We start from the raw sequence: 57,671 nt of genomic DNA on the forward strand, positions 1-57,671 counted from the left end.
TGGTGCAGAGCGCCCTGGTGCAGGAGAAGATCCTCAGCAAACCGATGCGCGTGACCTACATGCCAGGTGGCGTCGGCGCGGTGGCCTACAACGCCGTGGTGGCCCAGCGCCCGGCCGATGCCGGCACCCTGGTGGCCTGGTCCAGCGGCTCGCTGCTGAACCTGGCCCAGGGCAAATTCGGCCGCTTCGATGAAAACGCGGTGAAGTGGGTGGCTGCAGTCGGCACCAGCTACGGTGCCATTGCGGTGAAAAGCGATTCGCCCTACAAGACCCTCGACGACCTGGTCGCGGCTTTGAAGAAAGACCCCAGCAAGGTAGTGATTGGCTCCGGCGGCACCGTCGGCAGCCAGGACTGGATGCAGACCGCGCTGATCGCCAAGGCCGCCGGCATCAACCCGCGCGACCTGCGCTACGTGGCCCTGGAAGGCGGCGGCGAAATCGCCACCGCACTGCTGGGTGGGCACATCCAGGTGGGCTCCACCGACATCTCCGACTCCATGCCGCATATCCAGAGCGGCAACATGCGCATCCTTGCGGTGTTCTCGGAAAACCGCCTGGACGAGCCGGAGATGAAGGACATCCCGACTGCCAAGGAACAGGGTTACGACATCGTCTGGCCGGTGGTGCGTGGTTTCTACCTTGGGCCGAAAGTGACCGACGAGGAATACGCCTGGTGGAAAGACTCGTTCGACAAGATGCTGGCTTCCGAAGACTTCGCGAAGCTGCGTGACCAGCGCGAGCTGTTCCCGTTCGCCATGACCGGTGCAGAGCTGGACGGGTATGTGAAGAAGCAGGTGGCTGACTACAAGGCGCTGGCCAAGGAATTTGGCCTGATTCAGTAAGCCTGGGTTGCCTGTACTGGCCTCATCGCCGGCAAGCCGGCTCCCACAGTGAGAGCACCGCTGTACCTGTGGGAGCCGGCTTGCCGGCGATGAGGCCAGCAGCCACAACATGCCCCAACGAGGATTCCCCCAATGATCCTGCAACGCCTCTTCGCCCTGGCTCTGCTGGCGGTGTGCGCCGCCCTGGCCGTGATGGCCTGGCCCTACCAGGCCGCGTTTTCCTATGAACCGGTGGGCCCGCGCGCCTACCCACTGCTGATGCTCGGCCTGATGGGCCTGGGCCTGCTGTACCTGGCCATCCGCCCGACACCGATCGTGCGCAAGGACGATGAGCCCGAACTGGACCGCGAAACCCTGACCAAGATCGGTATCTGCGTGGGCCTGCTGATCGTCTTCGCCAGCACCTTCGAGACCCTCGGGTTCATCCTCAGCGCCAGCCTGGTCGGCATCCCCATGGCCCGCCTGTACGGCGGCCGCTGGCTGCACAGCACCATCGTGGTGGTGGGCATGAGCCTGTTCCTCTACTGGCTGTTCGACCGCGTGATGGATGTGCCCCTGCCCCTTGGTTTGCTGAGCGTACTGGAGAACTGACACATGGATACCTTGAGCTACCTGGGCCAGGGCTTCGGCGTCGCCCTGAGCCCGTACAACCTGGTCACCGCCCTCGCGGGCACTCTGATCGGCACCGTGGTCGGCCTGCTGCCGGGCCTGGGCCCGATCAACGGCGTGGCCCTGCTGATCCCGATCGCCTTCGCCTTGGGCCTGCCACCGGAATCGGCGCTCATCCTGCTGGCCGCGGTGTACCTGGGCTGTGAATATGGCGGGCGGATCAGCTCGATCCTGCTGAACATCCCGGGCGAAGCCTCGACGGTGATGACCACCCTCGACGGCTACCCGATGGCGCGTAATGGCCTCGCCGGCGTAGCTTTGTCGCTGTCGGCCTGGAGTTCGTTCATCGGAGCCCTCATCGCCACCTGCGGCATGGTGCTGTTCGCCCCGTTGCTGGCGAAATGGGCCATTGCCTTCGGCCCGGCGGAATACTTCGTGCTGATGGTGTTCGCCATCGTCGCCCTCGGCGGCATGGCCGGCGACAAGCCGCTGAAGACCTTCATCGCCGCGCTGATCGGCCTGTTCCTGTCGGCGGTCGGTATCGATGCCAACAGCGGCGTATACCGCTTCACCGGTGACAGCGTGCACCTGGCCGATGGTATCCAGTTCGTGGTGCTGGTGCTGGGCCTGTTCTCCATCAGCGAAATCCTTCTGCTGCTGGAAAAGACCCACCATGGCCACCAGGCGGTCAAGGCCACCGGGCGCATGCTGTTCAACTTCAAGGAAGCCGCCTCGGTGTTCCTGGTCAACCTGCGCTGCGGCCTGCTCGGCTTCATCATGGGCGTGCTGCCAGGTGCCGGCGCTACCCTGGCCAGCGCCGTGGCCTACATGACCGAGAAGCGTATCGCGGGCGAGAGCGGCAAGTTCGGCAAGGGCGACGCCCGCGGCCTGGCCGCCCCGGAAACCGCCATCGGCGCCTCCTGCTGCGGCGCCCTGGTACCGATGCTGACCCTGGGCGTACCAGGCTCGGGCACCACTGCGGTGATGATCGGCGCACTGACCCTGTACAACATCACCCCCGGCCCGCTGCTGTTCGAACAGCAGCCGGACATCGTCTGGGGCCTGATCGCCTCGCTGTTCATCGCCAACATCATGCTGGTGATCCTGAACATCCCGATGATTCGCATCTTCACCCGCATCCTCGCCGTACCGAACTGGGCGCTGGTGCCGGTGATCGCGATCATCACCGCGATCGGCGTGTACGCCGTGCATGCCACCACCTTCGACCTGTTCCTGATGGTCGGCATCGGCATCATGGGCTACATCCTGCGCAAGCTGGACTTCCCGCTGTCGCCGATCCTGCTCGGTTTCATCCTCGGCGGGTTGATGGAGCAGAACCTGCGCCGCGCGCTGTCGATCTCCAACGGCGAACTGGGCATTCTCTGGTCCAGCCCGATCAGCATGGGCGTGTGGGTACTGGTCGTGTTCATGCTGGGCCTGCCACTGCTGCGTATCTGGCGTAAACGCAGCCAGCAGCGCCGGGCGCTGGCCGATGCCTGATCGGTCTTTGCCGCTGTTCGTTGCAACCGGGCTGGTCGGCCTTGCGGGCGGGTATCTCGCCAGCAAGGTCGGCTGGCCTTTGCCGTGGATGGTCGGCTCGCTGCTGGCGATCATCCTGGTGCGCTGCCTGACACCCTGGCAGCTGTCGGAAATCCCCCATGGCCGCAAATGCGGCCAATGCATCATCGGCCTGGGGATCGGCCTGCACTTCACTCCGGCAGTGATCGAGCAGGTGGCCAGCCACTTCGTGCTGATCTTCTTTGCGGCACTGTTCACCACCGTGTCCAGCGTGGTCGGCGTGTGGCTGCTTCGCTGCACCGGTGAAGACCGGGCAACGGCGTTTTTCGCCAGTATGCCTGGCGGTTCGGGGGAAATGGTCAACCTGGGGGCACGCAACGGTGCGGTGCTCAGCCAGGTGGCGGCGGCGCAGAGCTTGCGTGTGCTGGCGGTGGTGCTGTGCGTGCCGGCGCTGTTCAAATTCCTGATCGGTGACGGCGTATCGCTGAATCACACCGGTACCGTCAACTGGGCCTGGCTCGGCTTGATCGTGCCACTGGGCGTGGCGATCGGTTTCATCTGGCAACGCTTGAAACAGCCTAACCCCTGGCTGTTCGGGCCCTTGCTGGTGGCGGCTGCGGTGAGCCTGGCGGGCAACCTGCAGATTGCCCTGCCCAACGGCGCCAGCCAGATCGGCCAATGGCTGATCGGCAGTGGCCTGGCCTGCCATTTCAACCGCGCGTTCTTCCGCCGGGCGCCGTCGTTCCTGGGGCGTACGCTGGTGGCCACGGCACTGTGCATGCTGATTGCCGGCGGCGCGGCTTGGGGGTTGAGCGTGATGACAGGGCTGGATCTGCGTTCGCTGACCTTGGGCATGATGCCCGGGGGCATCGCCGAGATGAGCCTGACGGCGGAGACCTTGCAGTTTTCCGTGCCGTTGGTAACGGCGCTGCAGGTGATGAGGCTGTTGTTCGTGCTGTTTCTGGCGGAGCCGCTGTTCAGGGTATGGAATGCTGATCGGCAGTGATCGTGGCGCCTTCATCGCCGGCAAGCCGGCTCCCACACCAGACTTGTGGGAGCCATCGGGCCACCGCTAGAGCGGCGGCAATGCCCAATTGATCGGCGCCAGCCCACGCTGTTCGAGGAAGCCATTGGCCCGGCTGAAATGTCCGCAGCCAAGGAATCCTCGATAGGCCGACAACGGCGACGGGTGCACCGACTTCAGCACCAGGTGCTTGGTGCCATCGATCAGCTTCTGCTTGCTCTGGGCATGCGCGCCCCACAGCAGGAACACCACGTTCGGGCACTGCTCGCTGACCACCTGGATAATCCGGTCGGTGAAGAACTCCCAGCCTTTCTTGGCATGCGAAGCGGCATTGGCTCGCTCGACGGTCATGGTCGTGTTGAGCAACAGCACGCCCTGCTCGGCCCAGCTCTGCAGGTAACCATGGCCGGCGATGGGGATGTTCAGGTCGCGTTGCAGCTCCTTGTAGATGTTCACCAGCGAGGGTGGCGTCGGCACCCCTGGCTGCACCGAGAAGCACAGGCCGTGGGCCTGGCCGGGGCCGTGATAGGGATCCTGGCCGAGGATCACCACTTTCACCTGCTCCAGCGGTGTGGAGTTGAGCGCATTGAAAATCATCGGCCCCGGTGGGTAGATCTCTTTGCCCGCCGCGTATTCCTGGCGCAGGAACTCCCGTAGCTGGTGCATGTAAGGCTGGTCGAACTCGGCGCGCAATGCAGCCTTCCAACCGGGTTCGAGTTTGATGCGATCGTCGTCAGTCATGGGGCCATCCGTAAACAATGGCGCGACACTAGGTAAGGCATTCGCCCTTGTCAATCGATCCGACCGACGACCGGCATGATCAGCCATGCAGGCCATACTAGGGTGATGACCTGTGCGAGGTAGTCCATGTCCATTCAGTGCGAGGTACTCACCGGCGTCGATGGCGCCCGCATCGGCGTTGCCACCCTGGATGCGCCCAAGGCGCTCAACGCCCTCAACCTGCCGATGATCGAAGTGCTCGGCGAACAACTGCATGAGTGGGCCCGCGACCCCGGTGTGGTCTGCGTGCTGCTGCGTGGCAACGGCGCCAAGGCATTCTGTGCCGGAGGCGACGTGCGGGCGCTGGCCCAGGCCTGCCGTGATCACCCCGGCAGCGTGCCACCGCTGGCCGCCACCTTCTTTGCCGCCGAGTATCGCCTCGACTACCTGTTGCACACCTACCCCAAGCCGCTGCTGTGCTGGGGCCACGGCCATGTGCTGGGTGGCGGCATGGGGCTGCTGCAGGGCGCCAACATCCGCATCGTCACGCCCAGCAGCCGGCTGGCGATGCCGGAGATCAGTATCGGCCTCTACCCCGACGTGGGTGCAAGTTGGTTCCTCGCCCGCCTGCCTGGCAAGCTGGGGCTGTTCCTGGGGCTGACAGGCGCACCGCTCAATGCCCGCGATGCGCTCGACCTGGGCTTGGCGGATCGTTTTTTTGGCGAGCACCAGCAGGAGGAACTGATCGATGAATTGCTGCAACTGAACTGGCAGGAGCAGACCGAGCTGCAGCTCAACAGCCTGCTCAAGGCCGAGCAGCATCGCGCCAGCGAGGAGCTGCCCGAAGCACAATGGCTACCCCGCCGCCAGGTGATCGATGAACTGCTGGATGTCGCCGACCCCGCCGGTGCGTGGCATGCGCTGCAAGGCCTGAAGCACCACAGCGACCCACTGCTGGCCGAAGCAGGTAGACGCCTGCACGAAGGCTGCCCGCTGACCGCGCACCTGGTGTGGGAGCAGATTCGACGCGCCCGCCACATGTCATTGGTGCAGGTGTTCCAGATGGAATACGGGATGAGCCTCAACTGCTGCCGTCATCCCGAATTCAGCGAAGGCGTGCGCGCCCGCTTGCTGGACAAGGACAACCAGCCCCGCTGGCACTGGCCGGATGTGGCGCAAGTGCCGGCAGCGGTGGTGGAGGCGCATTTCGTGAAGGTGTGGGAAGGTCGCCATCCATTGGCAGATCTGGCCTGAGGGGCCGCACAGCGGCCCCACTCAACATCAACGCTGCCAGTTGCGATCACCACCCCTGCCGCCATTTGGCTGGGAATCACGATTACCCCGACCATTGGAATGCCAGCGGTCATTCTGATAACGCTGGCTACCATTGCGGTAATCGTTGCGGTCACGATCCCGCCCATAGTCATAACGTTGGCGGTTGCCATAGTCATATCGCGGGTTGCCATGCCACTGGTTCACGCCCGGCTGCGGGTGCGATCGATATTGAGGCACAGGCGCCGGATGGTAGTAACGCGGCGCTGGCGGGTAATAGCGCGGCGCTGGCTGGTAGTAATAACGTGGCTGCGGCGTTACATAATAACTGTCATAGCGGTAATACCCCGGCGACACATAGCGGTCGGTGGTGTAGTAATCCGAACGGTAATAGCTGCCTCCCTCGTAGTAGGGCACACAGGCGCAAGTCATCAAACCGAGCAAAGCGATCAACAACATTCGATAGGACATGGCGGCCTCCTGGACCGCAGGGGTGCCCGAACAGCGGCGCTGACGAGCGTCGACTGAAAAGCGTTCATCGACATTGAATAAGACCGTTGCGCCAAGGTGCAGTGCCATTTCTGCAACAATTAGTAACAGGTCGGATAACCCTTAAAAACCTGCAGTCTTTTTTTGGCCATATCACTAGAATGAGCGCCTCGGCACACATCACGGGACGATCATGCCTTCACGCTCTGCCCTGTTCTCACAGCGCTCGCTGATTCTCGCCCTGCTGATGCTGCTGGCCTGTGGCTTCCTCGCCACTTCGCTGCTCAGCTACTTCGCTTCGCGCAGCGCGATCCGCGACGGCATCATCAATACCGAACTGCCGCTGACCTCCGACACGGTGTATTCGGAAATCCAGAAGGACCTGATCCGCCCGGTGCTGATCGCCTCGATGATGGCCCAGGACACCTTCCTGCGCGATTGGGTGCTGGCCGGCGAACAGGACACCCGGCGCATCACACGCTATCTGGGTGAGGTCATGGGCAAGCAGGCCACCTTCACCTCGTTTTTCGTCTCCGACCACACCCTCACCTACTACCAGGCCAAAGGCGTGCTCAAGCAGGTGGAGCCCGGCAGTTGGCGCGATGCCTGGTATTTCCGTTTGCGCGAGCTCAAGGCACCCTATGAAATCAACGTTGACCTCGACATGGCCAATCAAGACAGCCTGACCGTGTTCATCAACTACCGGGTGCTGGATTACCAGCACCGCTTCATCGGCGCCGCCGGGGTTGGCCTGAGCGTGGATGCGGTGGTCAAGCTGATCGACAACTACCAGCGACGCTACCAGCGCTCGGTATTTTTCACTGATGCCGACGGCAAGGTCCTGCTCACCGGTTCCGATGGCGGGCCGCACGGCATGCGAGTGGGGCAGAACCTGCAGGGCAACGTCGAACTGGCCGATGTGCTGGAGCAGCACCCAGTGCCAGGCGAAGGCAGCCACGAATACCGTGACAGCGCCGGGCACAGCCACTTCCTCAATGTGCGCCAATTGCCCGAACTGGGCTGGTACCTGATGGTGGACAAACGCGAATCCGGCAGCCTCGATCGCATTCGCCATACGCTTTACCTGAACCTGGCGATCTGCACGATGATCACCCTGGTGGTGTTATCCCTGCTGCATGCCATGCTCAGGCGCCACCAGGCCAGCACCGAGGCCCTGGCAACGCTCGACAGCCTCACCGGGCTGCCCAACCGGCGCAGCTTCGACCTGCTGGCGGCGCAGGCACTGCAACAGGCCCAGCGCGAATGCTCGCCACTGGTGGCGCTGTTGATCGACCTGGACCATTTCAAAGCACTCAACGATACCCACGGCCACCTGGCAGGCGACGAAGTGCTGCGCCAATTCGCCACTGTGCTGCAGGGCAGCCTGCGCCAGTCGGATATACTGTGCCGCTGGGGTGGCGAGGAGTTCATCGTGCTGTTGCGCGAAACCCAAGGTCGGCAAGCTATCGACGTTGCGCAGAAGATCCGCCGACGCACCGAGCAACTGACGTTCAGCTACGACGAAAAGCCGCTACGCCTGACCACCAGTATCGGCCTCAGCAGCCTGCAGCCGGGCGACAGCCTGCATGCCCTGCTCAGCCGTGCCGACCACGCGCTTTATCGTGCCAAACAGGCCGGCCGCAACCGCGTCTGCAGCGAAACACCCGGAACCGACCATGAATGATCCCCAGCACTGTCCCGCCTGTGGCGCCCTCAACCAGTGCGCCCTGGCCGACCCTCGCAGCGCTACGCAAGCCTGCTGGTGCTATGCCGTGACCATCGACCCTGCCGTGCTCCAGGCCCTGCCTGCCGAACTGCGCGACAAGGCCTGCCTGTGCCCGCGCTGCGCGCAGGTGCTGGACCAACTGGCAGAAGAAGGCGAGCGTGCGACGAAGCCAGCCCCGATCAGTTCGGAAAACCGCTAGACTGCGCGCCCAAGATCCGCACCTGCCTTGCCACCATGCGCCTCGACCGTTTCCTCGCCAACCTGCCCTGCTACAACCGCCAGCAAGTGCGCCTGCTGCTGGTGCAGCGCCGCGTGCGGGTCGATGCCGAGGTGGTCACTGACCCGCAGGCCGAAGTACGCGAGTTCAGCCGTATCGAAGTGGATGATCAGGTGCTCCAGGCGGGCCGCGCGGCGCGCTACCTGATGCTGCACAAACCCGCAGGGTGCGTGAGTGCCACCCAGGACCCGCAACACCCCACCGTGCTCGACCTGTTGCCCGACGAGCTGCGCGTCGGCCTGCACATCGCCGGGCGCCTGGACTACAACACTACCGGCCTGTTGATCCTGACCAACGACGGCCAATGGTCGCGGCGCCTGACCCAGCCGACGACCAAGCTGCCCAAGCACTATCTGGTCGAGACCGAAGACGAAATCGGCGCGCACTACGTCGATAAGTTTCGCCAGGGTTTCTACTTCGCCTTCGAAGGCCTCACCACCCTGCCCGCCCAGCTCAATATCCTCGGGCCACGCCAGGCGCGGCTGGCGATCGTCGAGGGGCGTTATCACCAGGTCAAGCGCATGTTCGGTCACTTCGACAACAAGGTGGTGGGCTTGCACCGGGAAAGCATGGGGGCGATCCAGCTGGATCCGGGGTTGGCGCCGGGGGCGTTCAGGGCGTTGACGCGTGATGAGATAGCCACCGTCTAGGGCCGGAGCAGTCAGCGCAAAGTCGTCATACGACCGCCCAGCAGCAAAAGTCACATTTTTCCGCCAGCGGCACTTGCGAGAACCCCAACCCGCTGCTTGAATCCTAACTCGTCAGTCTGCACGTGACTCATTAGTCACACCCGCAGTCGAAGACACCTTTTTGCCGGTTACCCGAGGCCTTGATGCCTGGGGGCACGGTGAATTGCCCGCCTAAAACAATACCGTCGACACGTGTACGAAGGATCGACACAGGGCCCCGGTTTTTTCTTCAGGCAAATGCCTACCTGTCATATAGAACGTGCACCCTAGGTGACGCGAATGCCCTTTTTGCGCCAGGAGTCGATGACATGAGGCCAGAAATCGCTGTACTTGATATCCAAGGTCAGTATCGGGTTTACACGGAGTTCCATCGCGCGGATGCAGCCGAGAAAACGATCATCCTGATCAACGGTTCGCTGGCCACCACGGCCTCGTTCGCCCAGACGGTGCGCAACCTGCACCCGCAATTCAACGTCGTGCTGTACGACCAGCCCTACTCGGGCAAGTCCAAGCCGCACAACCGGCAGGAACGCATGATCAGCAAGGAGACCGAGGCCCACATCCTCCTCGAACTGATCGACCACTTCCAGGCCGATCACGTGATGTCGTTCTCCTGGGGCGGTGCCTGCACGCTGCTGGCGCTGGCGCACCAGCCGCGGCGGGTGAAGAAAGCGGTGGTCAGCTCGTTCTCGCCGGTGATCAACGAACCGATGCGCGACTATCTCGACCGCGGCTGCCAGTATCTCGCCGCCTGTGATCGCTACCAGGTCGGCAACCTGGTCAACGACACCATCGGCAAGCACCTGCCCTCGCTGTTCAAGCGTTTCAACTATCGCCACGTGAGCGGCCTGGATAATCACGAGTATGCGCAGATGCACTACCACATCAATCAGGTGCTGGAACATGACCTGGAGCGAGCGCTCAGAGGTGCACGCAATATCGACATCCCGGTACTGTTCATCAACGGTGACCGTGACGAGTACACCACCGCTGAAGATGCCCGCCAGTTTGGCCGGCATGTGGACAAGAGCCACTTCACGGTGATTCGTGATGCTGGCCACTTCCTCGACATGGAGAACAAGACGGCCTGCGAGGATACCCGCAGCGCCCTGCTCGGTTTCCTCAAACCGACCCTGCGCGAACCCCGCGCGCGTACCGCCTATGCCTCTGAAGGGCAGCATGCATGGGCCATCTGAATGCATCGGCGTCCTGTAGCCACACCCGCAGGCTATGGGCGCCGACAGCTTTTTTATAACTCGGGCTTCTAATTCGATGAGGGTTCTGGTAAAAAGTCGAGCGCAGACGCGGGTATAGTTTAATGGTAGAACAGTAGCTTCCCAAGCTTCCGACGAGGGTTCGATTCCCTCTACCCGCTCCACACCGCATTCCCCGCATGGCGTTTCAGCAACGTCATCGCTGTCAAAAGGAGCCTTGGCTCCTTTTTTCGTTTCTGCCTTTCCTGCACTTGCCAGCAACCCGGCTTGTGGCGCATATGCTCTATGCATCCGCGAAACATCTCGAAAGGACTACGCATGTTTCTGTCTCGCTGGCTTCCGGGCCTCGCCAACCTGCTGCACTACCGCCGCGAGTGGTTCCATGCCGACCTGCAGGCCGGCTTGTCGGTCGCTGCCATCCAGATCCCCATCGCCATCGCCTACGCACAGATCGTCGGCCTGCCGCCCCAGTACGGCCTGTATGCCTGCGTACTGCCGATGATGATCTATGCCCTGGTGGGCAGCTCACGGCAACTGATGGTCGGCCCGGATGCCGCGACTTGCGCGATGATCGCCGGTGCCGTGGCACCGCTGGCCCTGGGCGACCCCCAGCGAACCGCCGAACTGGCGGTGATCGTCACCGTGCTGGTGGGGGTGATGCTGATTGCCGCCGGGTTGGCCCGTGCCGGCTTCATTGCCAGCTTCTTCTCACGGCCGATCCTGATCGGCTACCTCAACGGTATCGGCCTGAGCCTGATCGCCGGGCAGATGTCCAAGGTGGTGGGGTTCAAGATCGAGGGTGACGGTTTCATCCTCAGCCTGATCAACTTCGTGCAGCGCCTGGTTGAAATTCACTGGCTGACCTTGGCCATCGGCGTGGCCGGGCTGGCCCTGCTGATCTGGCTGCCACGCCGCTACCCGCGACTGCCGGCGGCGTTGGTCACCGTCGCCGTCTTCACCGCGCTTGTGGGCCTGCTGGGCCTGGACCGCCTGGGTGTTGCCATCCTCGGCCCGGTGCCGGCCGGTATCCCGCAACTGGCCTGGCCACAGAGCAATCTGGCAGAAACCAAGAGCCTGTTGCGTGACGCCCTGGGTATCGCCACCGTCAGTTTCTGCAGCGCCATGCTCACGGCTCGCAGCTTCGCCGCCCGGCACGGTTATGCAATCAATGCCAACCATGAATTCGTCGCCCTCGGCGTGAGCAACCTGGCGGCGGGCATTTCCCAGGGGTTTGCCATCAGCGGCGCCGACTCGCGCACGGCGGTCAACGACATGGTCGGCGGCAAGAGCCAGCTTGTGGGCATCATCGCCGCGCTGGTGATCGCCCTGATCCTGCTGTTCTTTACCGCACCCATGGCGTGGATCCCGCAGGCCGCGTTGGGAGCAGTACTGCTGATGGCCGGCTGGGGGCTGATCGATATCAAGTCACTGGGGCGCATCCGGCGCCTGAGTCGCTTCGAGTTCTGGCTGTGCCTGCTGACCACGGTTGGGGTACTCGGGCTGGGCGTGCTGCCGGGCATCATGGTGGCCGTGACCCTGGCGATCCTGCGCTTGCTCTACAGCATCTACCAACCCACCGACGCCGTGCTGGGCTGGCTGCCGGGCACCGAGGGCCAGGTAGACATCCGCAAGCACAAGGAAGCTCGCACCGTCCCAGGCCTGGTGGTGTATCGCTTCGACGACGCCATCCTGTTCTTCAACGCCGACTACTTCAAGATGCGCCTGCTCGAAGCCGTGCAAAGCCAGGCAGCCCCCAAGGCGGTGCTGTTCGATGCCGAGGCGGTGAGCAACATCGACGTCAGCGGCATCGCCGCGTTGCGCGAGGTACGCGACACCCTGGCGGCGCAAGGCGTGTACTTCGCCATCGCGCGCGCCCGCGGCACCTTCCTGCGCATGCTGGTGCGCTCCGGGATGGCACGGGAAATGGAGGAGAAACTGCTGTTCGGTTCGGTGCGGGCGGGGATCCGGGCGTATCGGGTGTGGCGTAACAGGAGTCGTAAAGGACCTGAAGCGGAGTAAGGGCGACGGCAGCCGCGCGCAACTCGCTGACATGCTAAAGTCGCCCCCGTTTCCCGCCCCACCGAATGGACCGCACATGCCTGCACTCGACGCCTACCTCGACACCTGGCCGGCTCTCGCCCAGCGCCATCCCTGCGACGCCTTGCTACTAGGCAATGGCGCCAGCCGTGCATTGTGGAAACCCTTCGGCTACTTCTCGCTGTACGAAGAGGCACAGCGGGCCGGACGCAAGAAAGGCCTGGCGATCAGCGACCAGGCCTTGTTCAAGTCACTGGGCACGGAGCTGTTCGAGCCGGTTCTGAGCACGCTCAACCATACCGTGCGCGCCAACGCGGCGCTGGCGATCAACTCCACCGCGCCATTGAACCGCTACTACTCGATCAAGGAAGGCTTGATCCACGCCATACGCACTGTGCATCTGCCCTGGTCGCTGATGCCCGCTGCTACGCTGGCGTCGATCAACCAGGCCCTGCGTGGTTACCGCAGCATCTACACCAGCAACTATGACCTGATCCTGCCCTGGGCCATGCAGCACGCTGCGCAAGGTTTCGCGCACCTGTTCGACGAGCAGGGTTTCTTCGACGTACGCCGCACCCGTACCGAGGGTACCCGGGTGATGCACCTGCACGGCGGACTGCACCTGCTCAAGCTGCCTGATGGCAGCACCCGCCAACGCAGCGCCGACAGCGCCGAGCTGCTCGACGGGTTTGCCGTGAACATTCCGGGTGAAGTGCCTTTGTTCGTCAATGAAGACCGCAGCGAAGAAAAGCTGCGGGCGATCCGCAGTTCGGACTACCTGGGGTGGTGCCTGGGGCAATTGGCGCAGGAAAGCCAGGGTCTATGTCTGTTCGGGCAGCATCTGGACAAGAGTGATCAGCACCTGCTCGAGGCCATTCGCCAGGCACGGCCGGCGCATCTGTCGATTGCCATCCGGCCGTTGGGCGAAGCTTCGGTGCTCAATCAGAAACGGCATTTTGTTGAGCGATTTGCTGATCTGAAGGCGACGGAGCTGCATTTCTTCGATGCAAGCTCCCATCCACTTGGGCAAGCAGAGCTGGCCGTCGAGGTGCCTCAGCGCCGTCGCTGAGGCACACGCTCAAAGGTCGAGAGCTGCCGAAAACACGTTCATGGGGCATTGGATACCTTGATACTCATCGGTACCCGCGCAAGATCCAGCATTTCCTACCCGCTTCAGCCAGCCGCTCCAGAAGCGCGCCCAGATTTGCATCTTCGATCAACTAATCGCCAGCCTTCGATTCACTAGTGCCCTCAAGGATTACTCGGAATCAACCCATCCTCACGCAACAACGTCTCCAAGCAATGCTCCTGCACCCCATAAAACGCCTTGAGCTGCGCAATCTTCTCCAGCAACGCCCCAGGTGCCAGCGGCTGCTTGCGCTTCACCGCAAGAATCATCTTGTTCTTGTTGGTGTGCTCCAGCGAGATGAACTCAAACACCTTGGTCTCGTAGCCACAGGCTTCCAAATACAGGGCACGCAAGCTGTCGGTGAGCATTTCCGCTTGCTGCCCCAGGTGCAGGCCATATTGCAGCATCGGCTGCAGCAGCCCGGGGCTGTGGAGTTGAGGTCGGATCTGCTTGTGGCAGCACGGCGAGCACATGATGATCGCGGCATTGCAGCGGATGCCGGTGTGGATGGCGTAGTCGGTGGCGACGTCGCAGGCATGCAGGGCGATCATAACCTCGATGGCCTCGGGAACCACGCTGCGCACGTCGCCGCACTGGAACTCCAGGCCCGGATGCTCCAGGCGCGCAGCTGCAGCATTGCACAGGTCGACCATGTCCTGGCGCAGCTCGACCCCCGTCACCTGCGCCTCGCGGCCCAGGGTATTGCGCAGGTAGTCGTGCATGGCGAAAGTCAGGTAGCCCTTGCCCGAACCGAAGTCGGCCACCCGAAGCGCCTGGTGCGCCGGCACGGGAGCATTGGCCAAAGCGTGGTCGAAGACTTCGATGAACTTGTTGATCTGCTTCCACTTGCGCGACATCGACGGGATCAACGCCCCCTGCGCATCAGTCACGCCGAGGTCGCGCAGGAACGGCCGCGACAGCTCCAGGTAGCGCTTCTTCTCCCGATCATGAACGGCAGTGGCAGCACTCTCGCGTGGTGCCTGCGCACCATGGCGCTGAATCATCGGTTTGCCCTTCTTGCTGAAGGTCAGCTGCACTTCGCCATCGGCGTCGAACAGGTGGGCATTGCGAAAGCTTTCCGGCAGCAGCTCGGCGACCAGCATCAGGGCCTGGTCCACGGGCAGGTTGCGGGTGATGTCACGGGTCTGGTGGCGATAGACCAGCGACAGGCTGGCCTGCCCTTTCACCAGCAAGGGTTTGCCGATGATGCGCTGCAAGGTCTGGTCGGCGCCGACATGGCGCGCCAGCACCAGCTTGACCAGCGTATTACCGTGCAGGGCAGCGTTGAGCAGGTCGAGGAACTGGGCGCGCGCATCCGGCGCTGGGGAAGCGGAAGTACTGGCGGACATGGAAAACAGGTGCCTCGGATAACAGGGGGCGCGTTACGCAGTGCCGGGCATTCTACACCCCTGCAGCCCCCGGTTCAGTCGAGAATCACCAGACGGTTGGGCAGTTCATTACGCGCGTGGGTGCGCGGCACGTGCTGGCACAACAACTCGCCGCACGCCTCGATGCACTCGACAAAACCCTGCAAGGTCCGCCCTTGGCGCACCTGCTCGGCAAGGCGCGCAACGATCTCTGCCCGCGCCTGGGCATCGAAATGACGGTCGATGCCCTGGTCGACGATGATTTCCACATGCCGCTCCGCCTCGGCGACGAAAATCATCACCCCGGTGGCTGCGGTCGTGCCCTGCAGGTTCTGTTCGCGAAACTGTTGCCGCGCCAGGCTCGAAGCGCGCCAACGGCGCAATGCGGCGGGGATCAGCCAAACAGCCAGGCGCGGGCTGCGCAGCAGCAGGCACAGGGCGATGAACAGCAGCACATTGGCCACCAGCAGCCCACGTACACCGGGCCAACCGAGCAGCCACTGCGCCAGCCCCGGGACCGCCAGTGCCAGCACTGCGGCCCAGAACAAAGGCAGATAGGCGTAGTCATCGGCACGCCGCGCCAGCACGGTCACCAGCTGGGCGTCGGTGCGCCGTTCGACGCGGGCGATGGCCTCGGCGACCTGGCGCTGTTCGTATTCATCAAGAGGGGTCATGCCTTCGGTCTCGTCAGCCTTCTTATAGTTGTTGTCCCGGCATTCGGGTGTTCCTCTGCGGGGGGCATATTCAGGCATAATCCGCCGCTGGAGTTGATAAATCGTACAACAACAGCCGCCTGAAAACTTCGGCCGCGCGCGTATCTTCGTGGATACGGCACAGGCCTCGACAACGGAATTCATGATGAAACTGTCTATGCTGGGCCTGGCCATGGGCCTTGCCAGTCAGGCGGCCCTCGCCGCCCCCACCGCCCCGCCCCTGCAGGACAAGCAGGCATTCATCGAACACTTGATCAGCCAGATGACCGAAGCCGAAAAGATCGGCCAACTGCGCCTGATCAGCATCAGCCCGGAAATGCCACGCGACAAGATCCGCGAAGAAATCGCCGCCGGCCGTATCGGCGGCACCTTCAACTCGCGTACCGCCCCTGAAAACCGTCCGATGCAAGACGCTGCCATGCGCAGCCGGCTCAAAATCCCGATGTTCTTCGCCTACGACACCATCCACGGCGAACGCACGATTTTCCCAATCGGCCTGGGCCTGGCTTCCAGCTGGGACATGGACGCCATCGCCAAGGTCGGCCGAACTTCTGCCATCGAGGCATCCGCCGACGCCCTGGACATGACCTTCGCACCGATGGTCGACATCGCCCGCGACCCCCGCTGGGGCCGCACCAGCGAGGGCTTCGGTGAAGACACCTACCTCACCTCGAAGATCGGCCAGGTGATGGTCCGCTCCTTCCAGGGCAGCAGCCCGGCCAATTCCGACAGCATCATGGCCATCGTCAAGCACTTCGCCCTGTACGGCGCGGTGGAGGGCGGGCGCGACTACAACACGGTCGATATGAGCCTGCCGAAGATGTACAACGACTACCTGCCGCCCTACCGCGCCGCGCTCGACGCAGGTGCCGGCGGCGTGATGGTGGCGCTGAACTCGATCAACGGCGTGCCGGCCACCTCCAACACCTGGCTGATGAACGACCTGCTGCGCAAGGAGTGGGGCTTCAAGGGCGTGACCATCAGCGACCACGGTGCCATCCAAGAACTGATCCGCCATGGCGTCGCCCGTGATGGCCGTGAGGCGGCCAAGCTGGCGATCAAGGCCGGCATCGACATGAGCATGAACGATACCCTGTACGGCCAGGAACTGCCCGGGCTGCTGAAGTCCGGCGAAGTGACCCAGCGCGAACTGGATCAGGCCGTACGTGAAGTGCTTGGCGCCAAGTACGACATGGGCCTGTTCAAGGATCCCTACGTGCGGATCGGCAAAGCCGAAACCGACCTGAAGGACTACTACAGCGACGACCGCCTGCACCGCGAAACCGCTCGCGACGTGGCCCGTCGCAGCCTGGTGCTGCTGGAAAACAACAAGCAGACCCTGCCACTGAAAAAAGCCGGCACCATCGCCCTGGTCGGCCCACTGGCCGATGCGCCGATCGACATGATGGGCAGCTGGGCCGGCGACGGCAAACCGATGCACTCGGTGACCGTGCGCGAAGGCCTGCGCCGCGCCGTCGAGGGCAAGGCGAAGCTGGTGTATGCCAAAGGCTCCAACGTCACTGGCGACAAGGCGATCCTCGACTACCTGAACTACCTCAACTTCGACGCCCCGGAAATCGTCGACGACCCACGCCCGGCCGCCGTGCTGATCGACGAGGCAGTCAAAGCCGCCCAGCAGTCCGATGTGGTGGTGGCGGTGGTTGGTGAGTCCCGCGGCATGTCCCACGAATCGTCGAGCCGCACCACGCTGGAGATTCCGGCCAGTCAGCGCGAACTGATCAAGGCCCTGAAAGCCACCGGCAAGCCGCTGGTGTTGGTGTTGATGAACGGCCGTCCGCTGTCGATCGGCTGGGAACGCGAGCAAGCCGACGCCATCCTCGAAACCTGGTTCTCCGGCACCGAAGGCGGCAACGCCATCGCCGACGTGCTGTTCGGCGACTACAACCCGTCGGCCAAGCTGGCCATCACCTTCCCACGCTCTGTCGGGCAGATCCCGATGCACTACAACCATACGCGCATCGGCCGCCCCTACACGCCGGGCAAGCCGGGCAACTACACCTCGCAGTATTTCGAAGAGCCCAATGGCCCGCTGTATCCGTTCGGTTACGGCTTGAGCTACAGCACCTTCGAGCTGTCCGGGCTGAGCCTGTCGAACAACACGCTCAAGCAGGGTGACAGCCTGCAAGCCAAGGTAACGGTGAAAAACACCGGCAAGGTCGACGGCGAAACCGTGGTGCAGCTGTACCTGCAGGATGTGTCGGCATCCATGAGCCGCCCGGTCAAAGAACTGAAGAACTTCCAGAAGCTGATGCTCAAGGCCGGTGAGTCGCGGACCTTGACCTTCCGCATTAGCGAAGATGACCTGAAGTTCTACAATGGCCGACTGCAGCACGTGGCCGAGCCTGGTGAGTTCAATGTCCAGGTCGGGTTGGATTCCGAGGCCGTGCAGCAACAGAGTTTCGAACTGTTGTAGGAGCGGGTTTACCCGCGATAAGGGGCCAGCATGGCCCCTCCCTGACCATCCGGACCAGTCCCATGCCCTTCACCGTTCGCGCCCTGCGTCTGGGGCTGATCACCCTGCTGATCCTGGCCGGTACCGCGCTCAGCGCCGGCTGGGCCATGCACCAGGCCAAGCGCCAGGCCATGGAAGACGATGCTCGCCGAGCCAGCCAGCAATTGGGGCTGTATGCCAATTCGCTGCACACCCTGATCGACCGCTACCGTGCACTGCCCGCAGTGCTGGCGCTGGACCCGGAGCTGATCGAAGCCTTGCGCGGCCCGGTCGGCGAACCGATACAGGACGCCCTCAACCGCAAGCTCGAACGCATCAACGGCGCCGCCAACTCCTCGACCCTCGAATTGCTCGACCGCACCGGGCTGGCAGTGGCCGCCAGCAACTGGCGCCTGCCGACCTCCTACGTGGGCTCCAACTACGGCTTTCGCCCTTACTTCAAGCAAACCCGCAGCCAGGGCAGTGGCCGCTTCTATGCAGTCGGGGTGACCAGTGGCGTACCGGGTTACTTTCTCGCCAGCGCGGTCAACGACGAGCATGGGCGCTTCCTCGGCGCCATGGTGGTGAAACTCGAATTCCCCGAGCTCGAACGCGAGTGGCGTCAGGGCAGCGATATCCTGCTGGTCAGCGACGCACGCGGCATCACCTTCATCGCCAACCAGGACGGTTGGCGCTATCGCGAACTGCAACCGCTCAGTGGCGCCGACCGTGCCGAACTGGCTGAAACCCGTCAGTACGACAAGCAACCGCTGGTGCCGCTGCAGCACCAGGTACTGACCCGGTTCGCCAATAACAGCCAGCTCAGCCGCGTACAAGGCCCCGACGGGCCCGCCGAATACCTGTGGGAAAGCCTGCCGCTGGCGGGTGAAGGCTGGACCCTGCACCTGCTGCGTAAACCGCAGGTGGCCGCAGATGGCCGCAACGCCGCGCTGGGCGCCGCCGCCGTCTGGCTGAGCCTGGTGTTCGCTGGGCTGTTCGTCAGCCAGCGCTGGCGCCTGGCCCGCCTGCGCCAGCGCAGCCGTGATGAACTCAAGCGTCAGGTCGAGGAGCGTACCCGCGAGCTGCGCACCGCTCAGGAGGGCCTGGTGCAGTCGGCCAAGCTGGCCGCCCTCGGGCAGATGTCGGCGGCCATGGCCCACGAGATCAACCAGCCCCTGACCACCCAGCGCATGCAACTGGAAACCCTGCGCCTGCTGCTCGACCATGGCCGCCATGAAGAAGCGCGCAAGGCCCTGGAACCCCTGGAGCAGATGCTCACGCGCATGGCCGCGCTGACCGGCCACCTGAAGACCTTCGCCCGCAACAGCCCAGGCGGCTTGCGCGAGCGCCTGGACCTGGCCAACGTGGTCGATCAGGCTTTGCAATTGCTCGACACCCGCATCCGTGCCGAAGAGGTCGAAGTGGCGTTGTACCTGGCGCGCCCAGCCTGGGTGCGGGGCGATGCAATCCGCCTGGAGCAAGTGCTGATCAACCTGCTGCGCAATGCCCTCGACGCCATGGCCGACAAACGCTACAAGCGCCTGGAAATCCGCATCGAGCCCGACAATACGCAATGGCGCCTGAGCGTGCTCGACTCGGGCGGCGGTATCGCCGACGCCGACCTGGCCAAGGTCTTCGACCCATTCTTCACCACCAAACCGGTCGGCGAAGGGCTCGGCCTGGGCCTGGCCATTTCCTATGGCATCATCATCGAGGCTGGCGGCCAGCTACAGGCCGAGAACCTGCCCGGTGGCGCCCGCCTGAGCCTTACCCTGCCCCGCGACCTGGAGCCTGTATGTTGAATTCGGTGATCGTCGTCGATGATGAGGCGAGCATCCGCAGCGCCGTCGAACAGTGGCTGAGCCTGTCCGGCTTCAGCGTGCAACTGTACGCCCGCGCCGAGGAGTGCCTGACACACCTGCCGCGGCACTATCCGGGCGTGATCATCAGCGATGTACGCATGCCAGGCATGGGTGGCCTGCAGTTGCTCGAGCGCCTGCAGGCCGATGACCCGGACCTGCCAGTAATCCTGCTGACCGGCCATGGCGACGTGCCGATGGCTGTGGAAGCCATGCGCAACGGCGCCTACGACTTCCTGGAAAAACCCTTCACCCCGCAACACCTGCTGGGCAGCCTGCGCCGGGCACTGGAGAAACGCCAGCTCGTGCTGGAGAACCGCCGCCTGCATGAACAGGCCGACCTCAAGTCGCGCCTTGAAACCACCCTGCTGGGCATGTCTCAGGGCCTGCAACAGTTACGCCGACAGGTACTGGATCTGGCCAACCTGCCGGTCAATGTGCTGATCCGGGGCGAAACCGGCAGCGGCAAGGAGCGGGTAGCCCGCTGTCTGCACGATTTCGGCCCGCGGGCCGACAAGCCTTTCGTCGCGCTCAACTGTGCCGCGATCCCCGAGTCGCTGTTCGAGGCCGAGCTGTTCGGTCACGAGAGCGGTGCGTTCACCGGCGCACAAGGCAAGCGCATCGGCAAGCTGGAATACGCCAACGGTGGCACGGTGTTTCTTGACGAAATCGAAAGCATGCCGCTGGCCCAGCAGGCCAAGTTGCTGCGGGTGATCCAGGAGCAGAAGCTGGAACGGCTGGGGGCCAACCAGAGTATCAGCGTCGACCTGCGGATCATCGCCGCGACCAAACCCGACCTGCTCGAAGAGGCTCGCGCCGGGCGTTTTCGCGAAGACCTGGCATATCGCCTCAACGTGGCGGAACTGCGCTTGGCGCCATTGCGCGAACGGCGGGAGGACATTCCGTTGCTGTTCGAGCATTTCGCCCGGGCCGCGGCGCAAAAGCTGGGTCGCAGCGCCCCGCCCCTGGCGGCCACGCAACTGACCCAGTTGCTGTCGCACGACTGGCCGGGCAACGTGAGAGAGCTGGCCAATGCGGCGGAGCGGCATGCATTGGGCCTGGGCTCGCCCAACCTTGAAGACGCGCCTGCCGGCCAGTCATTGGCCGAGCAGATGGAGGCATTCGAGGCACAATGCCTGCGGGCGGCGTTGCGCATGCACAAGGGCGAGATCAAGGGCGTGATGGAAGCCCTGCAGTTGCCAAGGCGGACGTTGAACGAAAAGATGCAGCGCCATGGATTGGTGCGGGAGGACTTTGTTCTCCGCGAATAAGCGGAAATCCGCCTATCAGGTAGGACTGATAAGCAAGAATCCGCTCATGCACCGCTATTTGTCAGGCTGCGGTGCAGCCCATTGCGGCAAGGCTGTTCCTACAGAGGGCGCGTGATCCCTGGGCTCATGCCCTCGAATGGATCGCTGCGCACTCATTTGGCACACCTCGTGCAAAACCCTTCTCAAGCTGCGCCCAGGCGCGCTCCACAAAAACAACGAGAAGGTATCCCTGATGGATAACGCCACCTCCCTGCCAGCCGGGGCGGCCATCGCGCCCGCCGCAGAAAAATCTACCGCCAGCCGCCTCAAGTCGATTTTCAGTGGTTCGATCGGCAACATGGTCGAATGGTACGACTGGTACGTCTACGCCGCATTCTCGCTGTACTTCGCCAAGGCCTTCTTCCCGGCCGGCGACTCCACCGCACAATTGCTCAACACCGCCGCGATCTTCGCCGTGGGCTTCCTCATGCGCCCGATCGGTGGCTGGCTGATGGGCCTGTACGCCGACCGCAAGGGCCGCAAGGCCGCGCTGATGGCCTCGGTACTGCTGATGTGCGCAGGCTCGCTGGTCATCGCCCTGACCCCGGGCTATGAAACCATCGGCGTCGCCGCTCCCGTACTGCTGGTCATCGCCCGCCTGATGCAAGGCCTGTCGGTGGGTGGCGAATACGGCACCTCGGCCACCTACCTCAGCGAAATGGCCAGCAAGGATCGCCGTGGCTTCTTCTCCAGCTTCCAGTACGTGACCCTGATTTCCGGCCAGCTCATCGCCCTGGCGGTGCTGATCGTGCTGCAGCAGACCCTGACCACCGAGCAGCTGTATGCCTGGGGCTGGCGTGTACCTTTCGTGATCGGCGCACTGTGCGCGGTGGTTGCCCTGTACCTGCGCCGCGGCATGGAAGAAACCGCCTCGTTCACCAAGAAGGAAAAGGCCAAGGAAAGCCTGATGCGCACCCTGATGCGCCACCCCAAGGAGCTGATGACCGTAGTTGGCCTGACGATGGGCGGCACCCTGGCCTTCTACACCTACACCACCTACATGCAGAAGTACCTGGTCAATACCGTGGGCATGAGCATCAGCGATTCGACCACCATCTCGGCGGCCACGCTGTTCCTGTTCATGTGCCTGCAGCCGATCATCGGCGGCCTGTCGGACAAGATCGGCCGACGCCCGATCCTGATCGCCTTCGGCGTACTCGGGACTTTGTTCACCGTACCGATCCTCAGCACCCTGCACACCATCCAGACCTGGTGGGGCGCGTTCTTCCTGATCATGGCCGCGCTGATCATCGTCAGCGGCTACACCTCGATCAACGCAGTGGTGAAGGCCGAGCTGTTCCCTACCGAGATCCGCGCCCTGGGCGTCGGCCTGCCGTATGCGCTGACCGTCTCGATCTTCGGCGGCACTGCCGAATATGTGGCCCTGTGGTTCAAGAGCGCGGGCATGGAAAGCGGTTTCTACTGGTACGTGACGGCGTGCATCGCCTGCTCGCTGCTGGTGTACGCAACCATGAAGGACACCAAGCAGCATTCGCGGATTACCACTGACTGACAGTAATTTCGCAGTTTGGAAAAGGGGCATCCAATTAAAATGGACGCCCCTTTTTTATGCTTGTCGCTCTCGCGTGAGCCGAATAACCATTCTATTCGGCTCATGAAACAACTGGAGGCGATCGTGAACCTTCCTTACTGGATCTGGCAGCAACCCGAATGGCCCCATTTCCACTGGCAAAACGACCAACTCGGGGGCTTGCTTCGCAATTGCGTGGAGGCACAAGGGCGCCTGCTTGGCAGGATGGGCGCGTTCGATGAGCTCAGCGAGTGTGAGAACATGCTCGACACTTTGCTGCAGAACATCATCACCTCATCCGCGATTGAAGGTGAACAACTAAATGCCAGCTCTGTACGTTCCTCTCTGGCACGACGATTGGGCATGCACGAGCAAGGCCCTACCAGTGCCCCGCAGCGAAGGGCTCGCGGAGCTGATGTTGGATGCAACGCAAGGCTATGGGCAACCACTGACATTGCAGCGCCTGTTCACCTGGCGTCAATGGTTGTTTCCAGAGCACAGCGATCTGCTGGCGAAACCGATTCTGGTTGGGCAACTGCGCGATCAAGCCCCGATGCAGGTTATTTCTGGCCGCCTAGACCAACCAACCGTACATTCCCAGGCGCCACCCCGTGCCGGACTAGAAGGTCAACTCGACAGCTTTCTCGAATGGTTTGCAGACAGCCAGTATGCAGCAGACCTCGACCCACTGCTGCGGGCAGGCATCGCCCACTTCTGGTTCGTCACATTGCACCCGTTCGACGATGGCAATGGTCGCCTGACACGTGCTTTGACTGACCTCGCGCTCGCCCAAGGTGAACGCCAGGCCATTCGTTTCTACGCCATGTCCGCGAGCATTCTCGAAGACCGAGCAGGTGATTATCGGATTCTAGAAAGCAGCCAAAAGGCCGATCTGGACATCACCCAATGGCTGACCTGGTTCCTCGAAACGCTGCTACGCAGCCTCGAACAGGCACTGCTGCGTATCGACCGGGTACTGGTCAAAGCCAGGTTCTGGAATGCCCACCGGGCGGATGGGCTTTTACCCGAACAGATCAGGGTACTCAACCAGCTACTAGATGGTGACCCTCGTGGTTTCGAGGACGGCATAAATGCAACGCAATATCAGGCAGTGGCCAAGGTATCCAAGGCCACCGCAACCCGTCACCTGACAGACCTCTTGGACAAGGGCTGCCTAGTTCGGCTACCCGGTGGCGGGCGCAGTACGCGCTACCAGGTCAACGCTCAGGACATCTCCAACGCCTGACGCGGCTCACGGCGCTGGTACCAGCTTGCCATCAGCACCAGCACCAGCAGCACCCCACCCAGTACGGCGGAAGAGCCGATGGTGCCGAAATCCAGGCCGCCTTTCTCGTGCGGCTTGGTCAGGACGTCGCCGAGGGTTGCACCGAACGGGCGGGTCAGCACGAAGGCCACCCAGAACAGCACCACGCCGGAGATCCGTGTCCAGTAACGAGCCACTACCACCAGTGCGATGGCGCTGCCGATCAGCAGGGCGCCACCGGCAAAGCCCAGGCCCGAATCATCGGCCAGGTAGTCGCCCAGCGCCGTACCCAGGGTGTTGGAGAACAGGATCGCCACCCAGTAGAACAGCTCACCCGTGCGCGTCTTGATGCGGGTGACGTCCAGCGGGTTGCCGCTCAGGCGCCAGACCAGGAAGGTCAGTAAGAGGATGCCAATGAGGATGGCCGAACCCGCTGCATAACCCAGGCCCAGGGTGCGGTCCATGAAGTCGGACATGGTGGTGCCGGCGGTGCTCGTGGAGAGGATCACCAGCCAGTAGAGCATCGGGTGGTAGCGGCGCGAGTAGAGCTGGCCGAGCAAGGTCAGCAGGAACACGCTGATCAGCAGCATCGAGCTGACGGCATAGCCAACGTTCAGGGTCATCGACAGCAGGTCGCCGGCCGTCTCGCCCAGGGTGGTTGCGCAGATCTTCATGACCCAGAAGGCCAGGGTGATTTGCGGGAGTTTGTTCATTGTTTGCCGCTCCGGGAAAAGGTGCGGCGATGGTGATGAGCGGTACCTGAAAAATCGGTTGGCGGTTTATGAAAAAAGCGTTGATCCCTTCAAACACTAGGCATTTGCCCCCTTAACCCCCGATTAATACCAGCACTGCATCCTGTAGGTGCTGACCAGGCCAATCGCTCGCCGAAACAGGAACACTGCGTTTGCAAGGCAAAGCTGTATGCGGAGTCACGATCGACACGCCTCAACACATCAACTAATTAGATTTTTTAGCGTCATTTTTTGCGCTTTTTTATCAAATTAATCGGCGTAGCATTGAATCCATAGAAACAAACAACCTCGAACCCAACGGAGCAACGACCATGAAAAACAAACTGATCCTTACCTTGGCCCTCTCGGTTTTCGCCACTGGCGCTTTCGCTGAAGATGGCTTCGACCGCACCAATGCCCATAGCTTCGCAGCAGCCCAGAGCCAGGCTGCCACCTACGCCGAAGACGGTTTCGACCGCACCGGTGCACAACGCTTCGCCGAAGACGGCTTCGACCACACTGGCGCACAACGCTTCGCCGAAGACGGCTTCGACCACACTGGCGCACAACGCTTCGCCGAAGACGGCTTCGACCGCACTGGCGCACAACGCTTCGCCGAAGACGGCTTCGACCGCACCAACGCCCACCGCATCAGCTGATCCCTGATGCGTGCAACCAGCCCGGCCTCGGCCGGGCTTGATCATTTCCAGGCGGGCACAAGCTTGGCACACTAGGCGCCTCGTCCCCTCTGGAGGTAGGGCCACAAGCCCGACAGATGTACTACTACGAACCCGCCAAAGGCCACGGCCTGCCCCACGACCCGTTCAATGCCATCGTCGGCCCACGCCCGATCGGCTGGATCTCCTCCCAGGACCGCGAAGGCCGCCTGAACCTCGCGCCCTACAGTTTCTTCAACGCCTTCAACTACATTCCGCCGATCATCGGTTTCTGCAGTGTCGGTCGCAAAGACAGCCTGAACAACATCGAGCAGACCGGCGAGTTCGTCTGGAACCTGGCCACCCGCCCCTTGGCCGAAGCCATGAACCAGAGCTGCGCAGCCGTACCGGCGCAAGTGAATGAATTCGAATTGAGCGGATTGACGGCAACGCCGTCGAGCCTGGTGAGCGTGCCGCGCGTGGGCGAAACCCCGGTGGCATTCGAATGCAAGGTGAGCCAGATCGTTCAGCTCAAGCGGGCCGACCAGGCGCTGGTGCCGAGCTGGCTGATCCTCGGTGAGGTGGTAGCGGTGCACATTGCCGAGCACCTGCTCAAGGACGGTATCTACGACACCGCGGCCGCCGAGCCGATCCTGCGAGGCGGTGGCCCGGCGGACTACTTCGAACTGGGCAACCTGTTCAAGATGAGCAGGCCGCAGGTGTGATCACCAGATCAGCTCGCCTTCCTCGCCAACGTCCTTGAGGCGTTCCAGCTCGGCGCAGGCGGCGTCGTCGGCCGCCATGGCGCTTTTGAATACCTGGCCCTCGAGCACTTTATGAAAGCGCGGCGCACCGCCCATGCCCAGGGCCTTGACCGCGATGGCGGCGTTATAACCGCCGCCTTCCACCGGGACCATCGCCGAAACCGCTTCGAAATGCGGGAACTCTTTACGTGCCATGTCGCTATCCGCGTCGTTGATCGAGGGGCGGCATTCTACTCCGTGCGGCTGGTCATTCAATCGAAGGTATGCAGGTCCAGGCTGCTGACGACCTGGGCCTGGACCAGCTCGCCAAACACCTCCAGGGTTGGCGAGGCGAAATAGCCGCTCATCGCCTGCTGGTCGCACCAGCTACCGCTCAGCAGCCACAGGTCGGCGTCGGATTGCGAGCGCTGCACGCTGAAACTCAGGCAGCCTGGGGTACGCAGCGAAGGTTCGAGCAGGTCTCGCAGGCGCGCGCCGAGCTCCGCCGAACGGCCGCTGCTGGCGCGGATGAAAGCCAAGTGAGTGACCGGTTGTCGTAGGGTCATTGCACGATCTCCTTGAAGCACGCGGACAATTGAAACAGGCTGCCAAGGTTAGGGGCTCACCCGCGCGGCGCGTTAGGCTATTACTGCACGTGGATTGCCTGATTCTGCCGCGCGGCAGGATCAGGCAATCCACGTGCAGCTTTCGACTAGCGCCCACCATTGCCCAAACCTATGCTGCGTCGGTCAGCAGAGGAAAGCCATCATGACCACCGCCCCGTCCATCGACCCGACCCTGGAAGTACAACGTCAGGAACTGGCCGAGCTGATCCGCCGGCATGCCGGCGAGCCCCATGGCCCGGCCTCGGCCATCGACGACCTGTACCTGGTGCGCTATACCGAGAACGTCCGCTCGGTGCCGACCCTCGCCCAACCGGCCCTGTGCATCCTTGCCCAGGGCAGCAAGAGCCTGTTTCTTGGCGACGAACAGTACGCCTATGACCCGTTGCATTACATGGTGGTCTCGGTGACCTTGCCGTTGAGCGGCGTGAAGCTCGACGCCAGCCCTGAACACCCCAGCCTGGGCCTGCGCATGGACCTGGACCCGGCCGAGATCAGCCAGTTGATTACCGAAAGCGGCCCGATGCTGGTGCCCAACCTGCCCTCCGGCCGTGGCTTGTACGTGGAACGGACCGATCCGCAGCTGCTCGACGCACTGCTACGCCTGATCCGTCTACTGGATACGCCGCGAGACATTGCCATGCTGGCGCCGCTGATCCGCCGGGAAATCCTCTACCGCCTGCTGCGTGGGCCGCAGGGGTATCGCCTGTATGAAATTGCCCTGGCCAACAGCCAGACGCACCGGGTGTGCCAGGCCATCACCTGGCTCAACCAGAACTTCCAGCAACCGCTGCGCATCGAAGACCTGGCCCGGGTTGTCAATCTCAGCACCTCGACCTTGCACCATCGATTCAAGGCCGTGACGTCGATGAGCCCCTTGCAGTACCAGAAGCAGTTGCGCCTGCAGGAGGCGCGACGGCTGATGCTCAATGACGGGCTGGAAGCAGCGGTGGCGGGCTATCGGGTGGGGTATGAAAGCCCGTCGCAGTTCAGCCGGGAGTACAGCCGGCTGTATGGGGCACCGCCAATTCGGGATGTGGCGCGGTTACGGGCCAGTGCAGGGTGATTGGCTGGCTGGCCCGTAGCAGCGCTTATGGGAGCGGGGATCCAGTTGCAGCGGCGACCAAGGCTAATGCCTGATCGTCAGCCTGCTACTGCCGCCTGCCACTGATTCTGGTCAACCTCGATCAAGGTCGGCCCCTTGCGCTCCACAGCCCGCCCCAGGGCAGCCTGCAGTTGCTGCACATCGCCAACCTGCTCCGCCTCGGCCCCCAAGGCCCGCGCCACGCCAATGAAGTCCGGAGTATGGATATCCACACCAACGGGCTCGATGGCACGGTTGACCATGTACTTCTTGATTTCTTCATACCCTTGGTTATTCCACAACAGCACGATCAGCGGAACCTGCGCCTCCACCGCGCTGGCCAGTTCCGGCAGGGTGAACTGCAGGCCGCCATCGCCGATCAGGCAAATGGCCGGCGCACGCTCGGCCAGGCGCTCGGCGCTGCCCAGCCAAGCCCCCATCGCCGCAGGCAACGCGTAGCCTAAGGTGCCGTAGCCGGTCGAGGCGTTGAACCAGCGCCGCGGTTGGTCCATGTCCAGCGTCAGGTTGCCGGTGTAGACCGGCTGGGTCGAATCCCCCACCAGAATGGCATTCGGCAGACGCTCGAGGATGCTGGTCAAGAGGCGAGTCTGGCTCAAGGTCGGCTGATCCCAGCTCGCCGCCAGCGATTCACGCAGCTGCCGAGCCCGCGCCGCACCCCAGTGACCATCACGGACCGGGGCCGGCAAATCGTGCAGGGCATCCAGCAATGCTTGCGCGGCCAGTTCGGCATCGGCAACAAGGGCCAGCTCCGGCAGGTAGTTGCGTACGGTCTGGTCCGGGTCGATGTCGATCCGCAACAGGGCGCCAGGGATCTCGAAACCGCCCTTGAAGGTCACGTCATAATCGGTTTCGGCAAGCTCGGTGCCGATTGCCAGCACCACGTCCGCTTCCGCCACCAGCGCCCGCGTGGCGACCAGCGACTGGGTCGAACCGATCTGCAGCGGGTGGTTTGCCGGGAGCAGGCCCTTGGCATTGATGGTCAGTGCCACCGGCGCCTGAAGGTGCTCGGCCAGACGTGCCAGCGGCGCCCCTGCGGCCAATGCACCGCCACCGGCCAGAATCAGCGGCTTGCGTGCTTTGGCCAAGCGTTCGGCCATGTGCGCCACGGCCTGTGGTGCAGCGCCAGCACGGCTGCTGCGCACCGGGCGGCCCGGCAGCAAGTGATCAGCAGGCTCGACCAGCACATCCAGCGGGATCTCGATATGCACCGGGCGTGGGCGCGCACCGTCGAACACGGCAAAGGCACGGGCCAATACCTGAGGCAAGTCGTCGGCGCTCATCAACGTCTGCGAGAAAGCCGCCACGCCTGCCACCAGGGCCCCCTGGTTGGGCAACTCGTGCAGCTTGCCACGGCCACCGCCCAACTGATCACGCGACTGCACGCTGGAAATCACCAGCATCGGGATCGAGTCGGCATAGGCCTGGCCCATGGCAGTGGTGATGTTGGTCATGCCCGGGCCGGTGATGATGAAGCACACGCCGGGTTTGCCACGGGTACGCGCGTAGCCATCAGCCATGAATCCCGCACCTTGCTCGTGGCGCGGGGTGATGTGGCGAATGGACGAAGCCGCCAGGCCTCGGTACAGCTCCACGGTATGTACGCCGGGAATGCCGAAGACATGGTCCACACCATAGCCTTCAAGGAGTTTGACCAATACTTCGCCGCAGGTTGCCATGGGTATCACCTTGCATCTTGTTGGATATCTGACGCCCATTGGACCTAACGCGCTGCTATCGCCACAATCCAAAAAAACACATACTAGCCATGTCCTGTACTCATGGCTTGCCGCGATGAAACGACTTCCTCCCCTCCCCGCCCTGCACACGTTTCTGGTTACTGCACAGCACTGCAATTTCACCCGCGCCGCCCAGCAATTGCATATCACCCAGGGTGCGGTCAGCCGGCAGATCGCCGGGCTCGAAGAACACCTGGGTTACGCCCTGTTCCAGCGCCAGGCCCGTGGGCTAAGCCTGACGCGCGAGGGGCAGGACTGGCTGCCACGCGTACAACAGGTGTTTGCGCTCATCGAACAAGGGGTGCGCGAGGTGGGTGGGCGCAGCGCCACGTTGCAGCTCAAGGCACCGACCTGTGTGATGCGCTGGCTGCTGCCACGCCTGATGGAATGGCAGGCGCAGCGGCCGGACGTGCCGGTGGAGCTGACCACCACGGTGCAGCATGGCGTGGATTTTCGCCGCGAAGGGTTCGATGCAGCGGTGGTCTATGGCGAAGCGCCGAACCATGGGCTGCATGTGCGCAAGCTGTTCGATGAGCAGCTCACCCCAGTGTGTGCACCATCGCTGCTGGCGGGGCCTGCGCCGCTGGTGGCGATCGACGACCTGAAGCGCCATATGTTGCTGCACCCCTCGCGAGATGAGCACGACTGGCGCCTATGGTTACAGGCCGCTAGCGCAACCCTGGATGGCCAAGGGCCCAGGCAGCATTTCGAAACCCTGGACATGGCGATGGCGATGGCCTCCCAGGGGACTGGAGTAGCTATTGGCGACTGGGCGTTGATTGGCGACGACTTGAGAAATGGCAGGTTGTGCATGCCGTTTGGGCTCAAGGTGCTGACGGGCAAGGCCTACTATCTAGCCTACCAGGCCAGGAATGTGCCGGCTGGGTTGGTCGAGTTGATGGACTGGCTGCAGAGCCGGGCGGAACAGTGAAGGCCTCTCGCGGATAAATCCGCTCCTACAGGTTCGGTGCAGGCCTTGTAGGAGCGGATTTATCCGCGAAAGCGACAACTCAATACCCGACGGTAAACCGCTGCCGCGAATGCGCCGGTTTCTCCAGCTCATCGATCATCGCAATCGCATAGTCTGCGAAGCTGATCCAGCTCTTGCCGTCGGCCCCGATCAGCAAATGATCCTTGCCCAAGGTGTAATGCCCTGTGCGCTCCCCTTCGACAAACTCCGCCGACGGCGACAGGAAGGTCCAGTCCAGGTTCTGTTCCTGACGCAACTGCTCGAGAAAAAGCACCCCGGCACTGGCTTCGGCCTTGTACGCCTCCGGAAAGTCCGGGCTGTCGATGACCCGATGCCCTGAAGGCAACAGCAGGCTTCCCGCACCGCCCACTACCAGCAGCCGCTTGACCCCGGCGCGCTTGACCGGTTCGATGATCGCGTGCGGCGTAATGGTGGCGAAATGCGCCGCGCTCAGCACCGCATCCACTCCCGCTACCGCCTTCTGCAGCGCCGCGCTGTCGGTGACATCCAGTGCCTGAACCTCGACGCCTTCACGTCCCGACAGCCGTGAAGGGTTGCGAGCAATGGCCAGTACGCTGTGCCCGCGACGCAAAGCCTCTTCCAGCAACTGGCTGCCGGCACGGCCGGTAGCTCCGATGATTGCAATCTTGCTCATGGGAAACACTCCAATCAGGTGAACGGAATTACCACTTCATCTCGCCCTTGGCGACCTTGGCGCTCAGCTCCAGCGAGCTTTCATCGGCCAGGCCGGGGTAACGCTTGTTCATTGCCGCAATCAAGGCGCCGGCATCTTTCGCCTTGGCGGTTTCACGATCGAAGTCGCGAATGTAGTTCGCGGTGAAGCGCACCGCCTCCAGCGAACGACTGCTCTGGCCCATGTAATGGCCGGGTATCACCGTGCGCGGTGCCAGCTTTTCGATCTGCGCCAGCGTGCCGAGCCAGTCGGCATGGGACTTGGGGGACTGGGTGTCGGCCATCCATACATGGATGTTCTCTGCCACGACGACACCACCGACCACGGCCTTGATCGACGGAATCCACACGAAACTGCGCTCAGGCTGCGGACCGTCCAGGCCGATCACTTCCAAGGCCTGGCCTTCCAGCATCAGCCGGTCGCCATCGAGCACCTGCGGTACCCTCAGCCGCGCAGGTTTGTCGGCGCCCATCTGCGGGCCCCAGTAGGCAAGCTTGGCGTCCATGGTCTGGCGAATATGCGCCACCGTGGCTGCCGAGGCGAGCACCTTGGCATCAGGGAAGGCCTGGGTCAGGGTGTCGAGGCCAAAGTAGTAATCCGGGTCGCCATGGCTGATGTAGATGGTCGTCAGCTGCTTGCCGCTGGCACGCAGGCGCTGTACCAGCTGTTCAGCCTGGGCCTTGCCGAACTGGGCATCGACCAGGATGGCGTCCCTTTCCCCTGCAACGATCACCGAGCTGACCGGAAAGATCGCTTCATGCCCGGGATTGTAGACCTCAAGGTACAGTGGCTCGGCAGCCATCACCGGACCGGACAGACAAACACAGGCAAGCAACCAACCGCGCAAGGGTGTGAAAACAGACATCGCTAACATCCGCATGTAAATGAATGGTTCACAGCTTAGTTGCCCGATCCATGACAAAAAATGCGATGCTCAGACATAGTTTGTTTCTGAAATCGGGCAAATCATGGACCGTCTCAACGCCATGCGCGTCTTCGTCACCGTCGTCGACCTGGGCAGCCAGTCGGCAGCGGCGGATCACCTGCAACTATCGCGGCCAGTGGTATCACGCTATCTGGCGGAACTGGAGGATTGGGTCGGCGCACGGTTGATGCAGCGCACCACGCGCAAGCTGAGCCTGACTGCCGCTGGCCAGCAGACCCTGCCCCGCTGCCGGCAACTGCTGGAGCTTGCCGGCGACCTGCAAGCCGCCGTGCGCCAACCGGACGACGCCCCTCGTGGCGAATTGCGCATCAGTGTCAGCACCTCGTTCGGCCAAGCACAGCTGGTGGACGCGGTGGCCGAGTACGTGCGGCGCTACCCCGGCGTGAAGGTTGAACTGCAGATGCTCGACCGTACGGTGAACTTGGTGGACGAGCGGATCGACCTGGCGATACGCACCAGCAATGATCTGGACCCCAACCTCATCGCCCGGCGCCTGACCGTGTGCCGTTCGGTGGTGTGTGCGTCACCGGCCTACCTGCGCGAACACGGCACGCCGCAGCGGGTCGAGCAACTGAGCCGGCATAATTGCCTGACCCACGCCTACTTCGGCCACAGCCTCTGGCACTTCGAAGTGGATGGGCAACAAATCGCGGTGCCGGTGGACGGCAACATCAGCGCCAACGAAGCGATGACATTACAAAAGGCGGCGCTGGCTGGCGCGGGGATCGCCATGCTGCCGACCTACCAGGCCGCCACCGCCTTGCACAGCGGCGAACTGGTGCGCCTGGTGCCCGAGGCGCGGCCACGGGAGCTGAATTTGAATGCGGTGTACACGTCTCGCAAGCACATGCCGGCAACCTTGCGCAGCATGCTGGACTTTCTGGCGCAGCGGTTCACCGACGAGCCGGAGTGGGACCGCTAGCCTTTGGCGCCGTTCACCTGGCAGAACGGCGCCGAGCCTGTCATTCCTCGACGCTCATGTACTCCTTGGCCCAGCGGATGTAGTCCTCAGGCTGGGTGTAGGTGTGCGAGAGCTCGGTGGCGCTGAGGTTCTCGGACTTGTTCTGCTGGCCACGCTGCAGGCGCAGGCAGTCGTAGGTGGCCTTGATCGCGGCGAAATACGCGGCGTGGCCGTCGACCACGATACGTACGCCCAGGCGCGCCAGGCGCTCGTCGTCGCGCAGGTTGGGGTTGGCGTAGGTCACCAGCATCAGCGGCACGGTCAGGTGCTCTGCGATCTGCTCCAGTTGCTCGAAGTCTTTCACTCCGACCATGCAGATACCGTCGGCGCCGGCCTTCTGATAGCTCTGGGTACGCACGATGATTTCTTCGGTGCTGAGCACCCCGGCATTGGTACGGGCGATGATCGACAGCGAGGAATCGACCCGTGCCTCCAGCGCTGCGCGGATCTTGCCGACACCCTCCTCGACCGGGATCAGGTCGGTGGACTTGCGCCCGAACTGGGCCGGCAGCAGGGTATCTTCGATGGTCAGCGCCGCCACGCCGGCTCGCTCCAGCTCGATGACCGTGCGCATCACGTTGAGCGCATTGCCGTAACCGTGGTCGGCATCGGCAAGCACAGGCAATTGAGCCACACGGCCGATACGGGTGGCCTGCTCGACGAATTCACTGAGGGTGATCAGGGCGAAGTCTGGCGCTGCCAGCACCTGCAACGAAGCGACCGAACCGCCCAGAATGCCGACTTCGAAGCCCAGGTCAGCGGCGATGCGTGCCGACATCGGATCGAACACCGAGGCCGTGTGATAGCAGGAACCTGAAGCGAGCAACTCGCGGAAGGCAAAACGCAGATCTTGATGGGAAGCCTTGGGCATGATCACTCCGCTAAAAAGGTGAAAATAGAACGGTTGCTACCGACCCCTGAATCGGGTCTACCTGACCTGTTCCAACCGTCGCCATCTGGGCGGTCATGCTCGACATGCAGGCAGAGGAATAAAAGGTGTGGGAGACAGCGACACGAAAACCGGCGGCTATTTATTGCACCATGCTGGTGCGAGCCCCGGTTTTCAGCCTCTGCGGTAAAGCCACGATATCACGCGGCCATGCAGCACTGGATGAATGCGCCAATGCCGATCTTGCATAGGGGATGCAGATAGTACATAGGGAGCTACCTAAGTCGGGTTACAATTCAACGGCCCCTTCGCGGGGCAAGCCCTCCAAGGGGCCACTACAGGCACCCAACAGCCGATGACAAGGTAATCCCGTGACCGCCGCCCTGCCCCCCACCGTCCTGCGCAATGTGCTCACCGCGTTGATGCTGGCCATCTTCCTCGGCGCCCTCGACCAGACCATCGTTGCCGTCTCCCTGCCCGCCATTTCAGCCCAGTTCAACGACGTCGGCCTGCTGGCCTGGGTCATCTCCGGCTACATGGTTGCGATGACCGTGGCCGTGCCCATCTACGGCAAGCTCGGCGACCTGTATGGCCGGCGGCGCATGATCCTCACCGGCATCAGCCTGTTCACCCTGGCCTCGATCGCCTGTGCGCTGGCCCAGGACATGCAGCAACTGGTACTTGCGCGGGTACTGCAAGGCATTGGTGCGGGCGGCATGGTTTCGGTGAGCCAGGCAATCATCGGCGACTTCGTGCCCCCGCGCGAGCGTGGCCGCTACCAGGGTTATTTCAGCAGCATGTACGCCGTGGCCAGCGTGGCCGGGCCGGTGCTCGGCGGCTGGCTGACGGAGTACCTGTCGTGGCGCTGGGTATTTTGGATCAACCTGCCCCTGGGGCTGGTTGCCTTGTATGCCATTCGCCGAGCGCTGGCCGGCATGCCGGTGCAACGCCGCGAAGCGCGGGTGGACTATCTGGGCGCCCTGCTGCTGATCCTCGGCCTGGGCAGCCTGCTGCTGGGCATCACCCTGGTCGGCCAAGGCCATGCCTGGACCGCATTGCCTGTGCTGGCCCTGTTCGGCTGTGCCGGCCTTGGCCTGGTACTCTTCATCAGCCATGAGCGGCGCTGCCAGGAACCTTTGCTGCCACTCAACCTGTTTGGCAACCGGGTCGCCGTGCTGTGCTGGGGCGTGATCTTCTTCGCCAGCTTCCAGTCGATCTCGCTGACCATGCTGATGCCCCTGCGCTACCAGGGAATTACCGGTGCCGGCGCCGACAGCGCAGCACTGCACCTGCTACCTCTGGCCATCGGGCTGCCCATCGGCGCCTTCACCGGTGGGCGCATGACCAGCTTCACCGGGCGCTTCAAACCGCAGATTCTGGCTGGCGCGATTTTGATGCCGATCGCCATCTTCGCCATGGCCATCACCCCACCGCAGTCGGCGCTGCTAAGCGGCGTGTTCATGCTGTTGGTCGGAATTGCCTGTGGCTTGCAGTTCCCTACTTCGCTGGTAGGCACCCAGAGCGCGGTCGACATCAAAGATATCGGCGTGGCCACCAGCACCACCAACCTGTTCCGTTCGCTGGGCGGTGCCATGGGCGTGGCCTGCATGTCCAGCCTGTTGCTGGCACTGCTGCATCAGGGTGGGCTTGAAGTGCTGGGTAACCCGTTGCTGGGGAGTTTGCAGGCGGGCGCGCCCGAACCTGCGATGCAGGTGCGGCTGCTGGACACCTTCCGCCACCTGCTGATGGGTAGCGCCGTGGCGTCCTTGCTTGGGCTGGTCGCCGCGGCGGCTTTGCCTGATAAGCAACTGCGAGGACGCTGAGTGTTTAATTCCCCCTTAATGAACAAGGGAAACACTTCCTCACAATCCTTAACAAAGTGTCATTTGCGCAGGGCGGGGCTCAAGCGCAGCATATCCAGCCCGGTGTCGACCCATTTTTCGGCATCGCGCAGCAGCTCGAAGCTGTCCGGTAGCAGCAACCAGCGCCCGATCAAGCCATCGACATAGGCAAACAGGGCCACCGCCGCGCGCTCTACATCCAGCCCGGCGGGTAACTGCTCACGGCGCACGGCATTGGCCAAGGCCAGCGTAATGCCCTCGTGGCAATCCAGCACCGCGCCCTGGCGCTGCTGGCGAATTTCACACATGTCATCGGTGAACTCGCACTTGTGATGCAGGATTTCATTGATACGCCGGGTTCGGGCGTCGAGCACCAGCTCGTTGAACACTTGCAGCAGCAGCTTGCGCATGCAGCCAAGCGGGTCCAGTTCGTCCTCGCTTTCGCTTGCACGCGCCAGGTGGTCATGGGTTTCGTGCAGGCTGTCGAGCAACGCCTGCACCAGCTCGGCCTTGTTGTTGAAATGCCAATAGATAGCACCTCGGGTAACCCCCGCCAGTTCGGCGATGTCGGCCAGTGTGGTACGCGCAACCCCGCGCTTGTAGAAGGCCTTTTCCGCCGCCTCGATGATTTGGGCGCGGGTTTCCTGGGCTTCTTCTTTGGTTCGACGGACCATGGCAGTACAACCTCATCAGGGCCCGCATGCACTTCGCCTGCGGGGAATCCGCCGGGTGTACCTCTGCAGGGTACCTACCGGATGGGCTAATCGAGGGCCGGGGTAGTCATCAGCTACCACCCGAGCGCTATTTACAAACAACCGTGAATGTAAGTATATTCGTTAGTAAGCTATTTATCCACCGGATAGATTTTTTTCTGACAAGACTCTTCCATTACTCTTGAGCGTCTCCCTGCTCTAGCGACCCGAGGATCCTCATGCAATTCAAGCCAGCCGTTACCGCTCTGGTTTCCGCCGTCGCCCTGGCAACCCTGCTAAGTGGCTGTAAGAAAGAAGAAGCCGCGCCTGCAGCGCAAGCTCCTCTGGTCGGCGTCGTTACCTTGCAACCGCAAGCCTTCACCCTGACGTCCGAGCTGCCGGGTCGCACCAGCGCCTTCCGGGTCGCCGAAGTGCGTCCGCAGGTCAATGGCATCATTCTCAAGCGCCTGTTCAAGGAAGGCAGCGACGTCAAGGAAGGGCAGCAGCTCTACCAGATCGACTCTGCGGTGTACGAGGCCACCCTGGCCAACGCCCAGGCCAACCTGCAGGCGACCCGCTCGCTGGCCGAGCGCTACAAGCAGCTGATCGACGAGCAAGCCGTTTCCAAGCAGGAGTACGACGACGCCAATGCCAAACGATTGCAGGCCGAGGCTTCGCTCAAGAGCGCCCAGATCGACCTGCGTTACACCAAGGTGCTGGCGCCGATCAGTGGTCGCATCGGCCGCTCCTCGTTCACCGAAGGTGCACTGGTGAGCAACGGCCAGGCCAACGCCATGGCCACCATCCAGCAGCTCGACCCGATCTACGTCGACGTCACCCAGTCCACCGCCGAGCTGCTCAAGCTGCGCCGTGACCTGGAGAGCGGCCAGCTGCAGAAGGCCGGCGACAACGCCGCCTCGGTACAGCTGGTGCTGGAAGACGGCAGCCTGTTCAAACAGGAAGGCCGCCTGGAGTTCTCGGAAGTCGCGGTCGACGAGACCACCGGCTCCGTCACCCTGCGCGCGATCTTCCCCAACCCCGAGCACACCTTGCTGCCCGGCATGTTCGTGCATGCGCGGCTCAAGGCCGGGGTCAACAGCAACGCCATCCTGGCCCCGCAGCAGGGTGTGACCCGTGACCTCAAGGGTGCCCCTACCGCGCTGGTGGTCAACCAGGAGAACAAGGTCGAGCTGCGCCAGCTCAAGGCCAGCCGTACCCTGGGCAGCGACTGGCTGATCGAGGAAGGCCTCAACCCGGGCGACCGCCTGATCACCGAAGGCCTGCAATACGTGCGCCCTGGCGTCGAGGTCAAGGTAAGCGATGCCACCAACGTCAAGAAGCCGGGCAGCCCTGATCAGGCCAACGCGGCCAAAGCAGACGCCAAAGCGGAGTAAACCATGTCGAAGTTCTTTATCGATCGCCCGATCTTCGCCTGGGTGATCGCCTTGGTGATCATGCTGGTCGGCGCCTTGTCGATCCTGAAGCTGCCGATCAACCAGTACCCGAGCATCGCGCCGCCGGCCATCGCCATCGCCGTGACCTACCCGGGCGCCTCGGCGCAGACCGTGCAGGACACCGTGGTACAGGTGATCGAACAGCAGCTCAACGGTATCGACAACCTGCGTTATGTCTCCTCGGAGTCCAACTCCGACGGCAGCATGACCATTACCGCGACCTTCGAGCAGGGCACCAACGCTGACACTGCGCAGGTTCAGGTGCAGAACAAGCTGAACCTGGCCACCCCGCTTCTGCCACAGGAAGTGCAGCAGCAAGGTATCCGTGTCACCAAGGCAGTGAAGAACTTCCTGCTGGTGATCGGCCTGGTGTCCGAAGACGGCAGCATGACCAAGGACGACCTGGCCAACTACATCGTCTCCAACATGCAGGACCCGATCTCGCGTACGGCCGGTGTCGGTGACTTCCAGGTATTCGGTGCCCAGTACGCCATGCGTATCTGGCTGGATCCGGCCAAGCTGAACAAGTTCCAGCTGACCCCGGTGGACGTCAAGACTGCGGTCGCCGCGCAGAACGTGCAGGTGTCCTCCGGCCAGCTCGGCGGCCTGCCTGCCCTGCCCGGCACCCAGCTCAACGCCACCATCATCGGCAAGACCCGCCTGCAGACCGCCGAGCAGTTCGAGAAGATCCTGCTCAAGGTCAACAAGGATGGCTCGCAGGTGCGCCTGGGTGATGTCGCCCAGGTCGGCCTGGGTGGCGAGAACTACGCCGTCAGCGCCCAGTTCAACGGCAAGCCAGCCTCGGGCCTTGCGGTAAAACTGGCCACCGGCGCCAACGCCCTGGACACCGCCAAGGCCCTGCGCAAGACCGTCTCCGACCTGGAGCCGTTCTTCCCGCCTGGGGTGAAAGCAGTATTCCCGTATGACACCACGCCAGTGGTCACCGAATCGATCAGCGGGGTAATCCACACCCTGATCGAGGCCGTGGTCCTGGTGTTCCTGGTGATGTACCTGTTCCTGCAGAACTTCCGCGCCACCATCATCACCACCATGACCGTACCGGTGGTATTGCTGGGTACCTTCGGCATCCTTGCCGCGGCCGGCTTCAGCATCAACACCCTGACCATGTTCGCCATGGTCCTGGCCATCGGCTTGCTGGTGGACGATGCCATCGTCGTGGTGGAGAACGTCGAGCGGGTCATGTCCGAGGAAGGCTTGCCGCCGAAGGAGGCGACCAAGCGTTCCATGGAACAGATCCAGGGCGCCCTGGTGGGTATCGCTCTGGTGCTGTCGGCGGTACTGCTGCCAATGGCCTTCTTCGGGGGCTCCACCGGTGTGATCTACCGGCAGTTCTCCATCACCATCGTCTCGGCCATGGGCCTGTCGGTGCTGGTGGCCTTGATCTTCACCCCGGCGCTGTGCGCCACCATGCTCAAGCCGCTGAAGAAGGGCGAGCACCATGTGGCCAAGGGTGGGTTCTTCGGCTGGTTCAACCGCAACTTCGACCGCAGCGTAAACGGCTACGAGCGCAGTGTCGGCGGTATCCTGCGCAACAAGGTGCCGTTCCTGCTGGCCTACGCGCTGATCGTGGTCGGCATGATCTGGCTGTTCGCGCGCATCCCTACCGCGTTCCTGCCCGAGGAAGACCAGGGCGTACTGTTCGCCCAGGTACAAACTCCGGCCGGTTCCAGTGCCGAGCGCACGCAGGTGGTGGTCGACCAGATGCGCGAGTACCTGCTCAAGGAAGAAGCCGATACCGTTGCCTCGGTGTTCACCGTCAACGGCTTCAACTTCGCCGGCCGTGGCCAGAGCTCGGGTATGGCGTTCATCATGCTCAAGCCCTGGGATGAGCGTTCCAAGGACAACAGCGTGTTCGCCCTGGCCCAGCGTGCCCAGCAGCACTTCTTCACCTTCCGCGACGCGATGGTGTTCGCCTTCGCCCCGCCTGCGGTACTCGAACTGGGTAACGCCACCGGCTTCGACGTGTTCCTTCAGGACCGTGGCGGTGTCGGCCATGCCAAGCTCATGGAAGCGCGCAACCAGTTCCTGGCCAAGGCTGCCCAGAGCAAGGTACTCAGTGCCGTGCGCCCGAACGGCCTGAACGATGAGCCGCAGTACCAGCTGACCATCGATGACGAGCGTGCCAGCGCCCTGGGCGTGACCATCGCCGACATCAACAACACCCTGTCGATCGCCCTCGGTGCCAGCTACGTCAACGACTTCATCGATCGCGGTCGGGTCAAGAAGGTGTACATCCAGGGCGAAGCGAACGCGCGGATGAGCCCGGAAGACCTGCAGAAGTGGTACGTGCGCAACGGTGCGGGCGAGATGGTGCCGTTCTCCTCCTTCGCCAAGGGCGAGTGGAGCTACGGATCGCCCAAGCTGTCCCGCTACAACGGCGTCGAGGCGATGGAGATTCTCGGTGCACCGGCTCCTGGCTACAGTACCGGTGAAGCCATGGCCGAAGTCGAGCGTATCGCGGGCGAACTGCCTGACGGCATCGGCTTCTCCTGGACCGGCATGTCCTACGAGGAAAAACTCTCCGGCTCGCAGATGCCGGCACTGTTCGCCCTCTCGGTCCTGTTCGTGTTCCTCTGCCTGGCAGCCCTGTACGAAAGCTGGTCGATTCCGATCGCCGTCGTGCTGGTGGTGCCACTGGGTATCATCGGTGCACTGATCGCCACCAGCCTGCGCGGGTTGTCCAACGACGTGTACTTCCTGGTCGGCCTGTTGACCACCATCGGCCTGGCGGCGAAGAACGCCATCCTGATCGTGGAATTCGCCAAGGAACTGCATGAGCAAGGTCGCAGCCTGTACGACGCGGCGATCGAAGCATGCCGCATGCGTCTGCGCCCGATCATCATGACCTCGCTGGCATTCATCCTCGGCGTGGTACCGTTGACCATCGCCAGCGGCGCCGGCGCCGGCAGCCAGCACGCCATTGGTACGGGTGTGATCGGCGGCATGATCAGTGCGACCATCCTGGCAATCTTCTGGGTACCGCTATTCTTCGTCGCAGTGTCGTCGCTGTTCGGCAGCAAAGAGCCGGAAGAAAAAGACGCCACCCCTGAAACTCCACGTTATGAGGCTGGGCAATGACCAAGTCTTTGTTGTCCCTGGCAGTCACCGCTTTCATTCTTGGCGGCTGCTCGCTGATACCCGATTACCAGACCCCGGAGTCCCCGGTGGCTGCGCAGTGGCCGCAAGGCCCTGCGTACTCGCCGACCCAGTCGGCCGACGTGGCCGCCGCCGAACAGGGCTGGCGCCAGTTCTTCCACGACCCGGCACTGCAGCAGTTGATCCAGACCTCGCTGGTCAACAACCGCGACCTGCGCGTGGCAGCGTTGAACATCGACGCCTACCGCGCCCAGTACCGCATTCAGCGCGCCGACCTGTTCCCGGCGGTTTCCGCCAACGGCAGCGGCAGCCGCCAGCGGGTTCCGGCGAACATGTCGCAGACCGGCGAATCGGGCATCACCAGCCAGTACTCGGCCACCCTGGGCGTCAGCGCCTATGAACTGGACCTGTTCGGCCGTGTGCGCAGCCTTACCGAGCAGGCCCTGGAAACCTACCTGTCCAGCGAGCAGGCGCGTCGCTCCACGCAGATCGCCCTTGTGGCCAGCGTGGCCAACGCCTACTACACCTGGCAGGCCGACCAGGCGCTGTTCAAGCTGACCGAAGACACGCTCAAAACGTACGAGGAAAGCTACAACCTGACCCGCCGCAGCAATGAGGTGGGTGTGGCTTCGGCGCTCGATGTCAGCCAGGCGCGTACCGCCGTGGAAGGCGCACGCGTCAAGTACTCGCAATACCAGCGCCTGGTCGCCCAGGACGCCAACAGCCTGGCGGTGCTGATCGGCACCGGCATTCCTGCCAACCTGGCCAAGCCGCTGGAGCTCAATGCCGACCAGCTGGCCGAAGTACCGGCCGGCCTGCCGTCGGACATTCTTCAGCGTCGCCCGGACATCCAGGAAGCCGAGCACCTGCTCAAGGCCGCCAACGCCAATATCGGTGCAGCTCGCGCAGCGTTCTTCCCGAGCATCAGCCTAACTGCCAACGCTGGCAGCCTCAGCCCCGACATGGGCCACCTGTTCGCGGGCGGGCAAGGTACCTGGTTGTTCCAGCCGCAGATCAACCTGCCGATCTTCAACGCCGGCAGCCTGAAGGCCAGCCTGGATTACTCGAAGATCCAGAAGGACATCAACGTCGCCAAATACGAAAAGACCATCCAGACGGCCTTCCAGGAAGTCTCCGATGGCCTGGCGGCGCGCAAGACCTTCGAAGAGCAGTTGCAGGCGCAGCGCGACCTGGTGCAGGCGAACCAGGACTACTACCGCCTGGCAGAGCGTCGCTACCGCATCGGTATCGACAGCAACCTGACCTTCCTGGACGCCCAACGCAACCTGTTCAGTGCCCAGCAGTCGCTGATCACCGACCGTCTCTCGCAGCTGACCAGCGAGGTCAACCTGTACAAGGCGCTCGGCGGTGGCTGGTACGAACAGACCGGGCAGGCCAATCAGCAGGCTTCGGTGGATACACCGAAGAGCTGATCGGACTTGCAGGCAACATCAAGCCCACCCTTGCGGTGGGCTTTTTGTTTGCCCACAGCTACCCACAGTACTTGAAGGCTGTGAAGTACCTGTGGGAGCCGGCTTGCCGGCGATGAGGCCAGTGAAGTCACCACAGGGAAACCGCTCCCCTCCACAATTAACCAACTGGAACATTCCGTTCGATTATCGCCCTGTTCCGTTTGCGGCGAATTGCCTCACCCCCGCCCCACCCCGCACCATCCTTCACGCAACGTTGCACCTGGTTCATCAAACAGCCCCGCCCCTGCAGGCCGCACCCTGCAGCGCACCGGCTCGCCAATAAAAACAAGAGATCCACCACCGATGAGCACTTTGCAACCCTCACGCCAGCTGCTGCCCGGCTTGTTGGCCATGTCCTGCGCCCTTCCCGTGTTCGCCGCCGAAGGCGGTTTCATGGAGGACGCCAAGGCCAGCCTCAACCTGCGCAACTTCTACATCAATCGCAATTTCGTCGACCCGGCCCACCCCCAGGCCAAGGGTGAAGAATGGACCCAGAGTTTCATCCTCGATGCACGCTCCGGCTTCACCCAGGGTACCGTCGGCTTCGGTGTCGACGTGCTGGGCCTGTACTCGATCAAGCTCGATGGTGGCAAAGGCACCACCAATACCCACCTGCTCCCGGTTCATGACGATGGCCGCCCTGCCGACGACTTCGGCCGCCTCGGTGTGGCCTTGAAGGCCAAGCTCTCCGAGACCGAACTGAAGGTTGGCGAATGGATGCCGGTGCTGCCGATCCTGCGCTCCGACGACGGCCGTTCGCTGCCCCAGACCTTTCGCGGCGGCCAGCTCACCTCCAGGGAAATAGATGGCTTGACCCTGTACGCCGGCCAGTTCCGCGGCAACAGCCCGCGCAACGACGCCAGCATGGAAGACATGTCGCTCAACGGACGCGCGGCCTTCACCTCCGACCGTTTCAACTTCGGCGGCGGTGAGTACACCTTCAACGACAAGCGCACCCTGATCGGCCTGTGGGATGCCCAGCTCAAGGATATCTACCGCCAGCAGTACCTCAACCTGATGCATAGCCAGCCACTGGGCGAATGGACCCTGGGCGCCAACCTGGGTTACTTCATCGGCAAGGAGGACGGCGCCGAACGCGCCGGGCAGCTGGACAACCGCACGGCTTCGGCAATGCTGTCGGCACGCTACAAGGGCAACACCTTCTATGTCGGCTTGCAGAAGGTCAGCGGCGACGACGCCTGGTTGCGGGTCAACGGCACCAGCGGTGGCACCCTGGCCAACGACAGCTACAACTCAAGCTTCGACAACGCCAAGGAGCGTTCCTGGCAGGTGCGCCATGATTTCAACTTCGTGAGTGTCGGCATTCCTGGGCTGACACTGATGAACCGCTACATCAAGGGCGGCAACGTGACCGCCGGTGGTGTTGATGATGGCAAGGAATGGGCACGCGAGACCGAGCTGGCCTACGTAGTGCAGTCGGGGTCGCTGAAGGATCTGTCGATAAAATGGCGCAACTCGACCATGCGACGGGATTTCAGCACCAATTCGTTCGATGAGAACCGGTTGATTGTGAGCTATCCGTTGAATCTGCTTTGAAGTTGCGGGCCTCTCGCGGATGCATCCGCTTTCCTGTAGGAGCGAATTCACCCGCGATAAGGCCTCAACCTTCAAATAACCAAAACGAATAAATTCACAATGAAACCTTCGTTGACGACATATGAGGTAACCGTTTAAATCGGCCTCTATTACCCGCCGCAGAGCCTCGACATGGACCTTCGCCAACTGCGCTATTTCATCGCTCTAACCGAATACCGCAGTTTCGTCCGCGCCGCCGAAGCCATGGGCATCACCCAACCCGCATTCAGCCGCGCCATTCAGGGCCTCGAACACGGTTTCGGCTGCCCGCTGGTTGACCGGGCCAGCAAGGCCCTGCCCCCTACACCCGAAGGCCTGGTAGTGCTGCAACACGCCCGCCGGCTGGTGCAGGGCGCCGCGCAACTGAGCAATGATGTGCTGCAGATGACCAAGCTCGACGCTGGCGAGCTGCATTTTGGCAGCGGCCCGGCACTGGCCGTACGTTTAGTGCCGCAAGCCCTGCAGCAGTTCATTGCGCACCACCCTGGCATCCGTACCTCGCTACGGGTCGACAACGGCGAGCGTCTTGGGCAGGCCCTTCGCCGCGAACAGATCGAGTTTTTCGTCGACGACATCCGCCCCTTCGAAGCCGATCCCAACTTCAATACCGAGCCCCTCAGCCCACGCCCTGGCCTGTTCTTCTGCCGCCCCGGCCACCCATTGCTCGCCAAGGACAGCCTGTCGACCAACGACCTATTCAGCTACCCCCTGGCCAGCGCTCTGCTCACCCCGGGCGTGCGCAAGCGCCTGGCCAACCTGAGCGGGCGCAGCGACTTCACCCCACACCTGCAGACCGAACACCTGGCGGTGCTGCGCAGTGTGGTGCAGGCCAGCGATGCCATCGGCACCGCCAGCGAGGAAGCGGTGGCCGATGACCTGGCCGCAGGAAACCTGATACGCCTGCACTGGCGCAACCTGCCGCCGGGGCTGGAGGTGCTGAGTGTGCGCTGCGGAGTGATCAGCCGTAGCGGCTATCGCCTGTCGCCTGCGGCGCGGGCGATGATCGAGACCTTGGTGGGGCTGGATATGCCCGCGCGAACTGCTGCCATTCGCTGAGCTGATGATGGTTCGGCCGCCGACTATTCTCAGCAATAGTGGGTCATTGGCCAACCAAGCAGGAACAACAATGAAAAACCTCGTCGAACACCTGAGCCAGTACGCCGCCTATCATCGCGACCCGCGCAACATAGCCACCCACTTCGTCGGCATTCCACTGATCGTGGTGGCGGTAACCATCCTGCTGTCGCGCCCCGGCTGGGATGTAGCGGGTGTTTGGCTATCGCCCGCGCTGCTGGCCGCAGCGGCTTCGGTGTGGTTCTACCTGCGCCTGGACCTGCGCTTCGGGCTGGTCATGGGCCTGGCGCTGGGCTTGTGCCTGTGGGTGGGCCAGGCATTGGCGGTGCAAAGCACGGCGCTGTGGCTCAGTACCGGGGTGGGCGCATTCGTGGTGGGCTGGATCATCCAGTTCGTCGGGCACTATTACGAGGGTCGCAAGCCGGCGTTCGTCGACGATGTGAGCGGGCTGATCATCGGGCCGTTGTTCGTGGTGGCGGAAGCGGGCTTCATGCTGGGGCTGTGCCCGGAATTGAAACGGGCTGTGGAGGCCAATGCCGGGCCGGTGGGCGTGCGGCAGAAAAAGGCAGCCCTGTAGGGCATTCACTGGCCCAATCGCCGGCAAGCCGCCGGCTCCCACAGCGATCGCCACAACTCTTAGAAACTGTGGGGCACCTGTGGGAGCCGGCTTGCCGGCGATAAGGCCAGTGCAAGCATCACGACTGGCGCGACTCCACACCCAACTCATCCCACACCGTCTCCGCCAGGTGGAAAGTGGCATTGGCCGCTGGAATCCCGCAGTAGATCGCGCTCTGCATCAGCACTTCCTTGATCTCGTCACGGGTCACGCCGTTGTTGGCCGCCGCACGAAGGTGCAGCTTGAGTTCTTCGTTGCGATTCATGCCGATCAGCATGGCGATCGTGATCAGGCTGCGGGTGTGCCGCGGCAGCCCCGGGCGGGTCCAGATATCACCCCAGGCATGGCGGGTGATCATCTCCTGGAACTCGCCATTGAAGTCATTGAGTTTTTCCAGGCTGCGGTCCACATGGGCATCGCCCAGCACCGCGCGGCGTACCTGCATGCCGGCGTCGTAACGCTGTTTCTCGTCCATCACGGATTCCTCAACGGGCCAGCAGGAAGTCGAGCACGCGACGGCTGAACGCCTCGCCGATCTCGACGTTGGACAAGTGCGCCGCCGGGAACTCGGCGTAACTGGCACCGACGATGTTGGCCTGCATGAAGCGCCCATGCTCCGGTGTGGTCACCACGTCCTCGGTGCCGGCAACAATCAACGTAGGCACCTGGATACGGCCCAGTTGCTCACGGTAATCGGCATCGCGCACCGCAGCGCAATTGCCGGCATAGCCCTGCGGGGAGGTCTGCGCCAGCATCTGGCAGATGCGCTGCGCCTGCTCGGGTTGGGCCTGGGCAAACCCAGGAGTGAACCAGCGGGCGATGGAGGCATCGCGCAGGTCGGCCATGGCTTGCTGGCCGCCCTTGAGCACCGTGTCGATACGCGTGTTCCATACCTCATCGTTGGCGATCTTCGCAGCGGTGTTGCACAGGGTCAGGCTGTGCAGGCGCTGGCCAGCATTGATCCCCAGCCACTGGCCGATCAGGCCGCCCATGGACAGGCCGACGAAGTGCGCATTGGAGATATCCAGCGCGTCCAGCAGGGCAAGCACATCGCGCCCAAGCTGTTCGATGCTGTAAGGGCCCTCGGTCACCAGCGACGCGCCGTGGCCTCGGGTGTCGTAGCGCAGCACGCGCAAGTGCTCGCTCCACAGCGGGATCTGGCTGTCCCACATGCCCAGGTCGGTGCCGAGCGAGTTGGACAGCACCAGCACCGGGGCATCTTCCGGGCCATCGAATCGATAGTTCAGTACGCCATCGGCCAGTTGCAAATGCGCCACAGCGGTCTCCTTCAGGCAGTGAAACGTTGATGTTCGGCCACCGCCCGCGCCACCCAGACGCGGGCCTGACCAAGGTAATGGGCAGGGTCGAGCAGGCGGTCGAGTTCTTCAGCCGACAGTTCGGCGCTGACTTGCGGCTCGTCTCCCAGCACGGCGCGCAGGTGGCGCTGCTCGGCGACGGCGCGCTGGCAGCATTGCTCCAGCAGATGGTGGGCGCGGTCACGGCCCAGGCGCTGAGCGAGGACGATGCTCACCGCCTCGGCCAGGACCAGGCCTTGGGTCAGGTCGAGGTTGCGGCGCATCCGTTCGGCGTCTACCTCCATGCCTTCGGCGATTACTTGGGCCTGGCGCAGGGCACCGGATACCAGGCAGCAGATATCGGGCAACGTCTCCCACTCGGCATGCCACAGACCCAGGCTGCGTTCGTGCTCCTGGGGCATGGCAGCAAACAGCGTCGAGAGCAGGCCAGGCACGCGGGTGGCGGCGCCGATCAGCACCGCCGCCCCAACCGGGTTACGTTTGTGCGGCATGGTCGACGACCCGCCCTTGCCCGGTGCCGAAGGCTCGAATACCTCGCCCGCTTCGGTCTGCATCAGCAGGCTGATATCGCGGCCGAACTTGCCCAGGCTGCCGGCGATCAAGCCCAGCACCGAGGCGAACTCCACCAGTCGATCACGTTGGGTATGCCACGGCTGTTCCGGCAAGTTCAGCTTGAGGTGTTCGGCCAAAGCCTCGGCGACCGGCATCGCTTTGCTGCCCAGGGCCGCGAGGCTGCCGGAAGCGCCACCGAACTGCAGCACCAGCAAGCGCGGGCGCAGCTCCTGCAGCCGTTGGCGGTGGCGCGTCAGGGCACCGAGCACACCCGCCAGCTTCATGCCCAGGGTCACTGGCGTGGCATGCTGCAGCCAAGTACGGCCGACCAGGGGCGTGTCGGCATGTTGCAAGGCTTGGTGCACCAGGGTGTCTGACAACTTGGCGAGGTCAGCTTCGATCAGTTCGAGCGCCGCACGCAACTGCAGGACCAGCCCCGTATCCATCGCATCCTGGCTGGTAGCGCCAAGGTGCACGTAGCGCTCGGCCTCCGGCACGCCACTGGCAATCACTTTGCCCAACGCCTTGACCAGTGGAATGGCCGAGTTGCCCGCCGTGGCGATGGCATCGGCCAGCGCCCGGATGTCATAGCGTTCGGCCTGGCAGGCCGCTTCGATGGCCGCTACCGCACTGTGCGGCACCAGCCCGGCAGCAGCTTCGGCGCGGGCCAAGGCCGCCTCGAAGTCGAGCATGCCCTGCAGGCGGCCACGGTCGGAAAACACCTCGCGCATGGCCGGGGCGGTGAAGTAGGCGTCGAACAATTGGTTGCTCATGCAGCGTCCTTAGTCGTCATGGTGCAGGTACGCCGCTTGTTTCGGCAGCCGCAGGCTGAACAGGAAAGCAATCGCCATCATGGCAGTCACGTACCAGTAAAAGGTGTTCTCCATGCCCATGGTTTTCAAGCCCAGGGCCACGTACTCGGCCGAGCCGCCGAACAACGCGTTGGCCACTGCATAGGCAAGACCCACCCCCAGTGCGCGCACCTGCGGCGGGAACATCTCGGCCTTCACCAGGCCACTGATCGAGGTGTAGAAACTGACGATACACAGAGCCAGGGTCACCAGCACGAAGGCCATGAACGGGCTGCTCACGGTTTTGAGCGCCATCAGCAAAGGCACGGTGAAGATCGTACCCAGGGCGCCGAACAACAGCATCGAATTACGCCGGCCGATGCGATCGGAGAGCATGCCGAAGAACGGCTGCAGCACCATGAACAGGAACAGTGCGCCGGTCATCACGAAGCTGGCGTTCTTCGCGGTCATCCCGGCCGTGTTGACCAGATACTTCTGCATGTAGGTGGTGAAGGTGTAGAAGATCAGCGAGCCGCCTGCGGTGTAGCCAAGCACGGTGATGAAGGCTGCGGCATGATTGCGGAACAGGCCCTTGATCGAGCCAGCGTCCTTGTCCTTGCGGGTTTCGGCGCTGCTGGTCTCGTGCAACGAGCGGCGCAGCATCAGCGAGATCAGTGCGGCGATGGCACCGACCACGAATGGAATCCGCCAGCCCCAGGCACGCAGTTCGTCCTCGCTGAGCAGTTGCTGCAGGATCACCACCACCAGTACAGCCAGCAACTGGCCGCCAATCAGGGTGACGTACTGGAATGACGCGAAGAAGCCGCGCTGGCCACGCAAGGCCACCTCACTCATGTAGGTCGCGGTAGTGCCGTATTCGCCACCCACCGACAGGCCCTGGATCAATCGGGCCAGCAACAGCAGCGCCGGCGCCCAGGTGCCAATGCTGGCGTAGGTCGGCAGGCAGGCGATCATCAGCGAGCCGAAGCACATCATCAGCACCGAGATCATCAGCGAATTCTTGCGCCCATGGCGGTCAGCCAGGCGGCCGAAGATCCAGCCGCCGATGGGGCGCATCAGAAAGCCTGCGGCGAACACCCCGGCGGTATTGAGCAACTGCACAGTGGGGTCGTCGGAGGGGAAGAAGGCCGGCGCGAAGTAGATGGCGCAGAAGGCATAGACGTAGAAGTCGAACCATTCCACCAAGTTGCCTGATGAGGCACCGACGATGGCGAAGATGCGCTTACTGCGTTCTTCGCCGGTGTAATAGGCTGAGGTCATGACGGTTTTACTCCTGGAGGGTTCTAGGTAAGTCTAGACATACCTAGTAACACACTCGTTCCGCTAGCGGGCTGGCAATTGGCCTGGTGTCGTAGCTACCGGCCCTATCGCCGGCAAGCCGGCACCCACGGGTACAGCGCTGTGCTGTGGCCAGCGTATACCTGTGGGAACCGGCTTGCCGGCGATAGGGCCGGTAAATATCAAACCCGCTCGATGGCCAGCGCCAACCCTTGGCCAACACCCACACACATGGTCGCCAGGCCTTTACGGCCACCACTCTTCTCAAGCTGGTGCAGCGCTGTCAGCACCAGGCGCGCACCGCTCATGCCCAGCGGATGCCCCAGGGCAATCGCGCCGCCATTGGGGTTCACCTGCGGCGCATCATCGGCCACACCCAGCTCGCGCAGCACTGCCAGGCCCTGGCTGGCGAACGCTTCGTTGAGCTCGATCACATCGAAATCGCTCACCGCCACACCCAGACGCTCGGTCAGCTTGCGCACCGCAGGCACCGGGCCAATGCCCATTACCCGTGGCGCCACACCTGCGCTGGCCATGCCCAGGACCCGGGCACGCGGGGTCAGGCCATGCTTCTTGACGGCCGCTGCCGAAGCCAGGATCAGCGCCGCAGCACCGTCGTTGACGCCCGAGGCATTGCCGGCCGTGACGGTCTTGTCTGGCCCATTGACCGGCTTGAGCCTGGTCAGCGCTTCCAGGGTGGTTTCCGGCCGCAGGTGCTCGTCGCGCTCGACCACGGTTTCGCCCTTCTTGTGGGCAATGCGTACCGGCACGATCTCTTCGGCGAAGAAGCCAGCAGCCTGGGCCGCAGCGGCCTTCTGCTGGCTGCGCAGGGCAAAGGCATCCTGATCGGCACGAGAAATCTGGTAATCATCGGCCACGTTGTCGGCGGTTTCCGGCATTGCGTCCACGCCATACTGGCTTTTCATCAGCGGGTTGATGAAGCGCCAGCCGATGGTGGTGTCCTCCAGCTTCATGTTGCGCGAGTAGCCACTCTCGGCCTTGCCCATGACGAACGGGGCACGCGACATGGACTCCACGCCACCGGCAATGGCCAGTTCCATTTCGCCGCTGGCGATGGCACGGAAAGCGGTGCCAACGGCATCCATGCCCGAAGCGCACAGGCGGTTGAGAGTCACCCCCGGGACGCTGTCCGGCAAGCCCGCCAGCAGCAGCGCCATGCGCGCCACGTTGCGGTTGTCTTCACCCGCCTGGTTGGCACAGCCGAAGAACACTTCATCGAGCTGGTCCCATTGCACCGACGGGTTGCGCTCGATCAGCGCTTTCAGCGGCACCGCCGCCAGGTCATCGGCACGTACACCGGCCAAAGCGCCGCCGAAGCGGCCGATCGGGGTACGAATGGCGTCACAGATGAATACGTCGCGCATCAAGCTTCTCCTGCTGCCTGGCGATGGGCCAAGACGGTACGGGTTTCGAGCTCGCGCAGGGCGCCGAGCTCGATTTCGGTTGTTTCACTGATGGTCTGCACGCTGCGGGTAAAGGATGCCGCGTTGCGTTCAGAGTAAGGAGCCAAGCGGGTGCCTTACAATCCGATAATCGAGTATAAGTGCGGTTATCGAACAATTTGTTACCCTGCTATCCATCCTTGAAGGCGGTTGGAGCCCCCGCTCAGGTGAGCTCCAACTTCGATCAGGTGGCGTCTGCGTGACTTACCAACCCCTTCACGATCACCCCTACCGTTGCCAGCGCGGCCGGCACCAGCAAGGCGGTCAGCACCTGCTCGAAGTTCCAACCCAGGCCCAGCAATGTCGCACCGCTCCATGCACCCAGAATCGCGCCAAACCGGCCGATCCCCAACATCCAGGACACGCCGGTGGCACGCCCTTGCGTGGGATAGAAGCGCGCAGCCAGCGACGGCATCGCCGATTGGGCGCCGTTCACACACATCCCGGCAATGAGCACCAAGGTAGCCAGCACGGTAATGTTGCCCAGGCTCTGCCCTACCGCGTAGGCGAACACGCCCGCCAGCAGGTAGAACACACCAATGACCTTGTGCGGGTTGAAGCGGTCCATCGCCCAGCCCACCGCCACTGCACTGAGCACGCCACCGAACTGGAACAGCGCGCCGATGAACGCAGCTTGCTCCATACTCGCGCCACTGTCGCGCATCAGGGTCGGCAGCCAGCTGGTCAGCAGGTACACGATCACCAGGCCCATGAAGTAAGTCAGCCACAGCAGCAGCGTACCCAGGCCGTAAGTACCGGAAAAGATCACCGCGAACACGTTGCGCGCCGCCACCGCCTTCTGCTCGGGCACGCTGAAGCTGGCCGCCTGGGCCACCACGGCAGGGGCGATCGGGGCGAGGGTCTTGCGCACCTTGTCGGTTCCGCGGTTGCGCACCACCAAAAAGCGCGCCGACTCCGGCAACCAGACCAACAGCACCACGGCCAGCACCAGCGGCAGCACACCGCCGACGACCAGTAAGCTGTGCCAGCCGTAAGCGGGGATCATCTTGGCTGAAATGAAGCCACCGCCGGCCATGCCCAGGTTGAAACCGCAGAACATGCTGGTGACCAGCAGCGATTTGAGCCGCTCGGGGGTGTACTCGGAGAGCAACGTGGTGGCATTGGGCATACCGGCGCCCAGGCCCAGGCCGGTCAAAAAGCGCAGCACCAGCAGCTGGTCGACGTTGCTGGCATAGGCTGAAGCCAGGCTGAAACCACCGAACACCAACACTGCCGCCACCAGCACGCCCTTGCGGCCGAATCGGTCAGCCAGCGGCCCCGAGCCCAGGGCACCGAACACCATACCGATCAGCGCGGCGCTCATCACCGGGCCGAGGCTGGCACGGTCGATGCCCCACTCCTGTGACAATGCAGGCGCGATGAAGCCCATTGCGGCGGTGTCCAGGCCGTCGAGAAAGACGATAAGGAAACAGAGAATCACCACGCGCCATTGATAGCGCGACAGCGGTTGTTCATTAATGAAAGACTGAACGTCGAGGCAATTCCCGACAGCGTGGGGTTTGTTCATTGTTGTTATCCAGAAGTTGGGCACGGGCGGACCACTGCAGCGATGCAGGATCAAGTACGGGCAAGTGCGAGCTTTTGTCAGCCTGGAAACAACAGCACTGCGAGCGGGTGCGGCCGCAGCAGCGAATGGACAGTGATCATGAAGGTGCGCCTCTTATGTTTTTCTTGTTCGGTCGGCAAAGCCGACCGCTGCGAGAGACATTAATCAGCGAACGGAAGGGGTGCAATTCACCAGGAACGACACTGTGCGTTTATCGCACAAGAAACGGCGGGTGTGTTCGAAATCGGTCGGGGCCGCTTTGCGTCCGATCGCCGGCTTGCCGGCGATTGGACCGCATGCAGCCTGTCAACCAAACAACTGATGGCAAAGATCACGGCTGGCCGCCAGCAGGATCGGCAGGAACCTCTGCTCCAGCTCACTGCGGCTCACCCGCCCGACATGGGTACTGACATTCAGCGCCGCCAGAACCTGGCCTGAAGCATCATAGATCGGCACCGCGATCGACCTCAGCCCCTGCTCCAGCTCCTGATCGACCACGCACCACCCCTGCGCCCGCACCTGCTGGATGCAGGCGAACAACGACTCAGGGTCATGCACGGTACGGCTGGTACGCGCCTTGAGGTCGGCACGATCGAGGTATTCGCGCAGGCTGGTGTCGTCCATCGCCGCCAGCAGAATGCGGCCCATCGAGGTGCAATAGGCCGGCAATCGCCCACCCACCGAGAGGTCGACCGAGATCAACCGTTCGACCGTGGCCGATCGAGCTATATAAAGGATGTCATCACCCTCGAGGGTGGCCATGTTGGCCGCCTCGTGCAACTGGTCGCTGATGCGATCGAGGTATGGCTGGGCCGACACCGCCAGCGGCGTCGACGAAAGGTAGGCATGCCCCAGGGTCAACACTTTGGGCAGCAACGAATAGGTACGGCCATCGGTGGTGGCGTAGCCGAGCTTGATCAGCGTGTGCAGGCAGCGGCGCACGGCGGCCCGGGGGATCTCGGTACGGTGGCTGATCTGGGCGATCGTCAGGTGGCGCTTGCGCTCCTGAAACGCCTGGATCACCGCAAGCCCACGGGCCAGGGAGGTCATGAAATCCGGGTCGCCGGTAAACGCCTGGATACGCTTGGCCGGTGAGGCCACGATCGGCGGTGCGAGGGCCGGCGAATTCGGGCGAGCCGCGTCGGGATTGTCGGATTCGTTGGCCTGGGTTTGGTCGCTCATCGCTCACCTCAAAAAAATCGCTAGCTCGTGCGATTATCGAACGAACGGCCGATAATCGCAATTGACCGCCGACAAATTTACTTATACCTTTCCCCTGCCACCTTGTGGCTTCTTTGGAGAGACTGGTCAGGTACCCACCGTAGAAGTCCCAGGCAGCGGCCTCGCCTAGTGCGAGGCCGTTTTTCATTTCCCCCTGCCTTTTACAAAAACAGCGCTGAACTTCAATGCCGCTGCCCGCTCAAAGTTTGCACAGATCGACAACTTGCAACAGTCGATGTCAACCGTCGGTAAATAACCCTGTTTGACATGTTTCCGATTGCTATAATCGATTCTGCTGGCGCGGATCGATACACCGGCACTGCGAGCACTCCTGCCACCGGCCATCCAGCACACCCAGTGCATGGGCAACTTGCACCTGCATACAACACCGGCATTTACAAGCATTCAGGTATTACTGTGACGAAAGATGAACTGCGCGCGGAACTCGAGCGCCAGGCTGAACGTTACAAGGAAGTTTACGGTGGCGAAGTCACCACTTACGCCGCTCAACCCGAACCCGAACGCAAACCTTGGCGCAAACGTGCCACCGTTCAGGATCAGGCGTTCAGCCAGGAATTGGAAAAGATGGAAAAGGAACTGCGCAGCGAAGAACCCTGAGCTGCCCAGCGCCATCGCGTCGTGGGCCTACGCCCTCGGCGCGGCCGATCTTTACCGATTGGCCGTCGATGAAATGGAATTACACAAATTTCATACAACCGTTTGAACGGTGAATTGCCCTTGCCGTTTTCGTAAAATTGGCGAAATTCATCTGATTTTGCGATTTTTAGCGGAACTTTTTCCGTTTCAGCAGGTCTTTTCGAGCCTTGAGATGCACCTCACAACGCTGCCGCTGGTCAGCAGTGGGTGCATCGATTGCCAAGGTTTTCTGGCATAATCCCGCCCCCCTATGACCGCCAGACAACCTTCATGATCGATTTATTCAGCGGACTGGATGCCTGGGTATTGGTGAGCCTGCTGCTCGCCTTGACCTTCGTGCTCGCCTTCGAGTTCATCAATGGCTTTCATGACACCGCCAATGCGGTAGCTACCGTCATCTATACCAAAGCCATGCCACCACACCTGGCCGTATTCTTCTCAGGGGTGTTCAACTTCCTCGGCGTTCTGCTCGGCGGTGTCGGGGTGGCCTATGCCATCGTTCACCTACTGCCGGTCGAACTGCTGATCAACGTGAACACCGGCCACGGCCTGGCCATGGTCTTCTCGTTGCTGGCCGCGGCCATCACCTGGAACCTGGGCACCTGGTACTTCGGCATCCCCGCCTCCAGCTCGCACACTCTGATCGGTTCGATCCTCGGTGTGGGCCTGGCCAACGCCCTGATCAACGACATCCCGCTGGGCGATGGCGTCAACTGGCAGAAGGCGATCGACATCGCCATGTCGCTGGTGGTCTCGCCCATGGCCGGCTTCGCTGTCGCCGCCCTGGTGCTGATCGGCCTGAAATGGTGGCGCCCGCTGTCGAAGATGCACAAGACCCCGGAGCAGCGTCGCAAGCTCGACGACAAGAAGCACCCTCCGTTCTGGAACCGCCTGGTACTGGTGATTTCGGCCATGGGCGTGAGCTTCGTGCACGGTTCCAACGATGGCCAGAAAGGCATCGGCCTGATCATGCTGGTGCTGATCGGTATCGTGCCGGCCAAGTTCGTCCTCGACCTGAACAGCACCACCTACCAGATCGAGCGCACCCGTGACGCCACCACCCATCTGAGCCAGTTCTACCAGCGCAACGCCGCCACCCTGGGCGAGTTCCTGGCACTGGGCAAGGCTCAGCCGAGCGACCTGCCGGAGCAGTTCAGTTGCAACCCGCAGCAGACCGAGCCGACCATCGCCGCACTGCAGTCTTCGCTGCAAGGCGTGACCGACTACCGTGCCCTGGACGCCGACAAGCGCGTGGAAGTACGCCGCTACCTGCTGTGCCTGGATGACACAGCGAAGAAGGTCGGCAAGCTGCCGGGCCTGGAAGCCCGTGAAAAGGCAGACCTGGAGAAGCTGCGCAAGGATCTTACCGCCACCACCGAATACGCCCCGTTCTGGGTAATCGTGGCCGTTGCCCTGGCCTTGGGCCTGGGCACCATGGTTGGCTGGAAGCGTGTTGTGCTGACCGTTGGCGAGAAGATCGGCAAGCAGGGCATGACCTATGCCCAGGGCATGTCGGCGCAGATCACTGCGGCCTGTGCTATCGGCATGGCCAACGTATTTGCCCTGCCAGTGTCGACCACCCACGTGTTGTCGTCCGGTGTAGCCGGTACCATGGTCGCGAACAAGAGCGGCCTGCAAGGCGGTACGGTGAAAACCATCCTGCTGGCCTGGGTGTTGACCCTGCCAGCCTCCATGGGCCTGGCGGCCGGCCTGTTCTGGCTGGCGTCCAAGGCGATTAGCTGAGCGATACCGCTGTTATGAAAAAGGCGCCTTCGAGGCGCCTTTTTCGTGGGTCTTGACCGGCCTCATCGCCGGCAAGCCGGCTCCCACAGGTGAGGCGCTGCACTTGAGGTCAGTGCTGTACCTGTGGAAGCCGGCTTGCCGGCGACAGGGCCGGTACAAGCAACTACCGCTTCTTGCCCCCCAACAAAGACCCCATCAACCCCCTCACCAACTGCCGCCCCAGCTGGTTCGCCGCCTGGCGCACCGCCGACTTGATCGCCTGACCTGCCGCACTCTGCAGGAAGTCCCCGGCCTTGTCGGCCAGGCTCGCTTCGTCGGCCTTCGGCACCGGCGCCGGCGCTACCGGCTCGCCCTTGCGCTGGGTCAGCATTTCATAGGCTGACTCCCGATCGACCGGCTTGTCGTAGCGCCCAAGCAGCGGCGAAGCGGCAATCAATGCAGCCCGTTCGGCGCCGCTCAGAGGCCCGATGCGCGATTGCGGCGGCGCGATCAGCACACGCTGCACCATCGCAGGCGTGCCCTTGTCTTCCAGGGTGCCGACCAGGGCCTCGCCGATGCCCAACTCCGTAAGCACTGCCAGGCTGTCGAAAGCCGGGTTCGGGCGAAAGCCATCGGCCACCGCGCGCAGCGACTTCTGCTCCTTGGCGGTAAATGCACGCAAACCATGCTGGATGCGCAAACCCAGTTGCGCCAGCACGGTATCAGGCAAGTCGCCCGGCGACTGGGTGACGAAATACACACCCACGCCTTTGGAACGGATCAGCCGTACTACTTGCTCCAGCCGGTCCTGCAACGCCTTGGGAGTACCGTTGAACAGCAAGTGCGCCTCGTCAAAGAACAGCGCCAGGACCGGTTTGTCGGCATCGCCTCGCTCAGGTAATTGCTCAAACAGTTCGGCCAGCAACCACAGCAGGAAGGTGGCGTAGACCTTGGGCGCGTCATGCACCAGACGGCTGGCGTCGAGCAGATGAATACGCCCCCGCCCATCGCCGTCGGGCCTCAGCAGGTCTTCGAGCTGCAGGGCCGGCTCGCCGAACAGCGCCTCGGCCCCCTGCTGCTCCAACGTAGCCAGACGCCGCAACAGTGCCTGAGTCGAGCCACTGG

50 protein-coding genes, 1 tRNA gene and 1 pseudogene (2 of these 52 cut by a window edge) are annotated in these 57,671 nt (G+C 62.9%); 31 read left to right on the forward strand and 21 right to left on the reverse strand.

The window, feature by feature from the left end:
* From KU43P_RS21720 to KU43P_RS21735, 4 genes are all read left to right on the forward strand, one after another.
* Positions 1–842: the 3' portion of a Bug family tripartite tricarboxylate transporter substrate binding protein gene (locus KU43P_RS21720; protein WP_317659522.1), read on the forward strand. 139 nt of this gene lie to the left of the window's left edge; only the last 842 of its 981 coding nucleotides appear in the window; its start codon lies beyond the left edge, outside the window; its stop codon occupies positions 840–842.
* 132 nt (positions 843–974) lie between these two features.
* Positions 975–1,433, forward strand: a complete 459-nt coding sequence (locus KU43P_RS21725; protein WP_317659524.1) for a tripartite tricarboxylate transporter TctB family protein — start codon at positions 975–977, stop codon at positions 1,431–1,433.
* Positions 1,434–1,436: 3 nt separating this feature from the next.
* Positions 1,437–2,951 carry a tripartite tricarboxylate transporter permease gene (locus tag KU43P_RS21730; RefSeq protein WP_317659526.1) on the forward strand — a complete coding sequence of 505 codons (1,515 nt, stop codon included), beginning with the start codon at positions 1,437–1,439 and terminating at the stop codon, positions 2,949–2,951.
* Complete coding sequence (locus tag KU43P_RS21735; RefSeq protein WP_317659528.1) at positions 2,944–3,975, forward strand: AbrB family transcriptional regulator; 1,032 nt, start codon at positions 2,944–2,946, stop codon at positions 3,973–3,975. Before KU43P_RS21730 ends, KU43P_RS21735 begins: the two co-directional genes overlap by 8 nt.
* Positions 3,976–4,041: 66 nt before the next feature.
* On the opposite strand, the gene ung is transcribed toward KU43P_RS21735, so the two are convergent.
* Positions 4,042–4,734, reverse strand: a complete 693-nt coding sequence (gene ung, locus KU43P_RS21740; protein ID WP_317659530.1) for a uracil-DNA glycosylase — start codon at positions 4,732–4,734, stop codon at positions 4,042–4,044.
* Positions 4,735–4,860: 126 nt separating this feature from the next.
* Between ung and KU43P_RS21745 the strand changes: the two genes are divergently transcribed.
* Positions 4,861–5,967 (forward strand): enoyl-CoA hydratase/isomerase family protein, encoded by a 1,107-nt coding sequence (locus KU43P_RS21745; RefSeq protein WP_317659532.1) that lies wholly within the window; start codon positions 4,861–4,863, stop codon positions 5,965–5,967.
* Between the two features lie 27 nt (positions 5,968–5,994).
* Here KU43P_RS21745 and KU43P_RS21750 read toward each other — a convergent pair whose 3' ends face one another.
* Entirely contained in the window at positions 5,995–6,456 is a 462-nt protein-coding gene (locus tag KU43P_RS21750) for a hypothetical protein (RefSeq protein WP_317659534.1), read from the reverse strand.
* A 211-nt stretch (positions 6,457–6,667) separates the two neighbouring features.
* Here KU43P_RS21750 and KU43P_RS21755 point away from each other — a divergent pair, with 211 nt between their 5' ends.
* The 7 genes from KU43P_RS21755 to KU43P_RS21785 all read left to right on the forward strand — a co-directional run bounded on the left by KU43P_RS21755 (position 6,668) and on the right by KU43P_RS21785 (position 13,486).
* Positions 6,668–8,158 (forward strand): sensor domain-containing diguanylate cyclase, encoded by a 1,491-nt coding sequence (locus KU43P_RS21755; RefSeq protein WP_317659536.1) that lies wholly within the window; start codon positions 6,668–6,670, stop codon positions 8,156–8,158.
* Positions 8,151–8,399, forward strand: coding sequence for a cysteine-rich CWC family protein (locus KU43P_RS21760; protein WP_317659537.1), 249 nt, complete (start codon positions 8,151–8,153; stop codon positions 8,397–8,399). Before KU43P_RS21755 ends, KU43P_RS21760 begins: the two co-directional genes overlap by 8 nt.
* 35 nt (positions 8,400–8,434) lie before the next feature.
* On the forward strand, positions 8,435–9,127 hold the full coding sequence (locus tag KU43P_RS21765) for a pseudouridine synthase (RefSeq protein WP_317659539.1): 693 nt from the start codon (positions 8,435–8,437) through the stop codon (positions 9,125–9,127).
* Positions 9,128–9,474: 347 nt separating this feature from the next.
* Complete coding sequence (locus tag KU43P_RS21770; RefSeq protein WP_317659540.1) at positions 9,475–10,362, forward strand: alpha/beta fold hydrolase; 888 nt, start codon at positions 9,475–9,477, stop codon at positions 10,360–10,362.
* A gap of 108 nt (positions 10,363–10,470) precedes the next feature.
* A tRNA-Gly gene (locus KU43P_RS21775) sits at positions 10,471–10,544 on the forward strand.
* A 154-nt stretch (positions 10,545–10,698) separates the two neighbouring features.
* Positions 10,699–12,399, forward strand: a complete 1,701-nt coding sequence (locus KU43P_RS21780) for a SulP family inorganic anion transporter (protein ID WP_317659541.1) — start codon at positions 10,699–10,701, stop codon at positions 12,397–12,399.
* Between the two features lie 76 nt (positions 12,400–12,475).
* Positions 12,476–13,486 carry a DUF4917 family protein gene (locus KU43P_RS21785; protein ID WP_317659542.1) on the forward strand — a complete coding sequence of 337 codons (1,011 nt, stop codon included), beginning with the start codon at positions 12,476–12,478 and terminating at the stop codon, positions 13,484–13,486.
* A gap of 182 nt (positions 13,487–13,668) precedes the next feature.
* Here KU43P_RS21785 and KU43P_RS21790 read toward each other — a convergent pair whose 3' ends face one another.
* A complete protein-coding gene (locus KU43P_RS21790) occupies positions 13,669–14,895 on the reverse strand; it encodes a class I SAM-dependent methyltransferase (RefSeq protein ID WP_317659544.1) in 1,227 nt (408 codons plus the stop codon).
* A 74-nt stretch (positions 14,896–14,969) separates the two neighbouring features.
* Entirely contained in the window at positions 14,970–15,587 is a 618-nt protein-coding gene (locus tag KU43P_RS21795; RefSeq protein ID WP_317659546.1) for a TPM domain-containing protein, read from the reverse strand.
* Positions 15,588–15,768: 181 nt separating this feature from the next.
* Here KU43P_RS21795 and bglX point away from each other — a divergent pair, with 181 nt between their 5' ends.
* From bglX to KU43P_RS21820, 5 genes and pseudogenes are all read left to right on the forward strand, one after another.
* On the forward strand, positions 15,769–18,060 hold the full coding sequence (gene bglX, locus KU43P_RS21800; RefSeq protein ID WP_317659547.1) for a beta-glucosidase BglX: 2,292 nt from the start codon (positions 15,769–15,771) through the stop codon (positions 18,058–18,060).
* Between the two features lie 62 nt (positions 18,061–18,122).
* The gene (locus tag KU43P_RS21805; protein ID WP_317659548.1) at positions 18,123–19,880 is read left to right on the forward strand and encodes an ATP-binding protein; all 1,758 of its coding nucleotides are present in this window, start codon (positions 18,123–18,125) and stop codon (positions 19,878–19,880) included.
* Complete coding sequence (locus KU43P_RS21810) at positions 19,874–21,208, forward strand: sigma-54-dependent transcriptional regulator (RefSeq protein ID WP_317659550.1); 1,335 nt, start codon at positions 19,874–19,876, stop codon at positions 21,206–21,208. The genes KU43P_RS21805 and KU43P_RS21810 overlap by 7 nt, the downstream gene beginning before the upstream one ends.
* A gap of 232 nt (positions 21,209–21,440) precedes the next feature.
* Positions 21,441–22,760 (forward strand): MFS transporter, encoded by a 1,320-nt coding sequence (locus KU43P_RS21815; RefSeq protein ID WP_317659551.1) that lies wholly within the window; start codon positions 21,441–21,443, stop codon positions 22,758–22,760.
* A 123-nt stretch (positions 22,761–22,883) separates the two neighbouring features.
* Positions 22,884–24,024, forward strand: a pseudogene (locus KU43P_RS21820) (Fic family protein).
* Here KU43P_RS21820 and KU43P_RS21825 read toward each other — a convergent pair.
* Complete coding sequence (locus KU43P_RS21825; protein WP_317659552.1) at positions 24,003–24,755, reverse strand: hypothetical protein; 753 nt, start codon at positions 24,753–24,755, stop codon at positions 24,003–24,005. The pseudogene KU43P_RS21820 and the gene KU43P_RS21825 sit on opposite strands and share 22 nt — an antisense overlap.
* Before the next feature lie 350 nt (positions 24,756–25,105).
* On the opposite strand from KU43P_RS21825, the gene KU43P_RS21830 reads away from it, so the two are divergent.
* Both KU43P_RS21830 and KU43P_RS21835 read left to right on the forward strand, forming a co-directional pair.
* Entirely contained in the window at positions 25,106–25,432 is a 327-nt protein-coding gene (locus tag KU43P_RS21830) for a hypothetical protein (RefSeq protein ID WP_317659553.1), read from the forward strand.
* Positions 25,433–25,548: 116 nt separating this feature from the next.
* Positions 25,549–26,154 (forward strand): flavin reductase family protein, encoded by a 606-nt coding sequence (locus KU43P_RS21835; RefSeq protein ID WP_317659554.1) that lies wholly within the window; start codon positions 25,549–25,551, stop codon positions 26,152–26,154.
* Here the strand turns inward: KU43P_RS21835 and KU43P_RS21840 are convergent, their stop codons facing one another.
* Together KU43P_RS21840 and KU43P_RS21845 are read right to left on the reverse strand one after the other, a co-directional pair.
* Complete coding sequence (locus tag KU43P_RS21840; protein ID WP_317659555.1) at positions 26,155–26,388, reverse strand: hypothetical protein; 234 nt, start codon at positions 26,386–26,388, stop codon at positions 26,155–26,157.
* Between the two features lie 56 nt (positions 26,389–26,444).
* Entirely contained in the window at positions 26,445–26,738 is a 294-nt protein-coding gene (locus KU43P_RS21845) for a putative quinol monooxygenase (RefSeq protein WP_317659556.1), read from the reverse strand.
* Between the two features lie 202 nt (positions 26,739–26,940).
* Between KU43P_RS21845 and KU43P_RS21850 the strand changes: the two genes are divergently transcribed.
* Positions 26,941–27,861 (forward strand): AraC family transcriptional regulator, encoded by a 921-nt coding sequence (locus tag KU43P_RS21850; protein WP_317659558.1) that lies wholly within the window; start codon positions 26,941–26,943, stop codon positions 27,859–27,861.
* 77 nt (positions 27,862–27,938) lie between these two features.
* Here KU43P_RS21850 and KU43P_RS21855 read toward each other — a convergent pair whose 3' ends face one another.
* Positions 27,939–29,576: a 5-guanidino-2-oxopentanoate decarboxylase gene (locus KU43P_RS21855; protein ID WP_317659559.1), complete on the reverse strand. Its 1,638-nt coding sequence runs from the start codon at positions 29,574–29,576 to the stop codon at positions 27,939–27,941.
* 115 nt (positions 29,577–29,691) lie between these two features.
* Between KU43P_RS21855 and KU43P_RS21860 the strand changes: the two genes are divergently transcribed.
* Positions 29,692–30,567: a LysR substrate-binding domain-containing protein gene (locus KU43P_RS21860; protein WP_317659560.1), complete on the forward strand. Its 876-nt coding sequence runs from the start codon at positions 29,692–29,694 to the stop codon at positions 30,565–30,567.
* Between the two features lie 79 nt (positions 30,568–30,646).
* On the opposite strand, the gene KU43P_RS21865 is transcribed toward KU43P_RS21860, so the two are convergent.
* Together KU43P_RS21865 and KU43P_RS21870 are read right to left on the reverse strand one after the other, a co-directional pair.
* Positions 30,647–31,261: an NAD(P)-dependent oxidoreductase gene (locus tag KU43P_RS21865; protein WP_317659561.1), complete on the reverse strand. Its 615-nt coding sequence runs from the start codon at positions 31,259–31,261 to the stop codon at positions 30,647–30,649.
* Between the two features lie 28 nt (positions 31,262–31,289).
* Positions 31,290–32,165, reverse strand: a complete 876-nt coding sequence (locus KU43P_RS21870) for an MBL fold metallo-hydrolase (RefSeq protein ID WP_317659562.1) — start codon at positions 32,163–32,165, stop codon at positions 31,290–31,292.
* 103 nt (positions 32,166–32,268) lie between these two features.
* On the opposite strand from KU43P_RS21870, the gene KU43P_RS21875 reads away from it, so the two are divergent.
* Positions 32,269–33,168, forward strand: coding sequence for a LysR family transcriptional regulator (locus KU43P_RS21875; protein ID WP_317659563.1), 900 nt, complete (start codon positions 32,269–32,271; stop codon positions 33,166–33,168).
* 40 nt (positions 33,169–33,208) lie between these two features.
* Here KU43P_RS21875 and KU43P_RS21880 read toward each other — a convergent pair whose 3' ends face one another.
* Complete coding sequence (locus KU43P_RS21880) at positions 33,209–34,078, reverse strand: oxaloacetate decarboxylase (RefSeq protein WP_317659564.1); 870 nt, start codon at positions 34,076–34,078, stop codon at positions 33,209–33,211.
* A gap of 389 nt (positions 34,079–34,467) precedes the next feature.
* Between KU43P_RS21880 and KU43P_RS21885 the strand changes: the two genes are divergently transcribed.
* Positions 34,468–35,919, forward strand: coding sequence for an MDR family MFS transporter (locus KU43P_RS21885; RefSeq protein ID WP_317659565.1), 1,452 nt, complete (start codon positions 34,468–34,470; stop codon positions 35,917–35,919).
* A gap of 59 nt (positions 35,920–35,978) precedes the next feature.
* Here the strand turns inward: KU43P_RS21885 and ttgR are convergent, their stop codons facing one another.
* Positions 35,979–36,611, reverse strand: coding sequence for an efflux transport transcriptional regulator TtgR (gene ttgR / locus KU43P_RS21890; RefSeq protein WP_317659566.1), 633 nt, complete (start codon positions 36,609–36,611; stop codon positions 35,979–35,981).
* A 257-nt stretch (positions 36,612–36,868) separates the two neighbouring features.
* Here ttgR and ttgA point away from each other — a divergent pair, with 257 nt between their 5' ends.
* The 6 genes from ttgA to KU43P_RS21920 all read left to right on the forward strand — a co-directional run bounded on the left by ttgA (position 36,869) and on the right by KU43P_RS21920 (position 45,919).
* Positions 36,869–38,023: a toluene efflux RND transporter periplasmic adaptor subunit TtgA gene (ttgA, locus tag KU43P_RS21895; RefSeq protein WP_317659567.1), complete on the forward strand. Its 1,155-nt coding sequence runs from the start codon at positions 36,869–36,871 to the stop codon at positions 38,021–38,023.
* Positions 38,024–38,026: 3 nt separating this feature from the next.
* Positions 38,027–41,182 (forward strand): multidrug efflux RND transporter permease subunit TtgB, encoded by a 3,156-nt coding sequence (gene ttgB, locus KU43P_RS21900; protein ID WP_317659568.1) that lies wholly within the window; start codon positions 38,027–38,029, stop codon positions 41,180–41,182.
* Positions 41,179–42,633 (forward strand): AdeC/AdeK/OprM family multidrug efflux complex outer membrane factor, encoded by a 1,455-nt coding sequence (locus KU43P_RS21905; protein ID WP_317659569.1) that lies wholly within the window; start codon positions 41,179–41,181, stop codon positions 42,631–42,633. Before ttgB ends, KU43P_RS21905 begins: the two co-directional genes overlap by 4 nt.
* A gap of 342 nt (positions 42,634–42,975) precedes the next feature.
* On the forward strand, positions 42,976–44,229 hold the full coding sequence (locus KU43P_RS21910; protein WP_317659570.1) for an OprD family porin: 1,254 nt from the start codon (positions 42,976–42,978) through the stop codon (positions 44,227–44,229).
* A gap of 171 nt (positions 44,230–44,400) precedes the next feature.
* The gene (locus KU43P_RS21915; protein WP_317659571.1) at positions 44,401–45,324 is read left to right on the forward strand and encodes a LysR family transcriptional regulator; all 924 of its coding nucleotides are present in this window, start codon (positions 44,401–44,403) and stop codon (positions 45,322–45,324) included.
* Between the two features lie 70 nt (positions 45,325–45,394).
* Positions 45,395–45,919: a DUF962 domain-containing protein gene (locus KU43P_RS21920; RefSeq protein ID WP_317659573.1), complete on the forward strand. Its 525-nt coding sequence runs from the start codon at positions 45,395–45,397 to the stop codon at positions 45,917–45,919.
* 118 nt (positions 45,920–46,037) lie between these two features.
* On the opposite strand, the gene pcaC is transcribed toward KU43P_RS21920, so the two are convergent.
* The 8 genes from pcaC to pcaR form a co-directional block, all read right to left on the reverse strand.
* Complete coding sequence (gene pcaC / locus KU43P_RS21925) at positions 46,038–46,433, reverse strand: 4-carboxymuconolactone decarboxylase (protein WP_317659574.1); 396 nt, start codon at positions 46,431–46,433, stop codon at positions 46,038–46,040.
* A gap of 10 nt (positions 46,434–46,443) precedes the next feature.
* Positions 46,444–47,235, reverse strand: a complete 792-nt coding sequence (pcaD, locus tag KU43P_RS21930; protein ID WP_317659575.1) for a 3-oxoadipate enol-lactonase — start codon at positions 47,233–47,235, stop codon at positions 46,444–46,446.
* A gap of 11 nt (positions 47,236–47,246) precedes the next feature.
* The gene (locus KU43P_RS21935; protein ID WP_317659576.1) at positions 47,247–48,599 is read right to left on the reverse strand and encodes a 3-carboxy-cis,cis-muconate cycloisomerase; all 1,353 of its coding nucleotides are present in this window, start codon (positions 48,597–48,599) and stop codon (positions 47,247–47,249) included.
* A 9-nt stretch (positions 48,600–48,608) separates the two neighbouring features.
* A complete protein-coding gene (locus tag KU43P_RS21940; RefSeq protein WP_317659578.1) occupies positions 48,609–49,898 on the reverse strand; it encodes an MFS family transporter in 1,290 nt (429 codons plus the stop codon).
* A gap of 200 nt (positions 49,899–50,098) precedes the next feature.
* Positions 50,099–51,304, reverse strand: a complete 1,206-nt coding sequence (pcaF, locus tag KU43P_RS21945; protein ID WP_317659580.1) for a 3-oxoadipyl-CoA thiolase — start codon at positions 51,302–51,304, stop codon at positions 50,099–50,101.
* Positions 51,301–51,447, reverse strand: a complete 147-nt coding sequence (locus tag KU43P_RS21950; RefSeq protein ID WP_317659581.1) for a hypothetical protein — start codon at positions 51,445–51,447, stop codon at positions 51,301–51,303. Before KU43P_RS21950 ends, pcaF begins: the two co-directional genes overlap by 4 nt.
* Positions 51,448–51,563: 116 nt before the next feature.
* Positions 51,564–52,907, reverse strand: coding sequence for an MFS transporter (locus KU43P_RS21955; protein WP_317659582.1), 1,344 nt, complete (start codon positions 52,905–52,907; stop codon positions 51,564–51,566).
* Between the two features lie 345 nt (positions 52,908–53,252).
* Positions 53,253–54,128: a pca regulon transcriptional regulator PcaR gene (pcaR, locus tag KU43P_RS21960; protein WP_317659583.1), complete on the reverse strand. Its 876-nt coding sequence runs from the start codon at positions 54,126–54,128 to the stop codon at positions 53,253–53,255.
* A 456-nt stretch (positions 54,129–54,584) separates the two neighbouring features.
* Here pcaR and KU43P_RS21965 point away from each other — a divergent pair, with 456 nt between their 5' ends.
* Both KU43P_RS21965 and KU43P_RS21970 read left to right on the forward strand, forming a co-directional pair.
* A complete protein-coding gene (locus KU43P_RS21965) occupies positions 54,585–54,785 on the forward strand; it encodes a hypothetical protein (protein ID WP_060508484.1) in 201 nt (66 codons plus the stop codon).
* A 309-nt stretch (positions 54,786–55,094) separates the two neighbouring features.
* Positions 55,095–56,567, forward strand: coding sequence for an inorganic phosphate transporter (locus tag KU43P_RS21970; RefSeq protein ID WP_317659585.1), 1,473 nt, complete (start codon positions 55,095–55,097; stop codon positions 56,565–56,567).
* Positions 56,568–56,730: 163 nt separating this feature from the next.
* On the opposite strand, the gene KU43P_RS21975 is transcribed toward KU43P_RS21970, so the two are convergent.
* A protein-coding gene (locus tag KU43P_RS21975; protein ID WP_317659586.1) for a helicase HerA-like domain-containing protein crosses the window boundary here: on the reverse strand, positions 56,731–57,671 show its 3' portion. Its footprint extends 535 nt past the window's final position; 941 of the gene's 1,476 nt are visible here — the last part of the coding sequence; its start codon lies off the right edge, out of view — the gene reads right to left on this strand; it ends in the stop codon at positions 56,731–56,733.

The sequence above is a fragment of the Pseudomonas sp. KU43P genome, from assembly GCF_033095865.1.
Lineage (GTDB): Bacteria > Pseudomonadota > Gammaproteobacteria > Pseudomonadales > Pseudomonadaceae > Aquipseudomonas.

Coding starts and splice junctions, on each gene's coding strand:
- KU43P_RS21750 (WP_317659534.1), bottom strand. CDS start 6,456: ATGTCCTATCGAATGTTGTTGATCGCTTTGCTCGGTTTGATGACTTGC.
- KU43P_RS21970 (WP_317659585.1), top strand. CDS start 55,095: ATGATCGATTTATTCAGCGGACTGGATGCCTGGGTATTGGTGAGCCTG.
- KU43P_RS21955 (WP_317659582.1), bottom strand. CDS start 52,907: ATGAACAAACCCCACGCTGTCGGGAATTGCCTCGACGTTCAGTCTTTC.
- KU43P_RS21825 (WP_317659552.1), bottom strand. CDS start 24,755: ATGAACAAACTCCCGCAAATCACCCTGGCCTTCTGGGTCATGAAGATC.
- KU43P_RS21905 (WP_317659569.1), top strand. CDS start 41,179: ATGACCAAGTCTTTGTTGTCCCTGGCAGTCACCGCTTTCATTCTTGGC.
- KU43P_RS21860 (WP_317659560.1), top strand. CDS start 29,692: ATGAAACGACTTCCTCCCCTCCCCGCCCTGCACACGTTTCTGGTTACT.
- KU43P_RS21790 (WP_317659544.1), bottom strand. CDS start 14,895: ATGTCCGCCAGTACTTCCGCTTCCCCAGCGCCGGATGCGCGCGCCCAG.
- KU43P_RS21755 (WP_317659536.1), top strand. CDS start 6,668: ATGCCTTCACGCTCTGCCCTGTTCTCACAGCGCTCGCTGATTCTCGCC.
- KU43P_RS21725 (WP_317659524.1), top strand. CDS start 975: ATGATCCTGCAACGCCTCTTCGCCCTGGCTCTGCTGGCGGTGTGCGCC.
- KU43P_RS21780 (WP_317659541.1), top strand. CDS start 10,699: ATGTTTCTGTCTCGCTGGCTTCCGGGCCTCGCCAACCTGCTGCACTAC.
- KU43P_RS21855 (WP_317659559.1), bottom strand. CDS start 29,576: ATGGCAACCTGCGGCGAAGTATTGGTCAAACTCCTTGAAGGCTATGGT.
- KU43P_RS21880 (WP_317659564.1), bottom strand. CDS start 34,078: ATGCCCAAGGCTTCCCATCAAGATCTGCGTTTTGCCTTCCGCGAGTTG.
- KU43P_RS21765 (WP_317659539.1), top strand. CDS start 8,435: ATGCGCCTCGACCGTTTCCTCGCCAACCTGCCCTGCTACAACCGCCAG.
- ung (WP_317659530.1), bottom strand. CDS start 4,734: ATGACTGACGACGATCGCATCAAACTCGAACCCGGTTGGAAGGCTGCA.
- KU43P_RS21770 (WP_317659540.1), top strand. CDS start 9,475: ATGAGGCCAGAAATCGCTGTACTTGATATCCAAGGTCAGTATCGGGTT.
- KU43P_RS21850 (WP_317659558.1), top strand. CDS start 26,941: ATGACCACCGCCCCGTCCATCGACCCGACCCTGGAAGTACAACGTCAG.
- KU43P_RS21910 (WP_317659570.1), top strand. CDS start 42,976: ATGAGCACTTTGCAACCCTCACGCCAGCTGCTGCCCGGCTTGTTGGCC.
- ttgR (WP_317659566.1), bottom strand. CDS start 36,611: ATGGTCCGTCGAACCAAAGAAGAAGCCCAGGAAACCCGCGCCCAAATC.
- KU43P_RS21745 (WP_317659532.1), top strand. CDS start 4,861: ATGTCCATTCAGTGCGAGGTACTCACCGGCGTCGATGGCGCCCGCATC.
- pcaC (WP_317659574.1), bottom strand. CDS start 46,433: ATGGACGAGAAACAGCGTTACGACGCCGGCATGCAGGTACGCCGCGCG.
- KU43P_RS21920 (WP_317659573.1), top strand. CDS start 45,395: ATGAAAAACCTCGTCGAACACCTGAGCCAGTACGCCGCCTATCATCGC.
- KU43P_RS21865 (WP_317659561.1), bottom strand. CDS start 31,261: ATGAGCAAGATTGCAATCATCGGAGCTACCGGCCGTGCCGGCAGCCAG.
- KU43P_RS21915 (WP_317659571.1), top strand. CDS start 44,401: ATGGACCTTCGCCAACTGCGCTATTTCATCGCTCTAACCGAATACCGC.
- KU43P_RS21760 (WP_317659537.1), top strand. CDS start 8,151: ATGAATGATCCCCAGCACTGTCCCGCCTGTGGCGCCCTCAACCAGTGC.
- KU43P_RS21730 (WP_317659526.1), top strand. CDS start 1,437: ATGGATACCTTGAGCTACCTGGGCCAGGGCTTCGGCGTCGCCCTGAGC.
- KU43P_RS21815 (WP_317659551.1), top strand. CDS start 21,441: ATGGATAACGCCACCTCCCTGCCAGCCGGGGCGGCCATCGCGCCCGCC.
- KU43P_RS21870 (WP_317659562.1), bottom strand. CDS start 32,165: ATGTCTGTTTTCACACCCTTGCGCGGTTGGTTGCTTGCCTGTGTTTGT.
- KU43P_RS21810 (WP_317659550.1), top strand. CDS start 19,874: ATGTTGAATTCGGTGATCGTCGTCGATGATGAGGCGAGCATCCGCAGC.
- KU43P_RS21735 (WP_317659528.1), top strand. CDS start 2,944: ATGCCTGATCGGTCTTTGCCGCTGTTCGTTGCAACCGGGCTGGTCGGC.
- KU43P_RS21940 (WP_317659578.1), bottom strand. CDS start 49,898: ATGACCTCAGCCTATTACACCGGCGAAGAACGCAGTAAGCGCATCTTC.
- bglX (WP_317659547.1), top strand. CDS start 15,769: ATGATGAAACTGTCTATGCTGGGCCTGGCCATGGGCCTTGCCAGTCAG.
- KU43P_RS21805 (WP_317659548.1), top strand. CDS start 18,123: ATGCCCTTCACCGTTCGCGCCCTGCGTCTGGGGCTGATCACCCTGCTG.
- KU43P_RS21875 (WP_317659563.1), top strand. CDS start 32,269: ATGGACCGTCTCAACGCCATGCGCGTCTTCGTCACCGTCGTCGACCTG.
- ttgA (WP_317659567.1), top strand. CDS start 36,869: ATGCAATTCAAGCCAGCCGTTACCGCTCTGGTTTCCGCCGTCGCCCTG.
- KU43P_RS21795 (WP_317659546.1), bottom strand. CDS start 15,587: ATGACCCCTCTTGATGAATACGAACAGCGCCAGGTCGCCGAGGCCATC.
- KU43P_RS21830 (WP_317659553.1), top strand. CDS start 25,106: ATGAAAAACAAACTGATCCTTACCTTGGCCCTCTCGGTTTTCGCCACT.
- KU43P_RS21785 (WP_317659542.1), top strand. CDS start 12,476: ATGCCTGCACTCGACGCCTACCTCGACACCTGGCCGGCTCTCGCCCAG.
- KU43P_RS21845 (WP_317659556.1), bottom strand. CDS start 26,738: ATGACCCTACGACAACCGGTCACTCACTTGGCTTTCATCCGCGCCAGC.
- KU43P_RS21835 (WP_317659554.1), top strand. CDS start 25,549: ATGTACTACTACGAACCCGCCAAAGGCCACGGCCTGCCCCACGACCCG.
- KU43P_RS21935 (WP_317659576.1), bottom strand. CDS start 48,599: ATGAGCAACCAATTGTTCGACGCCTACTTCACCGCCCCGGCCATGCGC.
- ttgB (WP_317659568.1), top strand. CDS start 38,027: ATGTCGAAGTTCTTTATCGATCGCCCGATCTTCGCCTGGGTGATCGCC.
- pcaR (WP_317659583.1), bottom strand. CDS start 54,128: ATGAGCGACCAAACCCAGGCCAACGAATCCGACAATCCCGACGCGGCT.
- KU43P_RS21840 (WP_317659555.1), bottom strand. CDS start 26,388: ATGGCACGTAAAGAGTTCCCGCATTTCGAAGCGGTTTCGGCGATGGTC.